Source organism: Kitasatospora sp. NPDC048545 (genome assembly GCF_040651155.1).
Lineage (GTDB): Bacteria > Actinomycetota > Actinomycetes > Streptomycetales > Streptomycetaceae > Kitasatospora.
Genome location: NZ_JBEZIQ010000008.1, coordinates 1 through 57,671 on the forward strand (window position 1 = coordinate 1; position 57,671 = coordinate 57,671).

The 57,671-nt window shown below is 73.2% G+C and carries 43 protein-coding genes and 1 tRNA gene (1 of these 44 running past the window's edge); 28 read left to right on the forward strand and 16 right to left on the reverse strand.

Features of this window, described 5'->3' with window-relative positions:
* Positions 1 to 182 precede the first annotated feature (182 nt).
* Positions 183 to 1,145 carry a zinc-binding dehydrogenase gene (locus AB0D10_RS10200; protein ID WP_360253903.1) on the forward strand — a complete coding sequence of 321 codons (963 nt, stop codon included), beginning with the start codon at positions 183 to 185 and terminating at the stop codon, positions 1,143 to 1,145.
* Positions 1,146 to 1,254: 109 nt separating this feature from the next.
* Here AB0D10_RS10200 and AB0D10_RS10205 read toward each other — a convergent pair whose 3' ends face one another.
* From AB0D10_RS10205 to AB0D10_RS10235, 7 genes are all read right to left on the reverse strand, one after another.
* Complete coding sequence (locus AB0D10_RS10205) at positions 1,255 to 2,289, reverse strand: PadR family transcriptional regulator (protein ID WP_360253905.1); 1,035 nt, start codon at positions 2,287 to 2,289, stop codon at positions 1,255 to 1,257.
* Between the two features lies 1 nt (position 2,290).
* The gene (locus AB0D10_RS10210) at positions 2,291 to 3,193 is read right to left on the reverse strand and encodes a DUF4097 family beta strand repeat-containing protein (protein WP_360253907.1); all 903 of its coding nucleotides are present in this window, start codon (positions 3,191 to 3,193) and stop codon (positions 2,291 to 2,293) included.
* 215 nt (positions 3,194 to 3,408) lie between these two features.
* A complete protein-coding gene (locus tag AB0D10_RS10215; protein ID WP_360253909.1) occupies positions 3,409 to 3,588 on the reverse strand; it encodes a DUF6104 family protein in 180 nt (59 codons plus the stop codon).
* Positions 3,589 to 3,639: 51 nt separating this feature from the next.
* The gene (locus AB0D10_RS10220) at positions 3,640 to 5,610 is read right to left on the reverse strand and encodes a protein kinase (RefSeq protein ID WP_360253911.1); all 1,971 of its coding nucleotides are present in this window, start codon (positions 5,608 to 5,610) and stop codon (positions 3,640 to 3,642) included.
* A gap of 258 nt (positions 5,611 to 5,868) precedes the next feature.
* The gene (locus AB0D10_RS10225; RefSeq protein WP_360253913.1) at positions 5,869 to 9,612 is read right to left on the reverse strand and encodes a multifunctional oxoglutarate decarboxylase/oxoglutarate dehydrogenase thiamine pyrophosphate-binding subunit/dihydrolipoyllysine-residue succinyltransferase subunit; all 3,744 of its coding nucleotides are present in this window, start codon (positions 9,610 to 9,612) and stop codon (positions 5,869 to 5,871) included.
* 233 nt (positions 9,613 to 9,845) lie between these two features.
* On the reverse strand, positions 9,846 to 11,033 hold the full coding sequence (locus tag AB0D10_RS10230) for an ATP-binding protein (protein WP_360253915.1): 1,188 nt from the start codon (positions 11,031 to 11,033) through the stop codon (positions 9,846 to 9,848).
* Positions 11,034 to 11,128: 95 nt separating this feature from the next.
* Positions 11,129 to 11,866, reverse strand: coding sequence for a response regulator transcription factor (locus tag AB0D10_RS10235; RefSeq protein WP_360253917.1), 738 nt, complete (start codon positions 11,864 to 11,866; stop codon positions 11,129 to 11,131).
* A 561-nt stretch (positions 11,867 to 12,427) separates the two neighbouring features.
* Between AB0D10_RS10235 and AB0D10_RS10240 the strand changes: the two genes are divergently transcribed.
* The 4 genes from AB0D10_RS10240 (at position 12,428) to AB0D10_RS10255 (ending at position 17,623) form a co-directional block, all read left to right on the forward strand.
* Positions 12,428 to 13,207, forward strand: coding sequence for a rhomboid-like protein (locus tag AB0D10_RS10240; protein ID WP_360253919.1), 780 nt, complete (start codon positions 12,428 to 12,430; stop codon positions 13,205 to 13,207).
* 178 nt (positions 13,208 to 13,385) lie between these two features.
* A complete protein-coding gene (gene lon, locus AB0D10_RS10245; protein WP_360253921.1) occupies positions 13,386 to 15,776 on the forward strand; it encodes an endopeptidase La in 2,391 nt (796 codons plus the stop codon).
* Positions 15,777 to 15,824: 48 nt separating this feature from the next.
* Entirely contained in the window at positions 15,825 to 16,391 is a 567-nt protein-coding gene (locus AB0D10_RS10250; RefSeq protein WP_360253923.1) for a GtrA family protein, read from the forward strand.
* Positions 16,392 to 16,408: 17 nt separating this feature from the next.
* Positions 16,409 to 17,623 carry an ROK family transcriptional regulator gene (locus tag AB0D10_RS10255; RefSeq protein ID WP_360253925.1) on the forward strand — a complete coding sequence of 405 codons (1,215 nt, stop codon included), beginning with the start codon at positions 16,409 to 16,411 and terminating at the stop codon, positions 17,621 to 17,623.
* Positions 17,624 to 17,702: 79 nt separating this feature from the next.
* Here the strand turns inward: AB0D10_RS10255 and AB0D10_RS10260 are convergent, their stop codons facing one another.
* Positions 17,703 to 18,749 carry an ABC transporter permease gene (locus AB0D10_RS10260; RefSeq protein ID WP_360253927.1) on the reverse strand — a complete coding sequence of 349 codons (1,047 nt, stop codon included), beginning with the start codon at positions 18,747 to 18,749 and terminating at the stop codon, positions 17,703 to 17,705.
* 125 nt (positions 18,750 to 18,874) lie between these two features.
* On the opposite strand from AB0D10_RS10260, the gene AB0D10_RS10265 reads away from it, so the two are divergent.
* Together AB0D10_RS10265 and AB0D10_RS10270 are read left to right on the forward strand one after the other, a co-directional pair.
* Positions 18,875 to 19,324, forward strand: coding sequence for a MarR family transcriptional regulator (locus AB0D10_RS10265; protein WP_360253929.1), 450 nt, complete (start codon positions 18,875 to 18,877; stop codon positions 19,322 to 19,324).
* A 224-nt stretch (positions 19,325 to 19,548) separates the two neighbouring features.
* Positions 19,549 to 21,102, forward strand: coding sequence for an MDR family MFS transporter (locus tag AB0D10_RS10270; protein WP_360253931.1), 1,554 nt, complete (start codon positions 19,549 to 19,551; stop codon positions 21,100 to 21,102).
* 144 nt (positions 21,103 to 21,246) lie between these two features.
* Here the strand turns inward: AB0D10_RS10270 and AB0D10_RS10275 are convergent, their stop codons facing one another.
* Both AB0D10_RS10275 and AB0D10_RS10280 read right to left on the reverse strand, forming a co-directional pair.
* On the reverse strand, positions 21,247 to 21,498 hold the full coding sequence (locus AB0D10_RS10275) for a hypothetical protein (protein WP_360253933.1): 252 nt from the start codon (positions 21,496 to 21,498) through the stop codon (positions 21,247 to 21,249).
* Between the two features lie 26 nt (positions 21,499 to 21,524).
* Positions 21,525 to 22,703: an inorganic phosphate transporter gene (locus AB0D10_RS10280; protein WP_360253935.1), complete on the reverse strand. Its 1,179-nt coding sequence runs from the start codon at positions 22,701 to 22,703 to the stop codon at positions 21,525 to 21,527.
* 369 nt (positions 22,704 to 23,072) lie between these two features.
* Here AB0D10_RS10280 and AB0D10_RS10285 point away from each other — a divergent pair, with 369 nt between their 5' ends.
* Entirely contained in the window at positions 23,073 to 24,596 is a 1,524-nt protein-coding gene (locus AB0D10_RS10285; RefSeq protein WP_360253937.1) for an NlpC/P60 family protein, read from the forward strand.
* A 68-nt stretch (positions 24,597 to 24,664) separates the two neighbouring features.
* Here the strand turns inward: AB0D10_RS10285 and AB0D10_RS10290 are convergent, their stop codons facing one another.
* Positions 24,665 to 26,944: an FdhF/YdeP family oxidoreductase gene (locus AB0D10_RS10290; RefSeq protein ID WP_360253939.1), complete on the reverse strand. Its 2,280-nt coding sequence runs from the start codon at positions 26,942 to 26,944 to the stop codon at positions 24,665 to 24,667.
* A 161-nt stretch (positions 26,945 to 27,105) separates the two neighbouring features.
* Between AB0D10_RS10290 and AB0D10_RS10295 the strand changes: the two genes are divergently transcribed.
* Entirely contained in the window at positions 27,106 to 29,091 is a 1,986-nt protein-coding gene (locus AB0D10_RS10295) for a serine/threonine-protein kinase (RefSeq protein WP_360253941.1), read from the forward strand.
* Between the two features lie 134 nt (positions 29,092 to 29,225).
* Here AB0D10_RS10295 and AB0D10_RS10300 read toward each other — a convergent pair whose 3' ends face one another.
* Positions 29,226 to 31,151, reverse strand: a complete 1,926-nt coding sequence (locus AB0D10_RS10300; protein ID WP_360253943.1) for an FAD/NAD(P)-binding protein — start codon at positions 31,149 to 31,151, stop codon at positions 29,226 to 29,228.
* Positions 31,148 to 32,095, reverse strand: coding sequence for an amino acid ABC transporter permease (locus tag AB0D10_RS10305; RefSeq protein ID WP_360253945.1), 948 nt, complete (start codon positions 32,093 to 32,095; stop codon positions 31,148 to 31,150). The genes AB0D10_RS10300 and AB0D10_RS10305 overlap by 4 nt, the downstream gene beginning before the upstream one ends.
* Before the next feature lie 713 nt (positions 32,096 to 32,808).
* Here AB0D10_RS10305 and AB0D10_RS10310 point away from each other — a divergent pair.
* From AB0D10_RS10310 to AB0D10_RS10340, 7 genes are all read left to right on the forward strand, one after another.
* Positions 32,809 to 33,990, forward strand: a complete 1,182-nt coding sequence (locus AB0D10_RS10310; RefSeq protein WP_360253947.1) for an LLM class flavin-dependent oxidoreductase — start codon at positions 32,809 to 32,811, stop codon at positions 33,988 to 33,990.
* Positions 33,987 to 34,523 carry a GNAT family N-acetyltransferase gene (locus tag AB0D10_RS10315; protein ID WP_360253949.1) on the forward strand — a complete coding sequence of 179 codons (537 nt, stop codon included), beginning with the start codon at positions 33,987 to 33,989 and terminating at the stop codon, positions 34,521 to 34,523. The genes AB0D10_RS10310 and AB0D10_RS10315 overlap by 4 nt, the downstream gene beginning before the upstream one ends.
* 10 nt (positions 34,524 to 34,533) lie before the next feature.
* The gene (locus tag AB0D10_RS10320) at positions 34,534 to 35,481 is read left to right on the forward strand and encodes an ABC transporter substrate-binding protein (RefSeq protein ID WP_360253951.1); all 948 of its coding nucleotides are present in this window, start codon (positions 34,534 to 34,536) and stop codon (positions 35,479 to 35,481) included.
* A 190-nt stretch (positions 35,482 to 35,671) separates the two neighbouring features.
* Positions 35,672 to 36,685, forward strand: a complete 1,014-nt coding sequence (locus tag AB0D10_RS10325; RefSeq protein ID WP_360253953.1) for an amino acid ABC transporter permease — start codon at positions 35,672 to 35,674, stop codon at positions 36,683 to 36,685.
* A 38-nt stretch (positions 36,686 to 36,723) separates the two neighbouring features.
* A complete protein-coding gene (locus AB0D10_RS10330) occupies positions 36,724 to 37,476 on the forward strand; it encodes an amino acid ABC transporter ATP-binding protein (RefSeq protein ID WP_360254199.1) in 753 nt (250 codons plus the stop codon).
* A gap of 115 nt (positions 37,477 to 37,591) precedes the next feature.
* Positions 37,592 to 38,581 carry an ABC transporter substrate-binding protein gene (locus AB0D10_RS10335; protein WP_360253955.1) on the forward strand — a complete coding sequence of 330 codons (990 nt, stop codon included), beginning with the start codon at positions 37,592 to 37,594 and terminating at the stop codon, positions 38,579 to 38,581.
* Between the two features lie 112 nt (positions 38,582 to 38,693).
* Positions 38,694 to 39,914: a serine/threonine-protein kinase gene (locus AB0D10_RS10340; RefSeq protein ID WP_360253957.1), complete on the forward strand. Its 1,221-nt coding sequence runs from the start codon at positions 38,694 to 38,696 to the stop codon at positions 39,912 to 39,914.
* Here the strand turns inward: AB0D10_RS10340 and AB0D10_RS10345 are convergent.
* Positions 39,870 to 40,568: an MBL fold metallo-hydrolase gene (locus AB0D10_RS10345; RefSeq protein WP_360253959.1), complete on the reverse strand. Its 699-nt coding sequence runs from the start codon at positions 40,566 to 40,568 to the stop codon at positions 39,870 to 39,872. The two genes, AB0D10_RS10340 and AB0D10_RS10345, sit on opposite strands and share 45 nt — an antisense overlap.
* 292 nt (positions 40,569 to 40,860) lie before the next feature.
* Between AB0D10_RS10345 and AB0D10_RS10350 the strand changes: the two genes are divergently transcribed.
* Positions 40,861 to 41,712: a fumarylacetoacetate hydrolase family protein gene (locus AB0D10_RS10350; RefSeq protein ID WP_360253961.1), complete on the forward strand. Its 852-nt coding sequence runs from the start codon at positions 40,861 to 40,863 to the stop codon at positions 41,710 to 41,712.
* 115 nt (positions 41,713 to 41,827) lie between these two features.
* Here AB0D10_RS10350 and AB0D10_RS10355 read toward each other — a convergent pair whose 3' ends face one another.
* Positions 41,828 to 42,583, reverse strand: a complete 756-nt coding sequence (locus AB0D10_RS10355) for a TetR/AcrR family transcriptional regulator (RefSeq protein WP_360253963.1) — start codon at positions 42,581 to 42,583, stop codon at positions 41,828 to 41,830.
* A gap of 139 nt (positions 42,584 to 42,722) precedes the next feature.
* Here AB0D10_RS10355 and AB0D10_RS10360 point away from each other — a divergent pair, with 139 nt between their 5' ends.
* From AB0D10_RS10360 to AB0D10_RS10375, 4 genes are all read left to right on the forward strand, one after another.
* Positions 42,723 to 44,429 carry a DUF885 domain-containing protein gene (locus AB0D10_RS10360; protein ID WP_360253965.1) on the forward strand — a complete coding sequence of 569 codons (1,707 nt, stop codon included), beginning with the start codon at positions 42,723 to 42,725 and terminating at the stop codon, positions 44,427 to 44,429.
* A 179-nt stretch (positions 44,430 to 44,608) separates the two neighbouring features.
* The gene (locus AB0D10_RS10365; RefSeq protein WP_360253967.1) at positions 44,609 to 46,231 is read left to right on the forward strand and encodes an MFS transporter; all 1,623 of its coding nucleotides are present in this window, start codon (positions 44,609 to 44,611) and stop codon (positions 46,229 to 46,231) included.
* Between the two features lie 159 nt (positions 46,232 to 46,390).
* Positions 46,391 to 47,311 (forward strand): carbohydrate kinase family protein, encoded by a 921-nt coding sequence (locus tag AB0D10_RS10370; protein ID WP_360254201.1) that lies wholly within the window; start codon positions 46,391 to 46,393, stop codon positions 47,309 to 47,311.
* Positions 47,312 to 47,447: 136 nt separating this feature from the next.
* Positions 47,448 to 48,449: a trypsin-like peptidase domain-containing protein gene (locus tag AB0D10_RS10375; RefSeq protein WP_360253969.1), complete on the forward strand. Its 1,002-nt coding sequence runs from the start codon at positions 47,448 to 47,450 to the stop codon at positions 48,447 to 48,449.
* Positions 48,450 to 48,605: 156 nt separating this feature from the next.
* On the opposite strand, the gene AB0D10_RS10380 is transcribed toward AB0D10_RS10375, so the two are convergent.
* Positions 48,606 to 48,677, reverse strand: a tRNA-Arg gene (locus AB0D10_RS10380).
* Between the two features lie 170 nt (positions 48,678 to 48,847).
* Here AB0D10_RS10380 and AB0D10_RS10385 point away from each other — a divergent pair.
* The 7 genes from AB0D10_RS10385 to rho all read left to right on the forward strand — a co-directional run.
* Complete coding sequence (locus AB0D10_RS10385; RefSeq protein ID WP_360253971.1) at positions 48,848 to 49,324, forward strand: response regulator; 477 nt, start codon at positions 48,848 to 48,850, stop codon at positions 49,322 to 49,324.
* Positions 49,325 to 49,418: 94 nt separating this feature from the next.
* The gene (gene argS / locus AB0D10_RS10390) at positions 49,419 to 51,080 is read left to right on the forward strand and encodes an arginine--tRNA ligase (protein ID WP_360253973.1); all 1,662 of its coding nucleotides are present in this window, start codon (positions 49,419 to 49,421) and stop codon (positions 51,078 to 51,080) included.
* A gap of 92 nt (positions 51,081 to 51,172) precedes the next feature.
* Complete coding sequence (gene lysA / locus AB0D10_RS10395) at positions 51,173 to 52,567, forward strand: diaminopimelate decarboxylase (RefSeq protein WP_360253975.1); 1,395 nt, start codon at positions 51,173 to 51,175, stop codon at positions 52,565 to 52,567.
* Positions 52,568 to 52,703: 136 nt separating this feature from the next.
* Complete coding sequence (locus AB0D10_RS10400) at positions 52,704 to 53,996, forward strand: homoserine dehydrogenase (protein WP_360253977.1); 1,293 nt, start codon at positions 52,704 to 52,706, stop codon at positions 53,994 to 53,996.
* A 9-nt stretch (positions 53,997 to 54,005) separates the two neighbouring features.
* Positions 54,006 to 55,106: a threonine synthase gene (gene thrC / locus AB0D10_RS10405; protein WP_360253979.1), complete on the forward strand. Its 1,101-nt coding sequence runs from the start codon at positions 54,006 to 54,008 to the stop codon at positions 55,104 to 55,106.
* Positions 55,107 to 55,472: 366 nt separating this feature from the next.
* The gene (gene thrB, locus AB0D10_RS10410) at positions 55,473 to 56,411 is read left to right on the forward strand and encodes a homoserine kinase (protein ID WP_360253981.1); all 939 of its coding nucleotides are present in this window, start codon (positions 55,473 to 55,475) and stop codon (positions 56,409 to 56,411) included.
* Between the two features lie 566 nt (positions 56,412 to 56,977).
* Positions 56,978 to 57,671, forward strand: the 5' portion of a protein-coding gene (rho, locus tag AB0D10_RS10415; protein ID WP_360253983.1) for a transcription termination factor Rho. 1,433 nt of this gene lie beyond the right edge of the window; only the first 694 of its 2,127 coding nucleotides appear in the window; it begins with the start codon at positions 56,978 to 56,980; the stop codon falls past the right edge of the window.

Genomic DNA, 57,671 nt, shown 5'->3' on the forward strand with positions numbered 1-57,671 from the left:
CTGGACTTCGTGCCGGTGGTGCACCTGACCAACTCGGTGCCGGACGCCGGCGAGCACTGGGGGCAGCCCGTCATCGCCCGGGGGACCCGGCCGGACCGCCGGCCGGACGGCCCGGGGCCGGGACGCGCGTCACACCCACGCGTGGTTCCCGGCCCCGGGCCGTCGCCGCTATCGTCCGGATCATGTTTGCTGCCTACGCCGCACGTATCGATGCCGACGACCCGCTCAGCGGACTGGAGTTGGGCGAGCTCCCCGAGCCGCAGGCCCGCCCCGGGTGGAGCGTGGTCACGGTCAAGGCCGCCAGCCTCAACCACCACGACCTGTGGTCGCTGCGCGGGGTCGGCCTGCCGGCCGAGAAGCTGCCGATGATCCTCGGGTGCGACGCGGCGGGCGTCGACGAGAACGGCGACGAGGTGGTCATCCACTCGGTGATCGGCCAGAGCGGCCACGGGGTGGGCCCGAACGAGCCGCGCTCGATCCTGACCGAGCGCTACCAGGGCACCTTCGCCCAGCAGGTCGCGGTGCCCACCTGGAACCTGCTGCCCAAGCCCACCGAGCTGAGCTTCGAGGAGGCCGCCTGCCTGCCCACCGCCTGGCTGACGGCCTACCGGATGCTGTTCACCAACGCCGGCGTCAAGCCCGGCGACACCGTCCTGGTGCAGGGGGCGGGCGGCGGTGTGGCGACCGCGCTGATCGTCCTCGGCAAGGCGGCCGGCCTGCGGGTCTGGGTCACCGGCCGGGACGAGGCCAAGCGCCACCGGGCGGTGGAGCTCGGCGCCGACGCGGCCTTCGAGAGCGGCGCCCGGCTGCCCGCCCGGGTGGACGCGGTGATGGAGACGGTTGGTGCCGCGACCTGGTCGCACTCGGTGAAATCGCTGCGCCCGGGCGGCACCATCGTCATCTCGGGTGCCACCTCCGGCCCCAACCCGAAGGCCGCCGAACTGAACCGGATCTTCTTCCTGGAGCTCAAGGTGGTCGGCTCGACCATGGGCACCAAGGAGGAGCTGGCCGGGCTGCTCGCACTCTGCGCCAACACCGGCGTCCGTCCGGTGATCGACTCGGTGCTGCCGCTGGGCGAGGCCCGGGACGGCTTCGCCCGGCTCGCCAAGGGCGACGTCTTCGGCAAGATCGTCCTCAACCCCTGACGTGAGAGGGGCCCGGTGCTCCCCGCGGGAGCACCGGGCCCGGATCCTCCGTACCGCGGCCGCGGTCGGCACGCCTTCGCCGGCCGTGCCGTCACGGGCCGCCCGGCCGTCAGCCGAGCAGCCGCTTCAGCCGCTCGCCCGCGGCGCCCAGCACCGCGCCGGCCTCGGCCAGCCTGTCCGCGCTCACCCCGCCGTCCCGGGCCGCGTCGCGGACCTGGTCGCGGAAGCGGTCGAGCAGGCGCTCCAGCTCCCGGGCCGGGTCCCCGGCCGGGTCGGTGCGCGCCCAGGAGGGCAGGTCCGCCGGGGCGGCCGACTCGTCCGCGTCCAGGTCGATCCGGGTCACGGTGATCCGCTCGTCCGCCGGCGCCGACTCGTCCGACGGCTGGCCCCAGCGGGCCGCGTCGGCCAGGCCGGACAGGCCCTTGGTCAGCTCGGCCAGCCCCTCGGCGAGCCCGGTCGGCCAGTCGCCCTTCGCGGCGTGCTCGCGGACCTGCTGCTCGACCCGGCGCTTGATCCGCAACGCCTCCTGCTGCGCGGCGTTGCGCGAGGCCTTGGCCTGCTCGCGCAGCCGACGGGACTCCTCCTCGGCGGCCTTCGCCTTGGCCTTGGCCGCCTTCTCCTGCTCCCGGGCGCGCTTGGCCTGCTCCTTGGCCTGCCGCTTGAACTGGGTGAACTCCTCCTTGGCGCGCTGCCAGGAGTCGTTGTCGCCCCAGGGGCCCGCCCACGGGTCGCCCTCGCCACCGGCGCGGTCCGGCCTGGGGGCCTGCTTGGCGGCCTTCCACAGCTCCTCGCGCAGGTCCTTGGCGCTGTCCCGGACGTCCTCGCGGATCGCCCCGGCGAGCTGCGCCACGGAGTCCCGGATCTCCAGCTCCAGTTCGTCCAACTCGCCCCGCCGGGAGTCGAGTTCGGTGCGACCGGCGTCGGTCAGCCGGTAGACCTTGCGGCCGCCCTCGGTGCTGTGGGTGACCAGGCCCTCCTGCTCCAGCTTGGCCAGCCGCGGGTAGACCGTCCCGGCCGAGGGGGCGTAGAGGCCCTGGAACCGCTCCTCCAGCAGGCGGATCACCTCGTAGCCGTGCCGCGGGGCTTCGTCGAGCAGCTTCAGCAGGTAGAGCCGGAGCCGGCCGTGGCCGAACACGGGGGTCATCTCAGGCCTCCTTGGTGAGGTCGGGCTTGCCGGGCGCGGCCGGGAGCTCCTTGGCTGGGCCCTCGTCCTCGGGCTCGGGGCGGCTCAGCACGGTGACCGCGCCGGAGACGGTGGTGACGTTGAGGCTGCCGCGGCCCTCGCCGAGCTGCCCGGACAGCTTCTTGGCGCCCCAGGTGCTGCTCAGCTTGAGCTGCTCGAAGCTGCTGGAGATGTCGCCGCTGGTGGAGCCGGCCTCGACCTTGGCGTCGGTGCGGGAGGGGATGCGGACGACGACCGGCCCGCTGACGGTGGTGACCTTGACGTCGGCCTCACCGTCGACGTCGAGGTCCAGGGTGACGGCGCCGGTGACGGCGTTGGCCTGGACCCGGTCGGCCGTGCCGGCGACCACGGTGAGCTGCCCGGAGACGCTGTTGACCCGCAGCTGCCCGCCGACCGACTGGGCGTCCACGTCGCCGGTGACGGTGTTGGCGTCGGTGCGGCCGGTCAGGCCGACCAGGGTGGTGTCGCCGTTGGCGCTCTGTACCGAGACGTGCCCGGCGATGCCGGAGACGGTGGCGTCGGCGGAGACGGTGCCGACCTTGACCTCGGCGTCGGCCGGGACGGTCAGCGTGATGCCGGCGACCCGCTTGCGCTTGAGGGAGCCGAAGAAGCTCTTGACCGAGCCGACCGACTTGAGCCAGTCGCCGAACTCGCCCCAGCTGTTGATGTCCTTGTAGGTGACCGTCAGGACGCCGTCCACCACGGTCACGTGCAGCGGTTCGCCCCGGAGCTCGGTGACCTCCAGACGGGCGGGGCCCTCGGCGGCCACCACGTTCACCGTGCCCTCGATGATCCGCACGTGCAGCGCGCGGACCGCCTCGTCGATGGTGATCCTCTCGGGCCCGTCGACCGTCCACTGGCTCATCTCTGCCGCCTCCCGTCGTCGATCGCGATGTATCGCGTTCTCTTCTAAAGACGATATATCGCGTGCCGGGAGAGTCAAGCGTGCCGGACCCCGATACCGACCCCGATCCGCCCCCGAGACCTCCCCTACGGGACACCCCGTGGGAAGCGGCCCGCGGGCATGCGAGAGGCCCGGGAGGCGGTTGCCTCCCGGGCCTCTCGGCGGCCGTCAGCGGGTCACTCGTCGTCCTCGTCGTCGAGCCGGGCCAGCCAGGTGGCCAGCCGCTCGACCGGGATCTCGAAGTCCGGGTTGAGGTCGACGAACTCGCGCAGGCGCTCGGCCAGCCACTCGAAGGTGACCTCCTCCTCGCCGCGCCGGTTCGCCAGCTCCTCGATGCCTCGGTCGGTGAAGTACACGGTTCGCTCCGGTCCGGTGGGGGTCGACCCGGTCAGGATAGACCGGGCCGGTCAGCCGTCGTTGCGCCAGTAGCTCAGCGACAGCTTGACCGCGCCGCTGCTCTTGTTGCCCTGCTCGATCACCTTGGCGATCACGACGCCGCCGTTGTTGCGGTTGCGCAGGCAGAACAGCCGGCCCGGGGGGAGGTCGTCGAACTTCAGGCTCTTGGTGGGTTCCCGGTCGATCGCCGCCGAGCAGCTCTGCGGGGTGAGCACGTTGTCCCGGCTGATGTAGGCGTCGGAGTTGCTGTCCAGGTCGAAGCTGCCGGAGCTGGTCGGGTCCAGGGCCCAGGACGGGTAGGTGTTGTCCGGGACGACCTTGCCGCCGGACAGGTCGAAGCTGTAGCTGTAGCTGGTCGCGAAGAGTTCGGTGTCCTGGTAGACGACGGTGTAGACGCTGTTGCGGGGCACGGTGGCACCGGCCGACGGGCTCTTGGAGGAGCCGGTGGCGCCGCTGTTCTTCGTGGTGCCCGGCGTGGGCGACGGCGAGTCGTCGTCCGCCTCGGTCGGGGTGGACCTGGGCGTCGTCGGCGCCGGGTTCACGGCGGTCGGCGAGCCGGCGGAGGTGGAGGCCGCGGCGGTGTCCTTCTTCTTGCCGTCGTCCAGCTTCTTCATCAGCACCACGCCGCCCGCGGTGCCGCCGACGGCCATCACCAGGGCGACGGTGAGCAGCACCTTCCAGGACACCCCGCCCTTGCGCGCGGGCTCCGGCTCCGGCACCGCCGCGACGGGGTGGGCGGTCACCACCGGTCCGGGCGGCGGGGTGTCGAAGGACGGCGGCTCCGGCTGCAGCCGGGCGGTGGGCGGGGCGGGCAGCACCGGGGCGGTCGGCGACTCGGTGGGCGCCTGCGGGGCGCCGTACGCGCCGAGCGGCGGCGGCGCGAAGCCCGGCGGGGGCGTTGCGGGCTGCTGCGGCGGGTGCACCACGGTGGCGGGGTGGGTCGGTGCGGCGGGCGGCGGAGGCGGTGTGGCCGGAGCGGTGGCCGGCATCGCGGGCAGCGGCGTCGGCGGGGTGGCGGGCGCGGCCGGCAACGGCGTGGGCGGCGTCTTGGGGAGGTCGGAGCGGCGGGTGATCTCGGTGTTGACCTGGCGCGGCAGCCAGTCGTCGCCGAACCGCAGCTGGCCGCCGACCTCGGGGTGGTTGCGGGCGACCCGGATGATCTCGGCGGGGCTCGGGCGGTCCTCCGGGCTCTTGGCCAGGCAGCGCTGGACCAGCTCGCGCAGGTCCGCCGGGACGGCTGACAGGTCCGCCTCCTCGTGCACCACCCGGTAGAGCACCGCGGTGTCCGGGCCGTCGCCGAACGGCGCGGTGCCGCCGGCCACGTACGCGGCCAGGGCGCCCAGCGCGAAGACGTCGGTGGCCGGGGTGACCGGGCGTCCCTGGGCCTGCTCGGGGGACATGAAGGCGGGGGAGCCGATCCGGTAGCCGGTGCCGGTGAGGGCGGTGGCGTCGGCGGCCCGGGCGATGCCGAAGTCGATCACCCGCGGGCCGTCCCCGGCGACCAGCACGTTGGCGGGCTTGAGGTCGCGGTGGACCACCTCGACGCTGTGGATCGCCTGCAGGGCCTCGGCGATGCCGCCCATCAGCAACAGCACGGTGCGCACCGGCAGCGCGCCGTTCTCGCGCACCACCTGCTGCAGGGACGGGCCCGGGACGTAGGCGGTGACCAGCCACGGGGAGTCGGTGTCCAGGCCGCCGGAGTCGATCACCTGCGCGGTGTAGAGCCCGTGGATGCGCTGGGCGTTGCTGACCTCCTGGGCGAAGCGACGGCGGAACTCGCCGTCCTCGGCGAACTCCGGGCGCACCACCTTGAGCGCGACCGGGCGCCCGCCCGGGGTGTACGACAGGTAGACCCGGCCCATGCCGCCGGCGCCGAGCCGGGCGAACAGCCGGTAGCCGCCGACCTCCCTGGGGTCGTCCGGGAGGAGCGGCTGGAAGACCGGCGGGAGCCTGTCGGCGTCCCGGGGCGTGTCGGCGGTCATGCGGTGATCCCCCTGGGTGAGCGGTGAGGTCGTACGGCCGGGGCGGCGGGGCGCGGTGACGGGCGTCCGGCGCCGACCGGCGAGGCATAACCTATCGATCCGTCAGGAGTCCGTGCATCGGGGTTCCGGTTTGGTTGCAGAGCTGGGACCTTGACATGGCGTGGCGATGAAACGGTTCTCCCGGAAACGACACGGCCCCCGTCCTCCCGGGTGGGAGGACGGGGGCCATGGGTCGTCAGGTGTCCGAGCCTTGGGGCGTCAGAGCGAGAAGACCTCTTCGATCAGCGCCTGCTGCTCGGCGGCGTGCCGCTTGGCCGAGCCGACCGCCGGGGACGAGGCCGTCGTCCGGGCGACGCGGCGCAGGCGGGAGCCGCCGGCACTGCGGCCGATGACGACCTGCAGGTGGTCGACCAGGTTCATCGCGATGAACGGCCAGGCACCCTGGTTGTCCGGCTCCTCCTGCGCCCAGACGAACTGGACGTTGTCGCCGTAGCGGGCCAGCTCCTCCTGGAGCTCGGCCACCGGCAGCGGGTAGAGCCGCTCGACCCGGACGATCGCGGTGTCGGTGACGCCGCGCTCGGTGCGGGCCGCCGCCAGGTCGTAGTAGAACTTGCCGGCGGTGATGACCACCTTGCGGACCTGCGCCGGGTCGACGGTGGTGTCGCCGATGACCGGGCGGAACGAGCCGGACAGGAACTCCTCGGTCGCACTCGCCGCAGCCTTCAGACGCAGCATCGACTTCGGGGTGAAGACGACCAGCGGCTTGTGGTGCGGGTTGTGCGCCTGCCAGCGCAGCAGGTGGAAGTAGTTCGACGGCAGGGTCGGCATGGCGACCGTCATGTTGTTCTGCGCGCACAGCTGGAGGAAGCGCTCCGGGCGGGCGGACGAGTGGTCCGGGCCCTGGCCCTCGTAGCCGTGCGGCAGCAGCAGGGTGACGCCGGAGTGCTGGCCCCACTTCTGCTCGGCGGAGGCGATGTACTCGTCCACCACGGTCTGCGCGCCGTTGACGAAGTCGCCGAACTGCGCCTCCCACATGACCAGCGCGTTCGGGCGGGTCAGCGAGTAGCCGTACTCGAAGCCCATGGCCGCGTACTCCGACAGCAGGCTGTCGTAGACGGTGTAGCGGGCCTGGTCCTCGGTGAGGTACTGCAGCGGGGTGTAGTCCTCGCCGGTCTTGCGGTCGATCAGGACGGCGTGCCGCTGGCCGAAGGTGCCGCGGCGGCTGTCCTGGCCGGCCAGGCGGACCGGGTGGCCCTCCATGAGCAGCGAGCCGATGGCGAGGGTCTCGCCCATCGCCCAGTCGATGGTGTTGTCCTCGACCGAGCCGGCGCGGCGCTGCAGCTGCGGCAGCAGGCGCGGGTGGACGGTCAGCCAGTCCGGGTGGTTCACCTGGGAGGCGGCGATCCGCTTGACCATCTCCTGGGAGATGCCGGTCTGGATGGAGACCGGGAAGTCGGCGACCGGCTTGCCGGCGGTGGCGTCGGCCGGCGCCTGGGCCGCGTCGCGGACCTCGGCGAAGACCTTCTCCAGCTGGCCCTGGAAGTCCTGGAGCGCCTGCTCCGCCTCTTCCATGGTGATGTCGCCGCGACCGATCAGGCCCTCGGTGTACAGCTTGCGCACCGAGCGCTTCTTGTCGATCAGGTCGTACATCAGCGGCTGGGTGAACGACGGGTTGTCGGCCTCGTTGTGACCGCGGCGGCGGTAGCAGATGAGGTCGATCACCACGTCCTTGTGGAACTCCTGGCGGAACTCGAAGGCGAGCCGCGCGACGCGGACCACGGCCTCCGGGTCGTCGCCGTTCACGTGGAAGATCGGGGCCTCGATCATGCGGGCCACGTCGGTGCAGTACATCGAGGAGCGCGAGGACGCCGGGGCGGCGGTGAAGCCGACCTGGTTGTTCACCACGACGTGCACGGTGCCGCCGGTGCGGTAGCCGCGCAGCTGCGACATGTTCAGCGTCTCCGCGACGACGCCCTGGCCGGCGAAGGCCGCGTCGCCGTGGATCTGGATCGGCAGCACCGGGAAGGTGGTGCCGCCCTGGTCCAGGATGTCCTGCTTGGCGCGGGCGATGCCCTCGACGACCGGGTCCACCGTCTCCAGGTGGGAGGGGTTCGCGGCGAGCGAGACCTTGATGGTCTCGCCGTCCAGACCGGTGAAGGTGCCGTCGGAGCCCAGGTGGTACTTGACGTCGCCGGAGCCGTGCATCGACTTCGGGTCGAGGTTGCCCTCGAACTCGCCGAAGATCTTGCCGTACGGCTTGCCGACGATGTTGGCCAGCACGTTCAGGCGGCCGCGGTGGGCCATGCCGATGACGGCCTCGTCCAGGCGGTGCTCGGCGGCGGCGTCGATGGTCGCGTCCAGCAGCGCGATCAGCGACTCACCGCCCTCCAGCGAGAAGCGCTTCTGCCCGACGTACTTGGTCTGCAGGAAGGTCTCGAAGGCCTCGGCGGAGTTCAGCCGGCGCAGGATCCGCAGCTGCTCCTCGCGCTCCGGCTTCGCGTACGGCTTCTCCAGGCGCTCCTGCAGCCACTTGCGCTGCTTCGGGTCCTGGATGTGCATGTACTCGATGCCGACGGTGCGGCAGTAGGTGTTGCGCAGCAGGCCGAGGATGTCGCGGAGCTTCATCATCTTCTGGCTGCCGAAGCCGCCGACCGCGAACTCGCGCTCCAGGTCCCACAGGGTGAGGCCGTGGGTGGTGACGTCCAGGTCGGGGTGCTTGCGCTGCTTGTACTCCAGCGGGTCGGTGTCGGCCATCAGGTGACCGCGGACCCGGTAGGAGTGGATCAGCTCCATGACGCGCGCGGTCTTGTTGACCTCGTCGTCGTGGGTGGTGGCGACGTCGGTGGCCCAGCGGACCGGCTCGTACGGGATCCGCAGCGACTCGAAGATCTCGTCGTAGAAGCCGTTCTCGCCGAGCAGCAGACGGTGGATCTCGCGCAGGAACTCGCCGGACGCCGCGCCCTGGATGACGCGGTGGTCGTAGGTCGAGGTCAGCGTCATGATCTTGGAGACGCCCAGGCGGGACAGGGTCTCCGGGGCGGAGCCCTGGAACTCGGCCGGGTACTCCATGGCGCCGACGCCGACGATGGTGCCCTGGTTCTGCATCAGGCGCGGCACGGAGTGCACGGTGCCGATGCCGCCGGGGTTGGTCAGCGAGACCGTGACGCCGGTGAAGTCGTCCATGGTCAGCTTGTTGGCGCGGGCCCGGCGGACGATGTCCTCGTAGGCCTGCCAGAAGCCGAAGAAGTCGAGGGTCTCGGCCTTCTTGATGGCCGCGACGACCAGCTGGCGGTCACCGTTGGGCTTGACCAGGTCGATGGCCAGGCCGAGGTTGACGTGCTCGGGCTTGACCAGGAAGGCCTTGCCGTCCTCCACCTTGTAGCTGTGGTTCATGCCCGGGGCGGCCTTGATGGCCTGGACCAGGGCGTAACCGATCAGGTGGGTGAAGGAGACCTTGCCGCCGCGGGCGCGCTGCAGGTGGTTGTTGATGACGATGCGGTTGTCGATCAACAGCTTCGCCGGCACGGCGCGGACCGAGGTCGCGGTCGGCACCTCCAGCGAGGCGTCCATGTTGGTGGCGACGGCCTTCGCCGGGCCGCGCAGCTGGACCAGCTCGGGGCCGGCAGCGGCGGCGGGTGCGGCCGGGGCCGGCGCGGCGGCCTTCGGGGCCGGGGGCGCGGCGGGCGCGGCGGCGAGCGGGGCGGCAGCCGGCGCCGGAGCGGCCTGGGCGGCCGGTGCGGCGGGGGCGGGCGCGGCCGGAGCAGCGGCGGGCGCGGGGGCAGCGGCAGGGGTCGGCGTGGGGCCGGCCTGGGTCGCGGCCTGGGTCACTGGGGTCACCTCGGTACCGGGCTTGTAGTCGGCGAAAAAGTCCCACCAGGCTCGGTCGACCGAGTTCGGGTCCTGGAGGTACTGCTGGTAGATCTCGTCGACGAGCCACTCATTGGGGCCGAAGCCAGTGGAACTTGCCGAGCTGTTGGGGGTTTCAGGGGACTGTGGCGACACGGCGGCAACCGCCCTCTTCCGCTTCCTTTTGGGATGTTTGGACAGCGGGGATTAAGGCTACGCCCCTGACCAGTGATCGCGCAGTCCCCGGGGGCCAGGCGTCGCCCAGATCACAGTCCTGACCTGCAGTTTGGCTGAAAAAGTGCGTTAGAAAGCCGTATCTGAGGGGAACCGATCGGCCCCAAACAGGGCTATTACCCGGATAAAACCGGACAAACCCCTACTGAAATCCTCTAACGATCTTCGTGTGCGTCTGTGTCGGATCTGTGACAAATGTCCCGGCCGTCGTCCTGGCGCGGCCCCGGCAGGCGGACCTCGATCCGGCAGCCGCTCGGCGACTCGGCGACCGCGATCCGTCCGCCGTGCAGGTCCACCGCCCAGCGGGCGATGGCCAGGCCCAGGCCGGTGCCGCCGTCCGCGCCCGGTCCGGCCGCGGTCGCGGTGCCGCTGCGGCTGAACCGCTCGAAGACCCGGGTGCGGTCGGCCGGAGGGATGCCCGGGCCCTCGTCCTGGACCTCCAGTAGCAGGCCGAGGCCCCCGCCGTCGGGCCGCGCGCGCACCGTCACGGTGCCGCCGGGCGGGGAGTGCTTGCAGGCGTTGTCGACCAGGTTCGCGACCACCTGGTGGAGGCGCTCGGGGTCCGCCACGCCGGTCAGGCCGGCCGGACTGACCTCCAGGGCCAGCCGGACGTCCCCGCGCCGGGAGAAGGCCCCGCCGGCCGTCGCGCCGTCCACGGTGACCCCGCGCAGCACTCCGTCCAGGAACTCGCGCACCTCGAAGGGGCGGGCGTCCAGGTCGACCACGCCGTCGTCGATCTTGGAGAGGTCGAGCAGGTGGGTGACCAGGCGGCCGAGCCGCTCGGTCTGCTCCAGGGCCGCACCCAGGGTCGCCGGATTGGGCTGGACGACGCCGTCGACCACGTTCTCCAGGACGGCGCGCAGCGCGGCGATCGGCGTGCGCAGCTCGTGCGAGACGTTGGCGACCAGCTCGCGGCGGTGCTGGTCGGCGGCCTCCAGGTCGGCGGCCATGCCGTTGAAGGCGGCCGCCAGCTCGCCGATCTCGTCGCGCGAGTTCACCTCGACCCGGCGGCTGTAGTCGCCGGAGGCCATCGCGCGGGCGGCAGCCGTCATCTCGCGCAGGGGGGCGGTCAGCCCGTGCGCGAGGAACTGCATGAAGAGCAGTGAGGCGATCATGGAGAAGACCATGATGATCCGGATCTGGGTCTCGGACCGGATCGCCACGACCACCATCCCGGTGGCCAGGAACACGGAGACGATCACCAGCAGGGCGAGTTTGCCCTTGATCGAGCGGACCGGGTCGAGCGGCCGGATGTCGGCCCAGACCCGGCGGGCGGCACGGACGGCCAGCGTCTGCGGCCGCGCGCCGTCGGATTCCCCGTTGCGTTGCTGTGGAAAGGTCATTGGTCCCTGTGGTCCCCGCGTGTGTCCCCCCGCGTGGTGGCACGGCGTCGTTCGGGTCACGGGCCCCCCGGTGGCCCGTCGCCCGAGGCCCGCCGTCAGGAGAGCGGGGCCTCCAGTGCGTACCCGACACCGTGCACGGTGCGGATCCAGCTGGCGCCGATCTTCCGGCGCAGCGCCTTGACGTGGCTGTCCACGGTGCGGGTGCCGGACGCGTCGGTCCAGTCCCAGACCTCGGCCAGCAACTGCTCGCGGGTGAGCACCGCGCGCGGCTGGGCGGCCAGGCAGGCGAGCAGGTCGAACTCGGTCGGCGTCAGGTGGACGTCGCCCGAGGACAGCCGGACCCGGCGCTGCACGTGGTCGATCTCCAGTTCGCCGAAGCGCAGGCTGCCGAGTGCGGGCGTCCGGGCGGCCTGCTGGGCGCGCTCGACGCGGCGCAGCAGCACGTTGACCCGGGCGGCCAGTTCGCGCATCGAGAACGGCTTGGTCATGTAGTCGTCGGCACCCACGCCGAGGCCGACCAGCAGGTCCGTCTCGTCGTCGCGCGCGGTCAGCATCAGTACCGGCACCGGGCGTTGGGCCTGGATCCGGCGGCACACCTCCAGGCCGTCGAAGCCGGGCAGCATGATGTCGAGGACGACCAGGTCGGGCTGCCAGGTGTGGAAGCCGTCGACCGCGCCGGGACCGTCGTGGGCCACGGCGACCTTGAAGCCCTCCGCGCCCAGTCGGGCCGCGATCGACTCGGCGATCGTCGGCTCGTCCTCCACCACCAGCACTCTGCGTTGGCTGCTCACCGCGCCGCCGGTGTTGTGGTTCTCCTGCTGAATTTCTGTCACGGTCACGCCACCGCCCCCAGGGCTGCGGGCCGGCCACCTGTGGGGATGGCGGGGCTCCGCTCGTAGTCTTGTTCCGTCGTGGACTGTGCCGGGTCCGCCGTCCCGTCGCGCGATCGGGAGGCGAGGACGGATTCGTCGGCCGCCCACTTCTCCCGCGCACACCGCAGCGTACGGACAGCGGATGGTTTCCGGCAGGTGGACCGGACGTTTCCGGCCCGTGGGGCGGCTGTTCGGGCCGCCCGCGGACCCACTGCACGAGTGGGCACGGGCCGATACCTTACCCGGCGAATTTTCACTGCGTAACGGTACGTATGCAGTCGAGTTGACGCCAAGTCGCCGGTCAGAGGGCCTACTGACGCGTCAATCGAAAGAAGGTCTGGACCAATGTCGGGAATCCGGCCGTCCGCTACGTCGACGGTCTTCACCGGCTTTTCCCAGGTGCCTCTCAGAACCTCGACGTACCGTGGCCACGACAACACCCGACCGGGCGGAACCCGCGGTGCGCGTCGGTGCGTTCGCACCGGGTGGGCGCCGTCGGCTGCGGCGTGGAGCGGAGGCGGCATGGCGGGACCGCGGCAGGTCGTCGACGGGCGGACGCCCGCGGGAGCGCCGTACGGCATGCTCCGCCACGGGCTGCGCACCGGTGTCGCGCGGTGGCTGCTGGACCGGGTGCCGACGCCCCGGCGCAACCCCTTCACGCTCGGCTACCTCGCCGTCGTGGGTGCCACCACGACCTTCGCGGGGCTCGCCGACCCGGAGCTCGTGCAGCGACTGCGGGAGGCCTCCAGCTCGGACGGGCACAACCTGCTGCAGCACCCCCTGCGGGCCCTGGTCCTGAGTGGTTTCTGGGTGGCCGGCGACGTCTGGGTGCCCTACCTGTGGGGATTCGCCTTCACCCTCGCACCGCTGGAGCGCAGGGTCGGGCCCGCCAGGGCGGCGGCCGTCTTCGCGACCGGCCACGTCGCGGCCACGCTGCTCTCCCAGGGCGTGGTGATCACCGCGGTGGAGACCGGGCGGATGGCGCCCGAGGCGATGGACCACCTGGACATCGGGGTCAGCTACGGCGTGCTCGCCTGCCTGGGCGCGCTGTGCGGACTCCTGCCCCGGCACGGCCGGCTGCTCGCGCTGAGCGGGGCCGGGCTGATGATCGCCCAGCAGATCGCCTCCGACCGGGACGTGGTCACCGCGGTCGGGCACCCGGCGGCGGTGCTCGCCGGGATGGCGCTCTGGCGTTGGCTGCGCCACACCGAGCGGCGCCCGCCCCGGCTGCATCCGGCCGTGGCGGCGGTCGGTGGTGCGGCACCCGCGCGCGGCGGGGCGCGCGTGCGAACCGTGCGCTGAGGGTCTCCCGCGCGCGCCCGGTGATCCTCCGGCGCCCTTTTGACGGCCGGGCCGCGGCCCGCCCGCGGGGTCTCCACGGTCCGATCGTGTTCGCTCACGGCGAACCAAGTCCCGGGAACATCCGGTGCCCGTGAAGCCTTAGTCAGGTCGGCTCAACTTCACTGACTGGGGAGAGATCATGGCATCGACGTCCACACCGCTCACCCTGCCCGTGCTGCCGCTCGACGACGAGGTCGTCCTGCCGGGCATGGTCGTCCCGCTGGACCTCAAGGACACCGAGGTGCGCGCCGCGGTCGAGGCCGCCCGCGCCGCGGCCACCGGCGGCAAGCCGCAGGTCCTGCTGGTCCCGCGGGTGGACGGCTCGTACGCGGCGGCCGGCACGCTGGCCACCGTCGAGCAGGTCGGCCGGCTGGCCGACGGGGAGCCGGCCGCACTGGTGCGCGCCGTGCGCCGGCTCCGGATCGGCGTCGGCACCACCGGACCCGGCGCCGCCCTCTGGGTGGAGACCACGCCGTTCCGGGAGTCCTCGGTGGGCACCCCGGTGGCCGGCCGGGCCGCCGAGCTGGTCAAGGAGTACAAGGCGCTCTCCACCCAGTGGCTGCGCCGCCGCGGCGCCTGGCAGATCGTGGACCGGGTCGCCCAGATCGAGGGCGTCGGCGAGCTCGCCGACAACATCGGCTACGCGCCGTTCGTCACCGCCGAGCAGAAGCTCAAGGTTCTGCTGGAGGCCGACCAGGTCGCCCGCCTGGAGTACGCGCTGACCCTGCTGCGCGACCACCTCGCCGAGGAGGAGGTCAACGACACCATCCGCAAGGACGTCGAGGAGGGCGTGGCCAAGCAGCAGAAGGAGTTCCTGCTCCGCCGCCAGCTGGAGGCCGTCCGCAAGGAGCTGGCCGAGCTGAACGGGGACCCGGCCGACGAGGAGGGCGACTACCGGGCCCGGGTCGAGGCCGCGGACCTGCCGGAGGGCGTCCGCGCGGCCGCCCTCAAGGAGGTCGACAAGCTGGAGCGCAGCTCCGACCAGTCGCCCGAGGGCTCGTGGATCCGCACCTGGCTGGACACCGTCCTGGAGCTCCCCTGGAACGAGCGCACCGAGGACGCCTACGACATCGCCGGCGCCCGCGCGGTGCTGGACGGCGACCACGCCGGCCTGGCCGACGTGAAGGATCGCATCGTCGAGTACCTCGCCGTCCGCAAGCGCCGGGCCGACCAGGGCCTCGGACTGGTCGGCGGCCGCCGGGGCGGCGCGGTGCTGGCCCTCGTCGGCCCGCCCGGCGTCGGCAAGACCTCGCTCGGCGAATCGGTGGCCCGCGCGATGGGCCGCAGGTTCGTCCGGGTCGCGCTCGGCGGCGTCCGCGACGAGGCCGAGATCCGCGGCCACCGGCGCACCTACGTCGGCGCGCTGCCCGGCCGGCTGGTGCGGGCGATCAAGGAGGCCGGGTCGATGAACCCGGTCGTCCTGCTCGACGAGATCGACAAGGTCGGCTCCGACTACCGGGGCGACCCGGCCGCCGCCCTGCTGGAGGTGCTGGACCCGGCGCAGAACCACACCTTCCGGGACCACTACCTGGAGGTCGACCTCGACCTCTCCGACGTCGTCTTCCTCGCCACCGCCAACGTGCTGGAGGCCATTCCCGAGCCGCTGCTCGACCGGATGGAGCTGGTCCGGCTGGACGGCTACACCGAGGACGAGAAGGTCGTCATCGCCCGTGACCACCTGCTCCCGCGCCAGCTGGAGAAGGCCGGCCTCGGCGGCGGCCAGGTCGACGTGGACGAGGCCGCGCTGCGTCGGCTGGCCGGGGAGTACACCCGTGAGGCGGGCGTCCGCAACCTGGAGCGCTCGATCGCCCGGGTGCTGCGCAAGGTCGCCGCACAGGCCGAACTGGGCGAGCGCGAGCTGCCCGCCGCGGTCGGGCCGCAGGACCTGCGCGCCCTGATCGGCCGTCCGCACCACGTGCCGGAGTCCGCCCAGGAGCCGGCCGAGCGCCGCACCGCCGTCCCCGGCGTGGCCACCGGCCTCGCCGTGACCGGTGCCGGCGGCGACGTCCTCTACATCGAGGCCTCGCTCGCGGACGCCGAGACCGGCGGCACCGGGCTGACCCTCACCGGGCAGCTGGGCGACGTGATGAAGGAGTCGGCGCACATCGCGCTCTCCTTCCTGCGCTCGCGCGGCGCCGAGCTGGAACTGCCGGTCACCTCGCTGCGCGACCGCGGCGTGCACCTGCACGTCCCGGCCGGAGCCGTCCCCAAGGACGGGCCGAGCGCCGGCATCACCATGACCACGGCGCTGGCCTCGCTGCTCTCCGGCCGCAAGGTGCGCACCGACGTCGCGATGACCGGTGAGGTGTCGCTGACCGGGCGGGTGCTGCCGATCGGCGGGGTGAAGCAGAAGCTGCTCGCCGCCGACCGGGCCGGGGTCACCACGGTGATCATCCCCAAGCGCAACGAGGCCGACCTGGACGACGTCCCGGCCGAGGTGCTGGAGCGGCTCACCGTCCACCCGGTGGCGGACGTCCGCGAGGTGCTGAAGCTGGCGCTGGAGCCGGCCGAGGTGCTGGTCGCCGCCTGAGCAGCGGTCCGAGGGGCCGACGGCATCCCCGCGTGCGAGACTGCGGAGATGCCGTCCCTCACGCAGCGTGCTCTGGCCCGGGTGCCGGACCGGCTGCGCCCCTTCCTGGTTCACCACCGCCGACTGGTGAAGTTCCTGATGGTCGGGGGCACCTGCTTCGTGCTCACCGTGGTGGTCAACCTCGAACTCAAGTTCACCGTGCTGCAGCACAAGCCGGTGGTCGCGTTGACCGTCGCGACCGTGATCGGCACCGTCGTCTCGTACGTGCTGAACCGCTGCTGGGCCTTCCGGGCCGGCGGCCGGCAGCGTGAGGTCCTGCTGTTCTCCCTGGTCAGCGTGGTGGCGATCGCCGTCAACGATGTACCGCTGGCGGTCTCCCGGTACGTCCTGGACCTGCGCGAGCCGTTCGTCAGCCCCTTCGCCCAGGAGGTCGCGGACTTCGTCAGCGGGATGGTGGTCGGCACCTTCGTCGCGATGCTGTTCCGCTTCTGGGCGATGCAGCGCTGGGTCTTCACCCGGCTCGCCGACCGGCCCGGGGCCGGGCCCGCCCTGGTGCGGACGGTCACCCCGGAACCCGGTTACGCTGCACCCGAGATGCCACGGGATGTGCCGTAAGGGGCGAGGTGAGCCTGATGCACGAACCGGACGGCGTCCGGACCGGGCCGGCCAGCCAGCAGGGCATGCGCCGGGCCAACCTGGCCCTGGTGCTCACGGTGATCGCCGGCGGGCCGCGCTCGCGCGCCGAGGTGGCCGCCGAGACCGGGCTGACCAGGGCCGCGGTCTCCTCGCTCGCCGAACAGCTGATCGCCGGCGGCCTGGTCGTCGAGGAGGGCCCCGCCGCGCCCAGCGGCAAGGTCGGCCGCCCCGGCACCGCGCTCGGACTCAACCCGCTCGGGCCCGGCGGCCTCGGCGCCGAGATCGGCGTCCGTCACCTGGGCGCCTGCGTGGTCGACCTGCGCGGGGAGGTCCGCGCCTGGCGGCGCCAGGAGATCTCCAACCACGGCCGGACGCCCGCCGCCGTCATGGCCGACCTGGCCCGGCTGCTGCGCGCGGCCGTCGCCGAGTCCGGCCTGAGCCCGGCCGGACTCACCCTGGCCGTGCCCGGGCTGGTCGGCGACTCCGGCGCGGTGCTGCAGCGGGCCGCCAACCTGGGCTGGGAGGACGTCCCGCTGGCCGCCGGGCTGCGCGCGGCGCTGCGGCCGGGCGCGGACGGCCTGGACGAGCTGCCGGTCGAGGCCGACAACGAGGCCAACCTCGGCGGACTGGCCGAGCGCTGGCTGGGCGACGGCGCGGAGGACTTCCTGTACGTCTCCGCCGAGGCCGGGGTCGGTGCGGCGATCGTGGTCGGCGGGCGCCTGCTGCGGGGAGCGCGCGGCCACGCGGGCGAGTTCGGCCACGTGCCGGTCCACCCCGACGGGCCCCGCTGCGCCTGCGGGGCGCGCGGCTGCCTGGAGCAGTACGCGGGCGAGGCGGCGGTGCTGCGGGCGGCCGGCCTGACCGGCGCCCGGGGCGACTGGGTGACGCTGCTCGCCGACCGGGCCGGGGCCGGTGAGGAGCCGGCCCGCGCGGCCCTGGCCGGAGCCGGGTCGGCGCTCGGCATCGCGGCCGCCGGCGCGGTCAACCTGCTGGACCCGGCCGAGGTGGTGCTGGGCGGCGGCTACGCCCGGCTGGCGCCCTGGCTGATCCCCGCGATGCGCGCCGAGCTGACCGCCCGGGTCACCGTCCGGCCGTGGGCCGAGGACCGGCTCACCGTCTCCCGGCTGGGCCGCCGCGGCCCGCTGCTGGGCGCCGCGGTGCGCGTGGTCCGGGGCATCGTCGCCGACCCGGGGCTGCTCGCGGGCGGCTGACCCTCCGCTGCGCGGCCCCGGCCGGGAACGGGCCGAGCCCCCGGCCGTGGGGCCGGGGGCTCGGTGTGGCGGGGAGGGATCAGACCCCGACTGCGGTGGGCTCGGGCTCGCGCTCCTCGGCGCGGGGGCCGCGCAGGACGGCCAGAAAGGCGATGCCGATGCCGACCAGCGCCCAGATCACCAGGACCAGGATCGGCATCCCCAGGTTGGTCGAGCCGAAGTAGGCGATCGACTTGGTGGCGCCGGTGCCGGCGCCGTTCGGGATCACCGAGCCGATGGCCCGCCAGAACGGCGGCATCATCGGCGCCGGGTAGACCCCGCCCGCGCTCGGGTTGCCGAGGACGACGAAGACCAGTACCGCGATGCCGATGCCGATGATCCCGAACAGGCACTGCAGCGCCATGGTGAACGCGCCGACCGAGAAGACCACCAGGGCGCCGATCGCGGACAGGGCGAGGATCGAGCCGGGCAGCGCGTCCAGGACCGGCCCGGCGATGATCGCGCCGCCGACGCCGGCTGCGACCGAGTAGAGCGCCAGGACACCCAGGCGGATCAGCAGACGGTGGGCGTTGGCCGGCTTGGAGCCGGCGCTGATGCCGAGGATCGAGGCGACCAGGTAGCCGCCGACGCACCAGCCGATCACCAGGTAGAAGGAGGAGAGGCCGTTGGTGTCGCCCTTGGCGAGCGGCACGACGTCCTGGACCTTGACCGTCCGGCCCTGGGACTGGTCGATCGCGGTGGTGACGGTCTCGGCGGCCTTGGCGGCGGACGGGCCGCGGGCGCCGCCGACCAGCAGGGTGTCCTCGGTGCCGGTCGGGTTCACGACCCAGGCCGCGTAGATCTTCTGGTCCTTGATCTGCGCGGTGGCGGTCTCGGCGTCCGGCGCGGTGACGGCCTTGACGGCGCCGTTCGGGACCGCCTCCAGCGCGCCGATCAGCTTGGGGGCGACCTGCGGCGGGGCGACCACCGCGATGGAGAGGTTGTGCGGGGCGGGCTTGTGCAGCGCGCCGATGTAGGAGGTGATGAAGCCGAGCTGGAGGAGCAGCACTCCGATCACGAGCAGTGCCGCGCGCGGGGTGACCGCGCTCTTCAGTTCGGCGACGAAACCCTGCCCAGGGGCTGCCATCCACATCTCCTTGCGTATCGGGGAAAAACGGATCTCCGGAACCGATACTTCATACCATGAAGTAGTTGGTCCGCGGCAGCTCCCGCACCGGGTCCGGGCCGGGGCCGCTGCGCGATACTGACGCGGTGAGCGACGAGGAAGCCCTGGTGGTGGTGGAGCGCGAGGTCGCGCTGATGTTCCGGCGGGGCCGGGCCAGAGTGGCGGAACTCTCACGCCGGGTGCACCCCGGACTGGAGGGCACGGCCTACAGCATGCTCGGCTACATCGAGCAGGCCGGGCGGGTCCGGGTGACCGACGTCGGCCTGCACTTCTCGGTGGGCAAGGCGACGGTGAGCCGGCAGATCCGGGCGCTGGAGGACCTCGGCCTGGTGGCCCGGGAGGCGGACCCGCTGGACCGCCGGGCCGCGCTGGTCTCGCTGACCGAGGACGGGCGCCGGCGCTACCTGGACGCCCGGGACGTGCGGATGCGGCGGGTGCGCGAGGTGATGGGCGGCTGGTCGCCGGACGACGTGACCCGCTTCGGGGAGCTGCTGCGCCGCTTCAACGACGTCCTCGGGGAGCCGGCCGCCGAGTGACGGGGGAGCCCCGGGCGGCGTCACCGGCGCCGTCGGTGCGGGTCACGGGCGCTCGTGGTGCGGGCGACCGGTGGCCGTGGTGCGGGTGGCCGGCGCGGGTACCCGTGCGGGCTTTACCCACCCTTGAAGAAAGTTGCCTAATTCAACCATCTCGTCTTATGGTTGCTTAAGGCAACGAATTTTCATGATGCGCGCATCCCGCCCGCCTGCGCCGAAGGACCCAGATGACCGTGACCACCGAGGCCGCGAGCGGCAGCGCCGCCGCCGTCGACACCCAGCAGATGACCCACCGGCAGGTGATGGAGGCGCTCTCCGGCCTGCTGCTCGGCCTCTTCGTGGCCGTGCTCTCCTCGACCGTCGTCTCCAATGCCCTGCCGCACATCCTGGCCGACCTGCACGGCGGCCAGTCCGCCTACACCTGGGTGATCACCGCGGCCCTGCTCACCCTCACCGCCTCCACCCCGATCTGGGGCAAGCTCTCCGACCTCGCCAGCAAGAAGCTGTTGCTGCAGATCGCGCTGCTGATCTACATCGCGACCTCCGCGCTGGCCGGCCTCGCGCAGAACACCGGTGAGCTGATCGCCTGCCGCGCACTGCAGGGCATCGGCGCCGGCGGTGTCGTCGCGCTCGGCCAGATCTGCCTGGCCGCGATGGTCCCGCCGCGCGAGCGCGGCCGGTACAGCGGCTACTTCGGCGCGGTCTTCGCGCTCGCGACCATCGGCGGCCCGCTGATCGGCGGCGTCATCGTGGACACCTCCTGGCTGGGCTGGCGCTGGTGCTTCTACGTCGGCATCCCGTTCGCCGTGCTCGCGATCGCGGTGGTCCAGCGGACCCTCAAGCTGCCGGTGGTCAAGCGCAAGGCGAGGATCGACTACCTGGGCGCGCTGGTCATCACCGCCTCGGTCAGCCTGCTGATGATCTGGATCACGCTGGCCGGCAAGAACTACGCCTGGCTGTCCTGGCAGACCGCGGCCATGGTCGGCGGCGGCCTGCTGCTGGGCGCGCTGGCCGTCGTGGTCGAGCGCCGCGCCGCCGAGCCGATCATCCCGCCGGACCTCTTCAAGTACCGGACCGTCACCCTGGCCGCCCTCGCCAGCGTGCTGGTCGGCGTCGGCATGTACGGCGCGACCACCTTCCTCAGCCAGTACTTCCAGCTGGCCCGCGCCAAGTCCCCGACCACGGCCGGCCTGATGACCCTGCCGATGATCCTCGGCCTGGCGGTCTCCTCCGCCGTGGCCGGCCGGCTGATCACCAAGTACGGCAAGTGGAAGGCCTACCTGGTCGCCGGCACCGCGCTGCTCACGGTCGGCTTCGGCCTGCTCGGCACCACCCGGGCCGACACGGACTACGGGCTGCTCTCCCTCTACATGGCGATCACCGGCGTCGGCCTCGGTCTGACCAGCCAGAACCTGGTGCTCGCGGTGCAGAACACGGTGCCCCGGCACGAGCTCGGCGCGGCCAGCTCGGTGGTCACCTTCTTCCGGACCATGGGCGGCGCGATGGGCGTCTCCGCGCTCGGCGCGCTGATGACCGACCGGGTCGGCCGCTACCTGGCGGAGAACCTGGCGGCCGCGCACGTCCCGGCCGGGCACGCGGCGGCCGGCGGCGGCATCCCGGACCTGCACAAGCTGCCGGCCCCGATCGTCCCGCTGGTGACCGACGCCTTCGGGCACGGCGTCGGCACCGTCTTCCTGTGGGCCGCGCCCTTCGCCGGGCTGGCCTTCGTCACCGTGCTCTTCATCCGGGAGACGGTCCTGAGGACCACCCAGGAGAGCTGACCGGCCGGCAGGACCGAGGACGCGCGCGACGGGTCGAGACCCGCGGGTCCCGACCGGGCGTACGAGAACGGGCCGGGGAGTGCACCTTCGCACTCCCCGGCCCGTTGCGTCGGGCTCCGCGGCCGGGCCAGGCCCTGTCCGGACCTAGTGGCCGGCGATCAGCGTCAGCCCGTAGCCGACGGCCGCAGCGCAGACCGCGAAGCAGGCGTACGCGCCGGCCAGGGCCAGCTTGCCGCCGCCCTGGGCCGGGGCGCTCCCGGCCTCACGGGCGGCGCTCAGCGAGGCCTCGCGGCGGGACAGGGCCAGGATGCCGAGCGCGAAGACGGCGACCACGGCGACGGTGATGCCGAAGCTGAAACCGGCGGTCTGGGCCAGGGCGGTCCACTTGATGTGCATGGTGAGTGCTCCTCAGCCTGCGGCGCTCAGGCCGCGACCGTGGTCGAGGCGGGGGTGGGGGCGTTCGCGGCGACGGCCGGTGCGACCTCGACCTCGACCGTGGTGACGTCGTTGACGTTGTCCGCGCCGACCGGCTGGCGGCGGGAGATCAGCCACATCGCGCCCGAGCCGGCCACCAGCACGGCGCCGACCAGGGCGACGCCCCAGCTGCCCTGCTCGGCCAGCAGGGCCGCGCCGCCGGAGACCAGCGCGGCGGCCGGCAGGGTCAGGCCCCAGGTGTAGACCATGCGGCGGACCATGCTCCAGCGCAGCTCGCCCTTGGGGCCGCCGAGGCCCGCGCCCATGATGCCGCCGGAGCAGACCTGGGTGGTGGAGAGGCCGAAGCCCATGTGCGAGGAGGTCAGGATGACCGTCGCGGCGGCCGACTCGGAGGCGAAGCCCTGCGGCGGCCGGATGTCGGCCAGGCCCTTGCCCATCGAGCGGATGATCCGCCAGCCGCCCATGTAGGTGCCCAGCGCGATCGCGGCACCGGCGGAGACGATCACCCAGGTGGGGGGCAGCGCGCCGTGCGGCAGGGCGCCGACCGAGACCAGGGTCAGGGTGATGATGCCCATCGTCTTCTGGGCGTCGTTGGTGCCGTGCGCGAGCGAGATCAGCGAGGACGAGAAGATCTGGCCGGTCTTGAAGCCCTTCTCGGTGGCCGCGCCGTCGCCCTTGCGGGTGATCGCGTAGGCCAGCTTGGTGGCGCCCCAGGAGGCCAGGCCGGCGACGAACGGCGAGGCGACCGCCGGGATGATGATCTTGGTGATCACGGTGTCGAAGTTGACGCCGTTCATGCCGACGCCGACGATCGTGGCGCCGATCAGGCCGCCGTACAGCGCGTGCGAGGAGCTGGACGGCAGGCCGCGCAGCCAGGTCAGCAGGTTCCAGAGGATCGCTCCGGCCAGTGCGGCGAAGATGATCTCGGGATGGACCCCGGCCTTCTCGTTGACGATGCCGCCGGAGATGGTGGTGGCGACCTTCACGGACAGGAACGCGCCCGCGAAGTTCAGGACGGCCGCGATGGTGACCGCGACCTTCGGACGAAGGGCCCCGGTCGCGATCGCGGTGGCGGCCGCGTTGGCGGTGTCGTGGAACCCGTTGGTGAAGTCGAAGGCCAGCGCCGTGATGATCACAACGGCTACCAGGAACGAGATGTGTTCCATACCCAAACAATCGTCGTAGTTGTCGCACGGACGTTGGTGACGTCGCGACCGTAGGTCGGCTTGGTAAACGGAAGGTGAACTGAGCCGGGAATCGTGGTTCCGATGGTTGACTAGTGGTAACCGTAAGCTTTCGCCGGGGTGACCTCGACCGCACTGAACTGGGCATTGGCGTGGAACGCCCTGGTTCGACCGGGTTTGCTGAGAGCTGTCTCACAGTTCAATCGAGAATTAACCTCCCAGTACGCGTGCGCCCTGTTTCCGGCGAGTAACCCATGGGAGGATCTGCGGGATCCGGGAGACCGGGACAGGGCACTGGGCGGGGAGGACCAACCCATGGGCGGGGCTGGACAGCGTACGGAGACGACAGGCGTGCGCCCCTGGGTGCGGGCGGCCCTGCGGTGCGGAGCCGTCCTCGCGGCCGCCGCACTCGCCCTGCCGGCCGCCGCCGGCGCCGCCTGGGCCGCACCCGACCCGGGCGCAGGCACCGTCGTCGCGGGCGCCGACCCGCTCGCCGCCGCCAAGGCCACCCTCGGCCCGCTCCTCGACCAGCTGCACGCGCTCTACCAGAGCGCCGAGGCCGCCACCGAGGAGTACAACGGCACGGTGGCCAAGGTCGCCGAGCAGCAGGCCGCGCTCACCGACCTCCAGGGCAGGCTGGAACGCCAGCAGAAGGAGGTCGACGCCGGCACCGACATCGCCTCGCAGCTGGCCGCCGCGCAGTACCGCAACGGCGCCGCCTCCGCGTACGCCGAACTGCTGCTGTCCAAGGACCCGTACGAGGCCGTCACCATCGCCGAGCTGCTCGCCACGGCCAGCCGCTCCCAGTCGGAGTTCCTGGAGCGGCTGAAGAACGACCGGAACGCGCTCGACGGGCTGAAGAAGCAGACCGAGGACGCGCTGAAGGCCTCCCAGGGGCTGGTCGCCCAGCAGGACGCCGCCAAGGCCAAGGTCGCCGCCGACCTCGCCTCGGTCGAACAGGTCGTCTCCTCGCTGACGGGCGCCCAGCGGACCGAGCTGGAGCAGCTGGAGAAGGCGAAGGCCGACGAGGCCCAGCTCGCGTTCCTCGCCTCCGGAGCGCTCGGCAAGGGCGAGCGCACGCCCTCGCAGCAGGGGCGCGGGGCGGTGGCCTTCGCGCTGGCGCAGGTCGGCAAGCCCTACCTGTGGGGCGGCATCGGACCGGACTCCTACGACTGCTCCGGCCTCACCTCGCAGGCCTGGCTGCACGCCGGCAAGCCCATCCCGCGCACCAGCCAGGAGCAGTGGGCGCAGCTGCCGCACGTGGCGCTCAACCAGCTGCGGCCCGGTGACCTGGTGATCTACTTCCAGGACGCCTCGCACGTCGGGATGTACATCGGTGGTGGGCTGATCGTGCAGGCGCCGCGCCCGGGGGCGTTCATCAAGGTGTCGCCGATCGGCTCGATGCCGATCCTCGGTGCCGTCCGGCCGGACCCGTCCGGCGCGGCCGACGACGCGGGCGGCGCCTGGAAGGTGCCCGACCTGCCGGCCGGCTGGGACTCCACCACCCCGATCGCGCCGAACCCCACCAAGCCGACTCCGCCGACCACCCCGACCACCCCGCCGACGTCCCCGGGCCAGCCCACCGGCACGCCGACCACCCCCGGCGGGACCGGCACCCCGACCGACCCGGGCACCCCGTCGGGCACCGGCACGCCGACGCCCACCCAGGCCCCGACCGGCACGCCGACGACCCCGACCACGCCGACGACCCCGACCACGCCGCCCGGCACGCCCGGCACGCCCACCCCGACCGGAACGGGGAGCCCGGCGGGCACCCCGAGCGGCACCGGCTCCGCCACCGCCTCCGTCTCGGCCTCCGCCTCCGTCCCGGGCAGCCCCACGGCGACCCGGCCGCTGGGGACGCCCACGCACTGACCGCCCGCTCCGACGGCGAGGCCGCCCCGCGTCCGAGGACGTGGGGCGGCCTCCGCCTTCGTCGGGGGTTATGCGCCGGTGTCGGCGGCGAAGCGGATCACCACGGCCTTGGAGGTCGGGGTGTTGCTGATGTCGGCGGTGGAGTCCAGTGGGACCAGGACGTTGGTCTCGGGGTAGTAGGCCGCCGCTCCGCCGCGGGCGACGGGGTAGTGGACGACCCGGAAGTGGGGCGCGCGGCGCTCGACGCCGTCCTTCCACTCGCCGACCAGGTCGACGTACTCGCCGTCGGTGAGCCCCAGTTCGGCGGCGTCGGCGGGGTTGACCAGGACCACCCGGCGGCCGCCCTTGATGCCGCGGTAGCGGTCGTCGAGGCCGTAGATCGTGGTGTTGTACTGGTCGTGCGAGCGCAGCGTCTGGAGCATCAGGCGGCCCGGCGGGACCTCGGGGGCGGTGAGCGGGTTGACGGTGAAGTTGGCCCTGCCGGTCGCGGTGGGGAAGGTGCGGGAGTCCCGGGGACCGTGCGGGAGGGTGAAGCCGCCCGGCCGGCGGACCTTCTCGTTGTAGTCCGCGAAGCCCGGGACGACGCGGGCGATCCGGTCGCGCAGGGTGTCGTAGTCGGTGGCGAAGTCCTCCCACGGCAGGGTGTCCCGCGGGCCGAGGACGGCGCGGGCGAGGCGGCAGACGATCGCGGTCTCGGAGAGCAGGCCGGGCGCGGGCGGCCGCAGGCCGCCGCGGGAGGCGTGGACCTGCCCCATCGAGTCCTCGACGCTGACGAACTGGGCGCCGGCGCCGGTGACGTCCCGGTCGGTGCGGCCGAGGGTGGGCAGGATCAGGGCGCGGGCGCCGGTGATCACGTGCGAGCGGTTGAGCTTGGTGGAGACGTGGACGGTCAGCCTGCAGCGGCGCATCGCCGCCTCGGTGACCTCGGTGTCCGGGCTGGCCGCGACGAAGTTGCCGCCCATCGCGAAGAAGACCTTGACCTTGCCGTCGCGCATCGCGCGGATGGTGTCCACCGAGTCGAGGCCGTGCGCGCGCGGCGGCTCGAAACCGAACTCGTTCTCCAACGCGTCGAGGAAGGCCTTGGCGGGCCGCTCGAAGATGCCCATCGTCCGGTCGCCCTGGACGTTGCTGTGCCCGCGCACCGGGCAGACACCGGCGCCGGGGCGGCCGACGTTGCCGCGCAGCAGCAGGAAGTTGACCACCTCGCGGATGGTGGGGACGGCGTGCTTGTGCTGGGTGAGGCCCATCGCCCAGCAGACGATGATCTTCTTCGAGCCCAGCACCAGGCGGCCGAGCTCCTCGATCTGCTCCCAGGGCAGGCCGGTCGCGGCCAGCACCTCGTCCCGCTCGGTCTTCCGGGCCTGGGCCTCGAACTCCTCGAAGCCGTGGCAGTGCTCGGCGACGAAGTCGCGGTCGACGCCGTCCTGCTCCAGGACGATCCGGTTGAGCGCGCGGAACAGTGCGAGGTCGCCGCCGAGGCGGATCTGCAGGAAGAGATCGGTCAGCTTGGTGCCGTGGCCGACCAGGCCGCGGGCGTGCTGCGGGTTCTTGAACCGCTCCAGGCCGGCCTCCGGCAGCGGGTTGACGCTGACGATCGTGGCGCCGGCCCGCTTGGCGCGCTCCAGCGCGGAGAGCATCCGGGGATGGTTGGTGCCCGGGTTCTGGCCTGCCACGATGATCAGGTCGGCCTGGTAGAGGTCCTTGAGGCTGACGCTGCCCTTGCCGACGCCGAGCGTCTCGGTGAGCGCCGAGCCGGAGGACTCGTGGCACATGTTGGAGCAGTCCGGCAGGTTGTTGGTGCCGAGCCGGCGGGCGAACAGCTGGTAGGCGAAGGCGGCCTCGTTGCTGGTGCGGCCGGAGGTGTAGAAGGCGGCGCCGTCCGGGGTGTCCAGGCTGCGCAGCTCCTCGGCGATCAGCGCGAACGCGTCGTCCCAGGAGACCGGCCGGTAGTGGGTGGCACCCTCGTCGAGCAGCATCGGCTCGGTGAGCCGGCCCTGCTGGCCCAGCCAGTAGCCGGAGCGCCCGGCCAGGTCGGCGACCGGGTGGGCGGCGAAGAAGTCGGCGCGGATCCGGCGCTCGGTGGCCTCCTCGGCGACGGCCTTGGCGCCGTTCTCGCAGAACTCGGCGGTGTGCGTCCTGTCCGGCTCGGGCCAGGCGCAACCGGGGCAGTCGAAGCCGTCCGGCTGGTTGACCTTGCGCAGGGTGGCCAGGGTGCGGCGGGCGCCCATCTGCTCGGCGGCCATCCGCAGGCTGTGGCCGACGGCGGGCAGTCCGGCGGCCGCGTGCTGGGGCGCGGAAACCTCGGGGGCGTCCTGCGCCGGGTCGCTCTGCGGGGCCTGCTTGGCCATGACCGCTCTCCTCGGCTCTGCTCGATCCGGCCGTACCGCCGGGGCCGCCGCTCCGTCGCGGGGGCTCGGTGCCCATCCTTCCACCTGGCCGTGGGCGGGGGGAGGGGCGGTCGGCGGCGTCGGTAGAGTCTCGTCCGTCATGGCGGATGGGGGAGGGGCGCGTGCGAGTCGGTGACGTCCTGGACGGCCGGTACGAGCTGGAGGAGAAGCTCGGACAGGGCGGGTTCGGGGTGGTGTGGCGGGCCCGGGACACCCGGATGCGGCGTCCGGTGGCGGTCAAGGTCATCGGGCACCACGGCGGCGACCAGGCGAAGGCGGCCCTGCGGTTCGTGCGGGAGGCGTGCGCGGCCGGCAACCTGTCGCACCCGCACATCGTCACCGTGCACGACCTCGGCCAGTGCGAGGTCGGCGACCGCGAGGTCACCTTCCTGGTGATGGAACTGCTCACCGGCCGCACCCTGACCGAGGTGCTGCGCGAGGGACTGCCCGAGCCCGCGCTCGGCCTGCGCTGGGGACGGCAGATCAGCGAGGCGCTGGCGGCCGCGCACGACGCCGGCATGGTGCACCGGGACATCAAGCCCGACAACGTGATGCTCACCGGCGGCGGGCACCTGAAGGTGCTGGACTTCGGCATCGCCCAGCTGGACACCGGCGCGGGCGGGCTCACCACCACCGGGACGATCGTCGGCAGCCCCGCCTACATGGCGCCCGAGCGGTGGACCGGCAGCCGGGTGGACGGCCGGGCGGACCTGTACGCCCTCGGCTGCGTACTGGTCGAACTCTTCACCGGGGCAAGGCCGTTCGGCGGTGATTCGACGCCGGTGCTGATGTACCAGCACCTCAACGAGGCGCCCCCGGCGCTGGACCCGGCGCAGTTCGGGCTGCCGCCGCAGGTGGCCGGACTGGTCGCGGAACTGCTGGCGAAGGACCCGGCGGACCGGCCGGCCGACGCCAGGACGGTCGCGCGGCGGCTGGCGGAGCTGGCCGCGGTGCCGGTACCGCCGGCCGACACGCCGGTGGCGGTGCCGACGGTGGTCGACCGGGCCGCGGCCGGGCCGGCCGCGCCCGTGGCGCAGGCTGCGCCGGTCGCGGTGGGGCCGGTGGCGGTGGGGCCGGTGGTGCCGCCGGCACCGACCGCTCCGCCCGTGGCGCCGCCCGCGGCCGCTCCGGCCGCCGCACCTCCGGCCGCTGCGCCGACGGCGCCTCCGCCCGCGGCCGCTCCGGCCGTCGCACCTCCGACCGCTGCGCCGACGGCGCCCCCGGCCGCTCCGCCCGTCGTGCCGAGCGCCGCGCCGTCGGTGCTGTCACCGCTGACCACCCCGCCGGTGCTCGCCGTACCGCCGGCCGACGGCGTACGGACCGCGCTGCGCGAGCGGCGGTCGGCCGCGTACGGGGCGGCGACGGCCGGGGAGTCGGCGATCCAGCTGCAGGCGGTCGCCCAGGAGTGCGTGACCGCGCTCGGCGCGGGCGACCGCGACACCCTGTGCACCTGGCGGGACTTCACCTGGTACCTCAGCCGGACCGGGGACCTGGACGGCGCGATCCGGCTGCTGACGAGCGTCGTCGACGACATGCGCTCGGCGCTCGGCCCGCTCGACCCGGACACCCTCGGCGCCCGCTACCACCTGGTGTGGTGCGTCGGCGAGAGCGGTGCGACGGTCACCGCGATCCGGCTGCTGCACGAGCTGCTGCCCGATCTGCACGCCGTCTGGGGCCCGCACGACACCCGCGTCCTGAAGGCCCGGCACGACCTCGCGGTGCACCGGGCCAACCGGGACGACCTGCAGGGCGCCGTGCTCGAACTGCACGGGCTGCTGCCCGACCTCGCCCGGGTCCTCGGTGAGCACCACCCGAGCACCGCGCAGGCCTGGCAGGACCTGGCCGGCTACCAGCAGCGGCTCGCCGGTGCGGGCCGCCGCGGCGCGGGCGGACCGCACCGGCGCCGGACGCCGAGGATGAGCCCGGTGGAGGCGCTTGTGCTGGTGCGCCGGCTGCGGGTCTGGGACTTCGCCACCGACGGGGAGGCCCGGGCCTGCATGGACGCGCTGGACCGCGGGATCGGCCTGAAGGGCGTCGCGGACGTGGTGTTCGGCGCCCCGGACCACGTCTCCGACGAGGACCTGGTGGAGGAGATCTTCGGCCCCTGACGTCTCTGGCGTCGCTGGCGTCTCTGACGTTTCTGCGGGCAGCCGTCGACAGCGGATGCTGCCGCGGTTCCCGGTTCCCGGTTCCCGGTTCCCGGGTCCCCGCTTGCGACGGCCGGTCACGGCCACGGTCACGTTCACGCGGCCAGGGCCGCCGTCGGGAGCGCGGCCAGGGCCCGCAGCAGGACCCGGGCGGCCGCGTCGTTCTGCCGGAAGCCCGGGGCGTCGGTGTGCGGCCGGGCGAAGGCGGCGGCCGAGCGCAGGCTGGTGTGCGGGCCGAGCGCGGTGCGGCGCGGGTGCGGGGCGCCGCCCAGGGTGGGGTCGAGCAACCGGCTGTCGGCCGGGGCGATGGTGACCAGGCCGGACCGGTGGGTGTAGTCGGGGTCGCGCACCACCTCCTCCACGATCCGCCCGGTGCGGTGCAGTTCGCGCAGGACGGGGTCGAGGGTGCGGGCCAGCGCGTGCTTGGGCAGGTACGCCTCGACGAGTGCCGTCGCGTGGACGGTGTGGCCGGGCACGGTGGTGCCGGAGGCGCGCCAGGTGCCGGTGGCCTCGTCCCGTTCGACCCGTACGCCCGCGCCGAGGAAGCGCACCACCCCGGCCTCCGACAGTGCGAGCAGCTGGCGCAGCCGGAAGCCGGGCGGACCGGAGGCGAGGAAGCTGAAGTAGCCGAAGAACCACTCGTCCACGTCCTCGGCGACCGAGCGGGCGGTGAGCCGGCCGCTCGTGAGGACCCGCTGGAGCTGGCCGAACAGGGAGAGCAGGGCGAGGAAGGCGCCGAGGTCGGCGCTGTGCGCGGGGTCGGCGCGACGGTCGGCGTCGGCGGCGACGTATCCGCGCAGGTGTGCCTGGAGCTCCTCGGCGGAGGCGAGTTCGAGGCCGGCCAGCGGGTGGTCGAGCCGCTCGAAGTCGATCCGGTCGGCCGGGTCGGGGACGGCCTCGGCGACCAGGGCGGCGAGTTCGGGGGTGTACCAGCCGTGCCGGTCGTACCGGGCCAAGAACGCGGGCCAGGGCAGGGCGGTGCGTTCGGGGTGGGCGTGGAACAGCTCGTGGAAGTGTCCGAAGGCGACCTCCTTGGCCATCGCCGGCCAGAAGTCGTGCCGTAGCCCCAGCGGCCCTTCGCCGGCGAGCACGGCGTCGACGGCGGCCGCGTCGAAGTACCGGGGGAGCGGGGCGGGCGGTCCCTGCAGCCGGTAGCCGGTCTTGGAGTGGTACGGGACGCCGCGCCGGGAGCCGAGGTGGAGCACCGGTTCGCGGCCGGACGGGTGGTAGCGCAGCGCGTCGCCGCGGCCGGTGGGTTCGAAGCGGCCGCCGCGGCCCTCGGTGAGCAGCGAGACCAGGTCGACGGCGGCCAGGCCGAGGCCGCGCAGCACCACCTGTTCGCCGGGGGCGATGCGCGCCAACTCGGTGGCGGTGTCGGCGGAGTAGGCGGGCGGGAGGTGGAAGCGGCCGTGTCGGGCGGCGAAGTCGGCGTCGGCGGTGTGGCGCGGGTGCGGGGCCGAGTCGAGGTGGCCGAGGGTGAGGGCGACGTGGTCGGCGGTGAGCGTCCGGTCGCCGAGGTGGACGGTCTGCGGGCCGTCGGCGGGGCCGTCGATCCGCCGCACGGTGTCCCGGTGGACGGTGACGCCGACGTGGGGCGGCAGGTCGGCGACGGCACGGCGGAACACCCAGTCCAGGTAGGCGCTCTGGGCCCGGCGGGTGGGGAAGTCGGTGGGTGCGAGGCTGTCCAGCTCGGCCCGGACGGTCGGGTCGGCGACCTCCCGGTACGGCGCGAACTCCGCCTGCCGTACCGCCCATTCGGCGAGCGAGGGGCCGGGGCGGACCGGTCCTTCGAGGGTGGAGCGCTCGTCGGTGAACATGGTGACGTCCTCGGCCATCGAGTTCATCCGCAGCAGCGGGGACTGGTCGTGGCGCCAGATCCGGCCCGCGCCGGGCGGGTACGGGTCGACCAGGTGGATCTCCAACGGACGTTCGGCGGGCAGGAGTTCGGCGGCGTTGGCGGCGATCCGCTCCAGCAGACCGGTGCCGCGCGGGCCGGCGCCGACGATGACGAGCGTCGTCACGCCCCCACCACCCGTCGGTAGGCCGCGCGGGCCCGCTGCAGCGGCGTGGGCGGCAGGCCGTCGCGGGTGGCGCCCCTGGCGAAGTGGCGTTCCAGGTAGTACTGGCCGATGGACAGCAGGGTGGTGATCACCAGGTACCAGATGGTGGCGACCATCAGCATCGGGATGACCCGGTACGACTGCAGGTAGACCAGTTGCACCGAGTAGAGCAGGTCGGAGACGGCCAGCACGCTGACGATGCTGGTGCCCTTGAGCGCGCCGATCAGCATGTTCCCGGCGGTCGGCACGATCGCGCGCATCGCCTGCGGCACGACGATGCGGCGCAGGACCCGCCGGCGGGCGATCCCGAGCGCGGCGGCCGCCTCCAGCTGGCCGCGGTCCACGGAGAGGATGCCGCCGCGGATCACCTCGGCGGCGTAGGCGGTCTCCAGCAGGGTGAGGCCGATGACGGCGGTCAGGGTGGGGCCGATCAGGTCGACCGTCCTGACGGTGACGAACTCGGGGCCGAACGGGATGCCGAGGCCGAGCGTGGGGTAGAGCGCGCCGATGTTGAAGAAGAACAGCAGCTGCACCAGCGGCGGGGTGGAGCGGAAGATCCAGATGTACACCCAACTGAGCGTGCGCAGAACCGGGTTGGCGGACAGCCGCATGACGGCGAGGACGGTGCCGAACGCGAAGCCGAGCGCGAGGGTGACGGCGGTCAGCCACAGGGTCAGGGTGAGGCCGTCGAGCACGGACCGGGCGGTGAACCAGTCCGCGACCACGCTCCACTGGAAGGCCTCGTTGCGGATCGCCGAGGTCACCGCCATCGTCGCCAGCAGCAGTGCGACGCCGGCGGCGGCCCACTGGCCGGGCTTGCGGCGGGCGACGATCCGGGCCACGGGCGGCGGGGCGGAGCGGTCGAGTGCGGAGGGGGCGGGCAGGACGTCCTGCGGGCTGGCCATGGCGGAGGCTCCTGGCGGGAGTGCGGGCGGGCGGGTACGGCGGCGGTCACGTACGTACGGCCGGGGGTGCCGGCCCGCGTCCCTCAACGCGTCCGGCACGGTTGCACTGCACTCCGCCGTGATCGTACGCATGCGCGAACGAGGGCTGTCAAGGGTGGCCCGAGGGGCGGGGGCGGTCCTGCGGCAGCGGTCGGGGAAGTGACAGGAGATCGCAACAGTGCGGCAATGATGGGTGGTTGACGCGGGACCGGGCGGCTGCTCAACTTGAGGCCATGTACGCCGAGCAGCCCCTGGTCACCCGCGACCACATCGACTTCGGTCGGGTGTGGTCCGCGGCGTGTCGCGGCTGACCCGACAGCGGCCGCCCGTCCGGCCCTGACCGTCCCTCGGCCCTGACCGTCCTCGGCCCTGATTCCCTCGGCCCTGATTCCCTCGGGGAGTCCTCCCTCGGTTTGCCCCGCCGCGGGCCGGGAGCCGCCGTCCCTACGTGACGGCACGTCAGGTATTAGCTGTCATCGCCGACTTCGCACTGCGCTCCGGCAGTTCCCCGTTCCCTGTTCCCCTGTTCCCCTGTTCCCCCGTTCGGTCCGGCCTTCGCCGTGCTCCAGCCTGCCCGCGTCACCGTCACGTGCCCGACGGCCGCCCCGCCACGGCCGCCTCCGGTCCGCCCACCCGCGGCCCACCGGATCCCCGCTCACCCGAAAGGTTCCGCCATGCCCGTCGAATTCCTCGGCATCGCCGCCACCGGCGACGGTTCGGAGACCACCCCGCGCACCACCGCCGCCTTCGACCGCGACTACACCCTGCGGCTGGCCCGGGCGCACGAGGACCACGGCTGGGACCGGGTGCTCTTCGCGTACGGGGCCGGCGCCCCGGAGCCGGCGGCCTCGGCGGCCTACCTCGCCTCGCACCTCGACCGGCTGCAGATCCTGCTGGCCCACCGGCCCAACGTCTCCTACCCGACGTTCGCCGCCAAGACCTTCGCGACGCTGGATCGGATCAGCGACGGTCGGCTCACCGTGCACTTCATCACCGGCGGAAACGACCACGAGCAGCGCCGCGAGGGCGACTTCCTCACCAAGGACGAGCGTTACGAGCGCACCCGCGAGTACATCGGCATCGTGAAGAAGGCGTGGACCAGCCGGGAGCCCTTCGACCACGAGGGCCCGCACTACCGTTTCGAGGACTTCGTCTCGGACGTCTTCCCGGTGCAGCAACCGCGTCCGGCGGTCTCCTTCGGCGGCTCCTCGGACGCGGCCTACGCGGCCGGCGGCGCCGAGGCCGACATCTACTGCCTCTGGGGCGAGCCGCTGGCCCGGACCGCCGAGCAGATCGAGCGGGTGCGGGAGGCGGCGCGGGCCGCCGGGCGGACCGACCTGCCGCGGATCCAGGTGGCGTTCCGGCCGATCATCGCGCCGACCGAGGAACTGGCCTGGGAGAAGGCGCACCGGACGGTCGCCGCGATCCGGGCCCGCCGGGCCGCCGACCGGCCGGCGGCGGGGCGGACGGCGGGGCCCGCGACGCCGGAGGCCGTGACACCCGAGAACGTCGGCTCGCAGCGGCTGATCGAGATCGCCGAGGCCGGCGAGCGCTACGACCGCGCGCTGTGGACCCCGACCGCCGCGGCCACCGGCGGGGCGGGCAACTCCAACGCGCTGGTCGGCACCCCGGAGACGGTCGCCCAGGCCCTGCTGGACTACCACGACCTCGGCGTGGACATCCTGTCCGCCCGCGGCTACCACCTGCTGGACGACGCCATCGACTTCGGCCGGTACGTCATCCCGATCGTCCGCGAGGAGGTCGCCAAGCGGGACGCCGCGAAGGCCGCCGAGCAGGCGGCCCGGGACGAGCGGGCCGAGCGCGACCGCCGGCAACTGATCGCCGTGCAGGCGTGAGCACGGCGCCGCCGGCCGAGTTCCGCCGGGTCACCGTCGACGACCGGCTGGTCGAGCCGCTGCTGCGCGAACTCACCCACGAGTACGTCACCCGGTACGGCCCCGAGGCGCACCGGGAGATGAGCCGTTACCCGGGCGAGGCCTTCGCCGAGCCGCACGGCGTGCTGCTGCTCCTCCTGGAGGGCGGCGAACCGGTGGCCGGCGGCGCGTACAAGCGGTACGACGAGCACACCGCCGAGGTGAAGCGGATGTGGACGCACTCCGCGCACCGCCGCCGCGGCCTGGCCCGCCGGGTGCTGGCCGAACTGGAGCGGACCGCCGCCGAGGCCGGCTACACCCGCATCCACCTCACCACCGGGCCGCGCCAGCCGGAGGCCAGGGGCCTCTACCTGGCGGCCGGGTACACCCCGCTGTTCGACGTCAGCGCAGATCCGCTGACGATCGGCCCGCTGCCGTTCGAGAAGGACCTTCCCGACCTGTCCGGGCAGCTTCTCCCCGCCGCGCCCGCGCGGCAGCCCGTCCACACCCCCTGAAAGGCCCCCCGTGAGAACCACCACCGTCCGCCGCCGCCTGCTCGCGGCCACCGCCCTGCTGCCGGTCCTGGCCCTGGCCGCCTGCGGCTCGGACCCGAAGATCGCGGGTGCGGCGGGGACGGGCGGCCCGGCCGCCTCCGCCACCGAGGACGTCGTCTCCGGCCTGGCCAGGTCGGAGGCCGCGGCCGCGCTGCTTCCCGAGGAGGTCCGCAGGGCCGGCGCGCTGAAGTTCGGCTCGTCCTTCGGTGCGGCGCCCACCGCGTTCTACGTCGACCAGGTCGGCAAGAAGCCCGCCGGGATCGACGTGGACTTCACCGACGCGGTGGCCAAGGTGCTCGGCCTGACCGTGGAACGGCAGGAGGCCGCGTTCGAGACCATCCTGCCCGCCCTGGACAGCGGGAAGTTCGACGTCGGCACCGGCAACTTCGGGGTCACCACGGCCCGGCTGAAGACCATCGACTTCGTCACCTACATCGACGACGGCCAGGGCTTTGCGGTGAAGAAGGACAACACCGCGATCCAGCCGATCACCGACCTGGTCCAGCTGTGCGGGCTGACCGTCGGCACCGGCGCCGGCACCACCTTCGAAACCACCCTCAACAGCCGCAGGAACGTCTGCACCGACGCCGGGAAGAAGCCGTACGAGGTCAAGGCGTTCAGCGAGAGCGGTGCGCTGCTGACCAGCCTCCGGCAGGGCCGGGTCGACGTCGAGATGTCCACCATCAACGGCCTGCGCCACCAGGCCTCGCAGGAGGCTTCCGGCCTCCGCTTCCTCGGCGAGTTCCACCGCCTCGACGTCGGCTTCGCCTTCAAGAAGGGCTCGAAGCTCACCCCGGCCTTCCAGGCGGCGGTCAACCAGCTGATCAAGGACGGGACGTACGAGCGGATCCTGCGCAAGTGGGGGGTCACCGACTCGGCCATCAAGGAATCGCAGATCAGCCCGCCCGAGCACGCGTGAGCACCGGCCCGCTCCGCCGCCGGCCCGCTCCGGCGGTGGGCCCTCCGCCGCGGGGCCTTCCGTCGGCGGGCTTTCCGACGCCGGGCCTTCCACCGGTGGGCCTTCCACCGGTGGGTCCTCCGCCGCCGGGCCCCTCGACGCCAGGCCTCTCGACGCCGGGTCCTCCGCTCACAGGCCCAAGGAGCCTCCGATGACCGTCACCACCGAGACCCCCGCGCCCCCGGCCCGCCGCAGAACCGCGGCCGCCGTCGACCTCGACGCCTTGGAGGGCCTGCCGACCGTCCCCGCCCGGCACCCCTGGCGCTGGGCGGCCGGGGCCGTCGCCCTGGTCGTCCTCGCCCAGTTCACCCACGGCCTGGCCACCAACCCCGGCTGGGACTGGGCCACCTTCCGGGTCTACTTCACCGCCGACACCATCCTCCAGGCGATCGGCCGGACCCTCGAACTCACCGCCTACGGAACGGTGCTGGGCTTCCTGCTGGGCGCCGGGGTGGCCGCGATGCGGCTGTCCCGCAGCGCGATCCTGCGGGCCATCGCCTGGGCTTACGTCTGGGTGTTCCGCTCGATCCCGCTGATCGTCCAGCTGGTGTTCTGGTTCAACCTCTCCTACCTCTACAAGCGGTTCGGGTTCGGCATCCCCTTCGGCCCGACCTTCGCCGACTTCGAGACCGTCGGTGTGCTCGGCGCGCTCGGGGCCGCGGTGCTCGGCCTCGGACTGCACCAGGCCGCGTTCGCCGCCGAGATCATCCGCGGCGGCGTCATCGCGGTGGACGCCGGCCAGCGGGAGGCCGCCGCCGCCCTCGGCATCCCGCGCCGGCGGCAGGTCTGGCGGATCGTGCTGCCGCAGGCCATGCGGGGCATCCTGCCGGCCGCCGCCAACGAGGTCATCTCGCTGCTCAAGGGCACGTCGGTGGTCTACGTGATGGCCATCGGCGAGCTCTTCTACCAGACCCAGGTCATCTACGGCCGGACCGGCCGGGTGGTGCCGCTGCTGATGGTCGCCACCGTCTGGTACGTGGTGCTCACCACCGTGCTGTCGATCGGCCAGTACTACGTCGAACGCCACTTCGCCCGCGGCGCGCGGCGCACCCCGCCGCCCACCCCGCTGCAGCGCGTCCGGGCCCTCGTCCGGAGCCTGCCGGCCCGCACCTCGCCCGTCGCCCGCACCTCGCCCGTCGCTCGCACCTCCGGAGGACAGCCGTGACCACCCTGACGAAGACCGGACCGACCGACGCCGCCCCGATGGTGCAGGTCCGCGGCCTGCACAAGAGCTTCGGCCGGCTGGAGGTGCTGCGCGGGGTCGACCTGGACGTCCCGGCCGGCTCGGTGACCGTGGTGCTCGGTCCGTCCGGCTCCGGCAAGTCCACCCTGCTGCGGGCGATCAACCACCTGGAGAAGCTGGACCGCGGCCACGTCGCGATCGACGGCGAGCTGATCGGCTACCGGCGCTCCGGGGACAAGCTGTACGAGCTCAAGGAACGCGAGGTGCTGCGCCAGCGCACCGGCATCGGCTTCGTGTTCCAGAACTTCAACCTGTTCCCGCACCTCACCGTGCTGGAGAACCTGGTCGAGGCGCCGGTCTCCGCGCTGCGCCGGCCCCGGGCCGAGGCCAGGGCGACGGCGTCGGCGCTGCTGGAGCGGGTCGGGCTGGCCGACAAGGCCGCCGCCTACCCCCGGCAGCTGTCCGGCGGGCAGCAGCAGCGGGTGGCGATCGCCCGGGCGCTGGCACTGGAGCCGAAGGTGCTGCTGTTCGACGAGCCGACCTCGGCGCTCGACCCGGAGCTGGTCGGCGAGGTGCTGGACGTCATCAAGGACCTGGCCCGCAGCGGCACCACGATGATCGTGGTCACCCACGAGATCGGGTTCGCCCGCGAGGTCGCCGACACCGTGGTCTTCATGGACGGCGGCGTGGTCGTCGAGCAGGGCCCGCCCGCCGAGGTGCTGGACCGGCCCCGGCACGACCGGACCCGGGCCTTCCTCGCCAAGGTGCTCTGAACGCGCCGCCCTGCCGCACGTCCCTCCCTCTCCGCATCCCCCTTTCCCGCGCCCCCGTGCCGCGCCCCTTTCCCGCGCCCCCTTCAAGTCCCCTTCACCGAGCAGGAGTTCCGCCATGTCCCTACCCCGCCGCGCCCTGGTGACCTCGGCCGCCGTACTCGCCGCCGCCCTCGTCCTGGCCGGCTGCGGCAGCGGCGCCACGGGTGCCGCGGCGGAACTCGCCCCGGCCAGGGGCAGCACCGCGCCCGACGGCACGGTGGTGAACCTGTCGCCGAACCAGAACCGGGTGACGACGCCGAAGGTCGACGCGATCGCCGCGCTCGTCCCGGAGGAGATCAGGAAGAAGGGGACGCTGACCGTCGTCGACTCGATCGGCACCACCCCGCCGCTGGACTTCTACGCCAACGACGACAGGACCGTCATCGGCGTCGAGCCGGACATCGCCACCCTGATCGGCGGAGTGCTCGGCCTCAGGGTCGAGTTCAACCCGGTGTCCTGGGAGAACATCTTCGTCGGCCTGGACAGCGGCAAGTACGACGTGGGCCTGTCCAACATCACGGTCACCGAGGCGCGCAAGGAGAAGTACGACTTCGCCACGTACCGGCTGGACGTCCTGGGCTTCGAGGCGAGGAAGGGCAGCGGCCTCAAGGTCGCCGGCGCCGCGGACCTCGCGGGCAGGTCGGTCGGCGTCGCCACCGGCACCAACCAGGAGAAGCTGCTGGTCGCCTGGAGCGAGGAGAACGTCCGGGCCGGCCGCAAGCCGATCGACATCAAGTACTTCCAGGGCACCGACTACTACCTGGCGCTGTCCTCCGGCCGGATCGAGGTCTACACCGGCCCCAACCCCAGCCTGGCCTTCCACGCGGTGCAGACCGGCGAGACCGAGGTCGTCGGCACCTACTCCGGCGGCGGCGCCGATGTCATCGGCAAGATCGCGGCGACCACGAAGAAGGACAACGGCCTGGTCAAGGCACTCGGCGCGGCGATCGACGAGGCGATCAGGAACGGCACCTACGGGCAGGTGCTCAAGCGCTGGGGCCTGGACGGCGAGGCCGTGCGGTCCTCCGAGACCAACCCGCCCGGCCTGCCCAAGCCGAAGCCGTAGCGGCCTCCCGGCACACCCACCCGGTTCCGTTCACCCGTTCGTCCCCGCCCGCCGCTATGGTGACCCCTCCGACGGCGAACGCCGGGCGGGCGCGGTCGAGTTGGGGGAGGGCATGGAGAAGGGCGAGGTGCTCGGCGGCCGGTACCGGCTGGAGGAGCGGCTGGGCAGGGGCGGCTTCGGCGTGGTCTGGCGGGCGACCGACACGACCATCCCCCGGGAGGTCGCGGTGAAGGTGCTGCTCGCCGAGCACGCCACCGACCGGGAGGCGGTCAGCAGGTTCGCCGGCGAGGCCAGGACGGCCGGCAGCCTCAGCAACCCGCACATCGTGACCGTGTACGACTACGGGTGGACCGCGGCCGGCTCCGGGAAGATCATCCCCTACCTGGTGATGGAGCTGGTCCGCGGCCGGGCGCTGTCCGAGGTGCTCAAGGAGGGCTTGCCGGACCACGCGAAGGCGCTGCGCTGGATCCGGCACGTCTGCAAGGCGCTGGACGCCGCGCACCGCTCGGACGTCGTCCACCGGGACATCAAGCCCGAGAACGTGATGGTCACCGACGAGGGGGAGGGGGAGCGGGCCAAGGTCCTGGACTTCGGCATCGCGCGACTGGTCACCCAGACCGTCCGGCTCACCTCCACCGGCAACGTGATCGGCACCGTCCCGTACCTCGCGCCCGAGTGCTGGTCCGGCGGCGCGGTGGACGGCCGCGCCGACCTCTACGCGCTCGGCGTCATGCTGTACGAGGTCTGCACCGGTGGACGGCCGTTCCGCGCCGCCTCGGCCGCCGAGTACATGTACAAGCACCTGGAGGAGGTCCCGCCGCGGGTGCGCAGCAAGGACCCGGCGCTGGCCGAGCTGGTCGCCCGGCTGCTCGCCAAACGGCCCGAGGACCGGCCGTCCGGGGCCGCCGAGGTGCTGGAGCGGCTGCGCGCCGTCCGGCCGGGGATGCTGCGGCCGGACGACCCCAGCCCGGAGCAGCTGCGCCGGCGGGCCGACCGGGCCTGGCAGCACGGCGCGGCGGACGAGCCGGCCGAGGCGGTGGAGATCCTCACCGCCCTCGTCCCCGACTTCGCCCGGATCTGCGGCCCGGACGACCCGCGCACCCTGCGCACCTGCCACGACCTGGCCCTCTGGCTGGCCCGGGACGGCAGCCCGGGCGCCGCGGTCGCCCTGCTGGACGAGCTGGCGCAGGTGTCGGGCGCCGCCCCGGAGACCAGGGCCGACGCGCGGCGCGACCTCGCGCACTGGCAGCGGGAGGTCGCCCGGCTCGGCCCCGGCCGGCCGCGCGCGCTAAGCCTGCGGGTGCTGCTCGGCGGCGGTGCGCAGGGCGGCTGAGGCGCCCTCGGCGATGGGGTCGCCGTGTCCGAACACGGCCGTTCCCACCGGCAGTGCGGCCAGCCGGTGGAAGGAGGCCAGGGCCCGGGCCGGGTCGGTGTGGAACACCCCCGGCCGGGTCTGCCCCCCGACGTTGGACACCACGTCCCCGGTGAACAGCACGCCCGGCCCGGGCAGGTGCAGCGCGATGCTGCCGTCGGTGTGGCCGGGCACGTGCAGGACCACCGCGCCGCCGCCGGTGTCCAGCACGTCCCCGTCCTCGACCTCGCGGTGCACCGGGCAGGGCTCGGCGGGCGGGATCGGCGGCAGGCCGTCCCACAGCTGCTGCTCGAAGGGGCTGAGCACCGGTGGTACCGGCGGCTGCTCGCGCCGCACCACCGGCGCCTCCAGCCGGTGTGCCACCACCTCGGCGCCCCGGCGGCGGGCGAGCTCGGCGGCGGAGCCGGTGTGGTCCTCGTGGTGGTGGGTGAGCACGATCCGGCGCAGCGCGGCCGGATCCAAGCCGACGGCGCGGATGCCCTTCTCGATGTCGTCGGCGGAGCCGGCGATGCCGGTGTCGACCAGGGTCAGTCCGTGGTCGTCCCGCCAGAGGTAGGCGGCACCGAAGTCCAGTGTGATCATGTGCAACTCGTCGCGTACCCGGGTGATCTCCATGTCCCGGATCCTGCGCCCCGCACCGGCGCGGCACGCCCGCGTTCGCCCTGGGCGTGCAGGCGTTCGCCGACGGCGGAGCGGCTCGCGCCCGCCCGGCGCGGGCGGGTCCCGGCCGGTGTCAACCGTGCGTGCCGCCGATCCGGGGCCCGGGCCGGGACGGAAACCGGGAGGATTTCGCCCACCGGGACGGTCTGGCCCGCCGCCCCGGGCCGTTGGTATACCTCGTTGCCAGACTCGGGAGCGGTGTCCGTGCCGCCCCGGTGAGCTGCGACGAAAGGCTGGTGACGGATCGATGAAGCTCCTGCGCGTCGGACCCCCGGGCGCCGAGCGCCCGGTCGTCCTGGGTGAGGACGGCACCGCGTACGACCTGTCCGGACGGGCCCGCGACCTCGACGGGGCCTTCCTGGCCGGGCTCGACCCGGCCGCACTGGCCCGGGAGGTCGCCGCCGGCGTCCTGCCGACGGTGGACCTGGACGGGCAGCGGGTGGGTGCGCCGGTGGCCCGGCCGGGCAAGGTGGTCGGCATCGGGCTCAACTACCGCGACCACGCGGCCGAGGCCGGGGCCGCGATCCCGGATGAGCCGGTGATCTTCCTGAAGCCGAGCTCCACGGTGGTCGGCCCGTACGACGAGGTGCTGGTGCCGCGCGGCGGCGAGAAGACCGACTACGAGGCCGAGCTGGCCGTGGTGATCGGGCGCACCGCCCGCTACCTGGACTCGCACGCCGAGGCCGCCGGGGTGATCGCCGGCTACACGATCGCCAACGACGTCACCGAGCGGGCCTTCCAGTTCGAGCGCGGCGGCCAGTGGGACAAGGGCAAGTCGGCGGAGACCTTCACCCCGCTCGGGCCCTGGCTGGTCACCGCCGACGAGGTGGCGGACCCGCAGGACCTGACGCTGCGGCTCTGGGTCAACGGCGAGCAACGGCAGCACGGCAGCACCGCCGAGATGATCTTCCCGGTGCTCGAACTGGTCCGCTACGCCAGTCGGTTCATGGTGCTGGAGCCGGGCGACGTGATCGTCACCGGCACTCCGGCCGGGGTCACCCTGGGTCGCCCCGGGACGCCGTTCCTCGCCCCGGGCGACGTCGTCGAGATCGAGGTCGACGGCCTCGGCCGCCAGCGCCAGGTGCTCGGCAAGGCGTGACCCGCGACGTCCCGACCCTTGGCACGGGGGTCGGGTCCGCGGGACCGCCCGCACCGCCCCCGCCGGCCGCCTCACGGTCGTCGCAGCACCGCCCGCACCGCCCCCGCCGGCCGCCTCACGGCCGGTGCAGGACCTCGCGCAGCCGCTCCGCCCGTTCCGCCCGCGGCCCCTCCAGGGCGAGCACCCCGGCCAGCACCTCCGCCGTCTGCGGATCGTGCAGGGCCGTCGCCGCCGCCATCGCGGTGAACTGGTCCACCAGCCAGTCCCGCAGCTCGGAGACCGGCAGCGTGCGTCCCTCGTCCAGCCAGCTCAGCGACGCGCCCTCGACCACCGCGATCCACGAGCGCACCAGCAGCGTCAGCCGCGGCCCGGCCTCGCGCACGCCCAGGTGGCGCAGCGTCCGCCGCAGTGCCGCCCGCCGGACGTCGTCGACGATCGCCGAGGTGCGGGCCGTCTCCACCACCGAACCGCCGCGCAGCAGCGCCGAGTAGCCCGCGTCGTGCTCGGCCACGAAGGCGAAGTAGCCGTCCAGCACGGCCGAGAGCTGTTCGGACGGCGTCCCGGCGAGCGGGACGGCGAAGCGGCTGGTCAGCTCGTCGGCCGCGGTGCGCAGCGCGGCCTCGTACAACTGCTGCTTGCCGCCCGCGAAGTAGCGGTAGACCAGCGGGCGGGAGGCCTCGGCGGCCTCGGCGACGTCGTCCAGGCTCACCTCCTCGGGCGGCCGGGAGGCGAACAGCTCCAGGGCGACCGCGATCAGTTGCTCGCGCCGCTGTTGGACCGGCAGTCGCCGGTAGCCGGTTCGGCGCGGGCGCAGGTCGGGTACAGCCGGGGCGGGCACCTGGTCGGATGCCGGGGTGGGGCGGGCTTCCATGGCGGTCAGCGTAATGGGCGTCGGACGGATCGGATCCTGTCGCGCCGAACGGATTTTCGCGCGTCGACCCCGGGAAAGGGCCGACGGGCGCCGGTGGTCAGGGGGTTGCAAACGGGCTGCGCCACGAAATGATGTCCGAATGGTTGAAGAACTGATCACCGCCGACGGCACCACCCCCCGCCGCATCGCGGACGGGTACGTCCGTGCCCTGGCCGAGCTCGACCCGCTGACCGCGGTCTACCTCGGTCTCAACCCCGAGGACGAGCGGCTGCCCGACCTCTCCCCGGCCGGCCGCGAGGCGATCGCCGACCTCGGCCGCCGCACCCTGGCGCAGCTCGACGAGGCCGAACGGGCCGGCGCCGCCGAGGACGAGGCGGAGCGCCGCTGCGCCCGGCTGCTGCGCGAGCGGCTGACCGCCGAGCTCGCCGTCCACGACGCGGGGGAGGACCTCCGCGCGGTGCGCAACCTGGCCTCCCCGGTGCACGAGCTGCGGGAGTCCTTCACGCTGATGGCCACCGGCACCGAGGCCGAGTGGCAGGTGCTCGGCCGCCGGCTGGCGAAGGTCCCGGTCGCGCTGGAGCAGTACCGGCAGACGCTGGCCGCCGGCATCGAGCGGGGCCTGCTGTCCGGCCCGCGCCAGGTGAGCACGGTGGTCGGGCAGATCGGCGAGTGGCTGGAGGGGGAGGTCCCCGGCGGCTGGTTCGGGCAGTTCGTCCAGGACGCGCCGGAGGGTCTGCGCGCCGAGCTGTCCGGGTACGCGGTGGCCGCCTCCGAGGCGCTGGCGGCGCTGCGCGAGTGGCTGCGCGACGTCTACGGCCCGGCGGCCGCGGACACCCCGGACGCGGTGGGCCGCGAGCGCTACCGCCGGTGGGTCCGCTACTGGGCCGGCGCCGACCTGGACCTGGACGAGGCGTACGCCTGGGCCTGGACCGAGTTCCACGACCTGCTCGCCCAGATGCGGGCCGAGGCCGAGAAGGTCCTGCCCGGCTCCGACCCGATGGCGGCGATGGCCTGGCTGGGTACCGACGGCCCGGCCGTCGAGGGCGTCGAGGCCATCCGGGAGCACCTGCAGGGCCTGATGGACCAGGCGATCCGGGACCTCCAGGGCATCCACTTCGACCTGGCCGAGCCGGTCACCCGGGTCGAGTCCATGATCGCCCCGTCCGGCAGCGCCGCCGCGCCGTACTACACCCCGCCGTCGCTGGACTTCAACCGCCCGGGGCGGACCTGGCTGCCGTTGCTCGGCCGGGAGCGCTTCCCGCTCTGGGACCTGGTGTCGATCTGGTACCACGAGGGCGTCCCGGGTCACCACCTGCAGCTCGCGCAGTGGAACTACGTCGCCGACCGGCTCTCCACCTACCAGGTGAGCCTCGGCGGGGTCAGCGCCAACCTGGAGGGCTGGGCGCTGTACGCCGAGCGTCTGATGGACGAGCTCGGCTACCTCACCGACCCGGGCCAGCGCCTCGGTTACCTCAACGCGCAGATGATGCGCGCGCTGCGGGTCATCGTCGACATCGGCATGCACGCGGGCCTGGACTTCCCGGCCGACTCGCCGTACAAGCCGGGCGAGCCGGTCAGCCCGGAGCACGCCCGCGAGTTCTTCGGGCAGTACTGCGGCCTGTCCGACGACTTCCTGGACAGCGAGCTGGTCCGCTACCTGGGCATGCCCGGCCAGGCGATCGGCTACAAGCTCGGCGAGCGGGCCTGGCTGCGCGGCCGGGCGGCGGCGCGAGCGGCGCACGAGGCGCGCGGCGAGGAGTTCGACCTCAAGGCGTGGCACATGGCGGCGCTCTCGCAGGGCTCGCTGGGCCTGGACGACCTGGTCGACGAGCTCTCGGCGCTGTAGGCCCTGGCCGAGGGGACGGAACCAGGGTCCCGGGGACTCGTCCCGTAGTCCCAGGACCCTGGTTCTTTTGTCCCAAAAGTCCGATTTGGCAAGGTTTTTCCTTGCCCTTTCGTCGGGCCCGGGTATTGGCTGGAAGGCGACTGCGTGACCTCTCCGACCCACTCCGGAAGGCTCGACCAGTGAGTGTGCAAACCGCCACCGGTCATGAGGACGCGGACAGCCGGCGCTGGTGGGCGCTGGCCGTCATCGCCGTCGCCCAGCTCATGATCGTCCTCGACATCACCATCGTGAACATCGCACTGCCGTCCGCCCAGCGGGACCTGGGCATATCCGACGCCGACCGGCAGTGGGTGATCACCGCCTACACGCTGGCCTTCGGCGGCCTGCTGCTGCTCGGCGGACGGCTGGGCGACCTCTTCGGCCGCAAGCGCGTCTTCATCATCGGACTGCTCGGCTTCGCGCTGGCCTCCGCCCTCGGCGGCGCGGCGGTCGACCCGACGATGCTGTTCGGTGCCCGTGCCCTCCAGGGCGCGTTCGGCGCCCTGCTCGCCCCGTCCGCGCTGGGGCTGCTCTCCACCACGTTCTCCGACCCGAAGGAGCGCAGCACGGCCTTCGGCATCTTCGGCGCGATCGCCGGCGGCGGCGCCGCGATCGGATTCATCGCCGGCGGGCTGCTGACCGAGTACCTGAACTGGCGCTGGTGCCTGTTCGTCAACACCCCGATCGCCATCGCCACCGCCTTCGCTGCGGTCTCCGTGCTCCAGCGCGACCACGTCGGCAAGGGGCGCCGGGTCCGGCTGGACCTGCCCGGGGCCCTGCTGGGCTGCGGCGGCCTGCTCGCGATCGTCTTCGGCACCTCCGAGGCCGTGACCCGGGGCTGGGCCGACGCCCTGGTGCTCGGCTCGCTGTTCCTGGGCGTGGCGCTGCTCGCGATGTTCGTCCTGGTCGAGCGCCGCACCGCGCACCCGCTGCTGCCGGTGCACATCGTCGCGGACCGCAACCGCGGCGGCGGCGCGCTCTCGGTCGGCCTGGCCATGGTCGGCATGTTCGGCCTGTTCCTGTTCCTGACGTACTACCTGCAGGCCATCAAGCACTTCTCGCCGATCGTCTCCGGCCTCTCCTTCCTGCCCATGACGGCCGCCATCGTGATCAGCTCGACGGGCATCGCGGCCCGCCTGATGACCAGGGTGCCGTCGCGGAACCTGATCGCACCGGGACTGCTGCTCGCCGGGGCCGGCATGGCCTGGCTGACCCAGATGAAGGTGGACAGCCCGTGGGCCGGCATGGTGCTGCCCGCCGAACTGCTGCTCGGCTTCGGCATGGGCCTGGTGTTCATGCCGTCGATGAGCCTGGCCACCCTCGGGGTCGCCCGGAACGAGGCCGGAGCGGCTTCGGCCACCATCAACTCGGCCCAGCAGGTCGGCGGTTCCTTCGGTACGGCGCTGCTGAACACCATCGCGGCCAGTGCCACCGCGAGCTTCCTGGCCACCCGGATCGCCTCCGACCCGGCGGTCCAGGCCCAGGGCGCGGTGCACGGCTACGTGGTCGCGACCTGGGTGGCGATGGGCATCCTGCTGCTGGCCGCGCTGGTCGCCTTCCTGATGATCGACCACCGGCCGGCGCCCGGTGAGGCCACCTCCGTCGAGGGCGGCGCCGAAGCGGCCGCGGCGGCCCCCGCCGTACGGACCGCGGACGGGCGACCGAGCCCCCGGGAAGCGGCCATGGCCGACGTCAAGGCCAACGTCCGGGCGGGCGGCGAGGTCCGCTCGGAGGCCAGGGCGGAGCGCCCACCGACCGATTGAAAATTGCAGCAAGGTCTTGCAGTCAACCTTCGGCGCCTGCTTGACTCCTGGCCACCGTCCAGGGATCAAGGAGGCGCCGTCGTGCTGCCCGAGTCCGTGCCGTCCGAGACCGAGGCCGTGACCGGCGGCCCCGCGCCCGGGTCCGCGCCCGCCGGGTCCGTGCCGTCCGCCACCACCGCGCCGGCGATCGACCTGCTCGTGGTCGGCGGAGCCGGTGTGGACACCGTCGTCCGGGTCGAGCGGCTGGAGATCCCGCCCGGCGACTCGCAGTCCGTCAGACCGGTGCACGACTACGTCGGCCACACCGGAAACGGCGTCGCCCTCGGCGCCCACCACCTCGGCCTGCGCACCGTCCTGCTCGACTTCCTCGGTGACGACCCGCAGGGCGACCTGGTCCGCGCCGCCTACCGGCGCCACGGCCTGCGCCTCGCCCACCTGGTGAGCCCGCACGGGACCCCGCGCGGGGTCAACCTGGTCGACGCCGCCGGCCGCCGGTTCTCCTTCTACGACGGCCGGCACCCCGCCGACCTGCGGCTGCCGCGGGACTTCTACCTCCCGTACGCCGAGCGCAGCCGGCACGTCCACCTCTCCATCACCGGCGTCAACCGGGACATGTACGGCGACCTGCACCGGCTCGGCCGCACCACCTCCACCGACCTGCACGACTGGGACGGCGCCGACCCGCACCACCGCGACTACGCGTTCGGCTCCGACCTGGTCTTCCTCTCGGTGGCCGGCTGCCGCGGCCGGCACGAGGAGGTGATGCGCGCCGTCCTCGCCGGGGGCCGGGCGCGGGTGGTCGTCGCCACCGCCGGCGCCGAGGGCTGCCACCTGCTCACCCGCGAGGACGGCGTGCTCCGCCGGCTTCCGGCGGTCGACCCCGGCCGCCCGGTGGTGGACACCAACGGCGCCGGGGACGCCTTCGTCTCCGGCTTCCTGTACGCCTGGTTCCGGGGGCGTTCGCCGCTGGACTGCGCCCGGGCCGGCTCGGCCGCCGGGGCGTTCGCCTGCACCGCCGCGGGGACGCACACCGCCTTCATCGGGTCGGCCGGGCTCGACGCGGTGCTGAACGGGGGATGACGGCGGGGCGGTGCCGGGTGAGCACCGGGCGGCGGATTTCTCATCGAGCTCCAAGGCGCGGATAACGACCTTTCCAGCCGGAGGCGTCATAGTCGTTGACCGAACACCGCCACCGAACCCGGCAGGAGAGTCAGGCATGGGTCAGCACAGCCGCCAGAGGTCCCGCCGCCGACGGCTGTTGGCCCCGGCCCTGTTCGCCGCGCTGTCCGCCGTCGTGGTGGCCGTCGTGGTGACCGGGACGCACACGCTGGACCTGTCCGACGCGGCGGCCGCGGGGAAGGCCGCGCGGAGCACCCGCGCCGCGGTCGCGCCCGCCCCGACCGCCGCCGCCACGGCGCCGGCGCCGGTCGCCGATCCCGAGCCGGCCGACAGCCCGACCCCGACCGACCCGCCGGCGCCCGCGTCCGCGCCCGCTGCCCCGTCGCCCGCCGCCACCGACACCCCGACGGCCACCGCGGCCGCCACCCCCGACACCCGCGGCGTCGTCCGCGGCATCACCGCCGCCGCCCCCGCCGACGTCCGTGAAACCGACACCGTCGGCGCGCTGTTCAGCGGCAAGGTGGAGGCCGGCAACCACTTCTGCACCGCCAGCGTGCTGCACAGCGCCACCGGCAACCTGCTGCTGACCGCCGCGCACTGCCTCGACAGCACGGACGGCGTCACCTTCGCCCCCGGCTACCGCGACGGCTCGGCCCCGTACGGCACCTGGCGGGTGACCGCGATCCACACCACCACCGGCTGGTCGCAGAAGGGCGACACGGACGAGGACTTCGCGATCCTGGAGACCGCCCCCAACAACGGCCGCAAGGTCGAGGACGTGGTCGGCGGCAACCGCCTGGGCACCGACGAGCCGTTCGACGCGGCCGTCCGGCTCTACGGCTACCCCGCGGACTCCGAGACGCCCAACCTCTGCACCAACGGCACCGACCGGAAGAGCAGCTACCAGCGGGTCATCGACTGCCCGACCTACCCGTCCGGCACCAGCGGCGGCCCGTGGATCGATGTCGCCACCGGCGACGTGGTCGGTGCCATAGGCGGTTACCAGCAGGGCGGCGACAGCGACGACGTCTCGTACAGCGCCTACTTCGACCACACCATCGCGGCCCTCTACAACCAGGCCGTGGCCGCCGCGTCCTGACCCGGTCCGATCCGCCCGGCCGCCTGCCCGCGGGTCGCCCGGGCGGGCCCGGGCGGGCCCGGCCGGTGCCCACCGCAGCGGGCCCGGGACATGACGAAGGCCCAGATCCGTGGATCAACTCCACTGATCTGGGCCTCTGTTGCACTTGCTGCGAAGTGCCCCCGGTAGGATTCGAACCTACGCACCCGCCTCCGGAGGGCGGTGCTCTATCCCCTGAGCTACGGGGGCCTGTCGGCCTGTCGGTGGCTCGCGCTTCCGACGTGGAGAACACTACCAGGCCCGGGCCGCGGTCCGTGCACGGGTTTTCCCGGACGGCTGCCGGGGCGGTGACGGGGGAGGGGGAGCGGAAGTGCCCAAAGGCCGGACGGGGCGGCGGGGCCGCGGATACCCTCGGTGAGGTGTCGGGAGTGTCCGGGCGGGTCCTCGTGGTGGACGACAGCGAGGTGATCCGCCAGCTGATCAGGGTCAACCTGGAGCTCGAAGGCTTCGAGGTGGTGACCGCCGCCGACGGCGCCGAGTGCCTGGAGGTCATCCGCCGGGTGAAGCCCGACGTGGTGACGCTGGACGTGATGATGCCGCGGCTGGACGGCCTGCGGACGGCGGCCCGGTTGCGCGCGACGCCGGAGACCCGCCGGCTGCCGATCGCGATCGTGAGCGCCTGCACCCCGGCGGACCTGGACCTGGGGGAGACGGTCGGGGTGGACGGCTACCTCGGCAAGCCCTTCGACCCGGCCGATCTGGTGGCCCTGGTCCGGCGCCTGATGCGGCTCGGCGGGGGGTCCGACGGGGAGCCGGACGGGCGGCCCGGCGGGCGGCTCGGCGGCCGGCCCCGAACGTTTCGCCCTGAGCGAACAGATCGGACCGATCGCGGCTGAGACCCCGGAGCCGACGGCGCGTCGGGGCCTCCGGGCGTCTCAACCGGTAAACCGGGTGGCGGGCGGGTACCCCGTCTCGCCTACGCTTGGCGTCGTGACCCCCGCAGACCTTTCCCAGGCAATCCAGGCCGCAGTGAGCACCGCCGTCGAGGCGGGCGAGCTGGCCGTCGCCGTGCCCGAGCACGTGACGGTCGAGCGGCCCAAGAACAGGGACCACGGCGACTACGCGACCAACGTGGCCCTCCAGCTCGCCAAGGCGGCCGGCAAGCCGCCGCGAGCCGTTGCCGAGGTCCTGGCCGGGCGCCTGCGAGGGATCACCGGCGTCGCCAAGGTCGACATCGCCGGTCCGGGCTTCCTCAACATCACCCTGGACACCGCCACCGCGGGCGCGCTGGCGCGCACCGTCGTCGAGGCGGGCGAGGCCTACGGCCGCAACGACGCCCTCAAGGGCCTCAAGATCAACCTGGAGTTCGTCTCCGCCAACCCGACCGGCCCGATCCACATCGGCGGCGTCCGCTGGGCCGCCGTCGGCGACTCGCTGGCGCGCGTGCTGCGGGCCTCCGGCGCCGACGTCACCACCGAGTACTACCTCAACGACGCCGGTGTGCAGATCACCAAGTTCGCCGCCTCGCTGCAGGCCGCCGCGAACGGCCGCGAGGTGCCCGAGGGCGGGTACGTCGGCGAGTACATCGTCGACATCGCCAAGGCGCTCACCGACGCGGTCCCCGGCGTGCTCGACCTGCCCGAGGACGAGCAGCTGCAGGTCTTCCGCACCGAGGGCCTCAAGCTCATGGTGTCCGAGATCAAGCGCTCGATGGACGAGTTCGGCACCCACTTCGACGTGTGGTTCTCGGAGAAGACGCTGCACGACTCCGGCGCCGTCGAGAAGGCCATCGACCGGCTGCGCGAGCAGGGCCACGTCTTCGAGCAGGACGGCGCGGTCTTCCTGCGCACCACCGACTTCGGCGACGACAAGGACCGCGTCCTGGTCAAGGCCGACGGCGACAAGACCTACTTCGCCGCCGACGCCGCGTACTACCTGTCCAAGCGGGACCGCGGCGCCGAGGTCGCGCTCTACATGCTGGGCGCCGACCACCACGGCTACGTCAACCGCCTCAAGGCCATCTCGGCCTGCGCCGGCGACGACATGAACCACAACATCGAGGTGAAGATCGGCCAGTTCGTGAAGATGCTTCGCGACGGCGAAGAGGTCCGCATGTCCAAGCGTGCGGGCAACATCATCACGATCGACGACGTGGTCGAGTGGATCGGCGTGGACGCCGCCCGCTACACCCTGGCGCGCTCCTCCACGGACTCGACGATCACGCTGGACATCAACGTCCTGACCAGCCAGACCAACGAGAACCCGGTCTTCTACGTGCAGTACGCGCACACCCGGATGTGCGGGGTGGCGCGCAAGGCCGCCGAGCTGGGCGTGGACAAGGGCACGGCCGAGCAGTTCAAACCCGAGCTGCTTGCCACCGAGTGGGAGTCCGACGTGCTCGGCCACCTCGCCGACTTCCCGCGCGTGCTGGCCGCGGCCGGCGAGCTGCGCGAGCCGCACCGGGTCGCCGTCTACCTGGAGAAGCTCGCGGGCAAGTACCACCGCCTGTACGAGAACTGCATGTTCCTGCCCAAGGGCGACGAGGAGCTCACGGACACGCACCGGGCCCGCCTCTGGCTGGTCGAGGCGACGCGCACCGTGCTCGCCAACGGTCTCACGCTCCTGGGCGTGACGGCGCCCGAGCGGATGTAGGAACCACCCCCAAGCGCACAGCGGGGGCGGCTGACGGTCAACGGGGACCGTCGCCGCCCCTCGCCATAGGTCTCCCCGAAGGACGCACCAGCATGAGTCGTTCCGCACACCCCGCAGGCCCCCGCCACGGCGACGTCCTGCCCGAGGGCCACTACCAGGCCCCGCCCGCCGACCTGAACGCGCTGGACCCCAAGGTCTGGTCGTGCACCGTCGCCCGTGACGCCGCGGGCGTGGCCACCGTCGGCGGGATCGACGTCAAGCGGCTGGCGGCCGAGTTCGGCACCCCGGCGTACGTGCTGGACGAGGAGGACTTCCGGTCCCGGGCGCGCGCCTGGCGGGACGCCTTCGGCACCGGGGCGGACGTCTACTACGCCGGAAAGGCGTTCCTCTCCAAGGCGGTCGTGCGCTGGCTGCACGAGGAGGGCCTCAACCTGGACGTGTGCAGCGCGGGTGAGTTGGCCGTCGCGCTGGCCGCCGGGATGCCGCCGGCGCGGATCGCGCTGCACGGCAACAACAAGTCGGTGGACGAGCTCGAACACGCGGTGAAGACCGGGGTCGGGCACATCGTGGTCGACTCCTACGAGGAGATCGAGCGGCTGGCCGCGATCGCCGCCCGCCATGGCGTGCGCCAGCAGGTGCTGATCCGGATCACGGTCGGCGTCGAGGCGCACACCCACGAGTTCATCGCCACCGCGCACGAGGACCAGAAGTTCGGCCTCTCGCTCACCGGCGGTTCGGCCGCCGAGGCGGTGCGCCGGGTGCTGGCCCACGGCGACAGCCTGGAACTGCGCGGCATCCACTCGCACATCGGCTCGCAGATCTTCGACATGGCCGGCTTCGAGGTGGCGGCCCGCCGGGTGGTCGGCCTGCTGGCGCGGATCCGCGACGAGCACGGGGTCCAGCTGCCGGAGATCGACCTCGGCGGCGGCCTCGGCATCGCGTACACCAGCGACGACGACCCGCGCGAGCCGGCCGAGATCGCGGCCGCGCTGGCCGACATCGTCCGCCGCGAGTGCGCCGCCGAGAACCTGGACGCCCCCCGGCTGAGCGTGGAGCCGGGCCGGGCGATCGTCGGCCCGACGGCGTTCACGCTGTACGAGGTCGGCACCGTCAAGCCGCTGGAGGGCCTGCGCACCTACGTCAGCGTGGACGGCGGCATGTCGGACAACATCCGCACCGCGCTGTACGACGCCGAGTACTCGGTGGCGCTGGTGTCGCGCACGAGCGACGCCGAGCCGATGCTGGTCAGGGTGGTCGGCAAGCACTGCGAGTCCGGTGACATCGTCGTCCGGGACGCCTTCCTGCCCGCCGACCTGGCTCCCGGCGACCTGGTCGCGGTGCCCGCCACCGGCGCCTACTGCCGCTCGATGGCGAGCAACTACAACCACGCCCTCAGGCCTCCCGTGCTCGCCGTCAAGGACGGTGCGGCGCGGGTGATCGTCCGGCGCGAGACGGAGGAGGATCTCCTGCGTCTCGATATCGGATGACGAAATCCTTGTCTCAGATCATGGAACGACCGTAGATCCGTACGGAAAGTCCCGGAGACTGGTACGGACCGAAGTTCCCGGCGGCCCCGGAAAACCGCCGGAAATACCGAAGCAGATGAATGCAGAGCGGAGTCGGATGATGCGTACGCGCCCGCTGAAGGTGGCGTTGCTGGGTTGTGGTGTGGTGGGCTCCGAGGTGGCGCGCATCATGACGACGACGGCCGACGACCTCGCCGCTCGCATCGGCGCCCCGGTGGAGCTGGCCGGGATCGCGGTCCGCCGGGCCGGTCGGGTGCGCCCGGGCGTTCCCGAGCACCTGATCACCACCGACGCCGAGGCCCTGGTCGGCCGGGGCGACATCGACGTGGTGGTCGAGGTCGTGGGCGGCATCGAGCCGTCCAAAGCCCTGATCCTGTCCGCCTTCGAGCAGGGTGCCTCGGTGGTCAGCGCCAACAAGGCGCTGCTCGCCAAGGACGGCACCGAGCTGCACGCGGCGGCCGCCCGGGCCGGCGTGGACCTGTACTACGAGGCTGCGGTGGCCGGCGCGATCCCGCTGCTGCGTCCGCTGCGCGAGTCCCTCGCGGGCGACAAGGTGAACCGGGTGCTGGGCATCGTCAACGGCACCACCAACTTCATCCTCGACAAGATGGACACCACCGGCGCCGGCTACTCGGAGGCGCTGGAGGAGGCCACCGCGCTGGGCTATGCCGAGGCCGACCCGACGGCCGACGTCGAGGGCTTCGACGCCGCCGCCAAGGCCGCGATCCTGGCCGGCATCGCCTTCCACACCGAGGTCACCGCGGCCGACGTCTACCGCGAGGGCATCACCGAGGTGACGGCGGCGGACATCGCCTCCGCGAAGGAGATGGGCTGCGTGGTCAAGCTGCTCGCGATCTGCGAGCGGGCGGCCGACGGCGAGTCCGTCACCGCCCGGGTGCACCCGGCGATGATCCCGCTCTCGCACCCGCTGGCCTCGGTCCGGGAGGCGTACAACGCGGTGTTCGTCGAGGCCGAGGCGGCCGGCCGGCTGATGTTCTACGGCCCGGGCGCGGGCGGCTCCCCGACCGCCTCCGCGGTGCTCGGCGACCTGGTCGCGGTCTGCCGCAACAAGCTGGCCGGGGCCACCGGTCCCGGTGACTCGGTGTACACCCAGCTGCCCGCCAAGCCGATGGACGAGGTGGTCACCCGCTACCACGTCAGCCTGGACGTGGACGACCGCGCGGGTGTGCTCGCCCAGGTGGCCTCCGTCTTCGCCGAGCACGGCGTCTCCATCGACACCGTGCGCCAGCAGGGCCGCGACGGCGACGCCTCGCTCGTCGTGGTCACCCACCGTGCCACCGACGCCGCGCTGTCGGCGACGGTCGACAAGCTCCGCGCGCTGGACAGTGTGCGGGACGTGGCCAGCATCATGCGGGTCGAAGGGGAATAAGGAACAGCCATGAACGCCGTTGCCGAGAACGTCGTCCGAGGCGCGCACACCCACCAGTGGCGCGGCCTGATCGAGGAGTACCGGGACCGCCTGCCGGTCACCGCGGCCACCCCGGTGGTCACCCTGCTGGAGGGCGGCACGCCCCTGGTCCCCGCCCAGGTGCTCTCCGAGCGCACCGGCTGCGAGGTCTACCTCAAGGTCGAGGGCGCCAACCCGACCGGCTCCTTCAAGGACCGCGGGATGACGATGGCCATCTCCAAGGCCAAGGAGGAGGGTGCGCAGGCGGTCATCTGCGCGTCCACCGGCAACACCTCGGCCTCCGCCGCCGCGTACGCGGTGCGGGCCGGGATGGTGTCCGCGGTGCTCGTCCCGCAGGGCAAGATCGCCCTCGGCAAGATGGGCCAGGCGCTGGTGCACGGCGCCCGGATCCTGCAGGTCGACGGGAACTTCGACGACTGCCTCACCCTGGCGCGCGAACTGTCCGAGAAGTATCCGGTGGCCCTGGTCAACTCGGTGAACCCGGCGCGCATCGAGGGTCAGAAGACCGCGGCCTTCGAGATCGTCGACATGCTCGGCGACGCCCCCGACGTCCACGTCCTGCCGGTCGGCAACGCGGGCAACATCACCGCGTACTGGAAGGGCTACCGCGAGTACGCCGCGGACGGTCTCTCCTCGCGCACCCCGCGGATGTGGGGCTTCCAGGCCGCAGGCTCGGCCCCGATCGTGGACGGTGCGCCGGTGCTCAAGCCGCAGACCATCGCCACCGCGATCCGGATCGGCAACCCGGCCTCCTGGGACTTCGCGCTCGCCGCGCGGGACGAGTCCGGCGGCCTCATCGACAAGGTGACGGACCGTCAGATCCTTTCCGCCTACCGGCTGTTGGCCTCGCAGGAGGGCGTCTTCGTGGAGCCCGCCTCGGCCGCCTCGGTGGCCGGCCTGCTGGCCAAGGCGGAGGCCGGTCTGGTCGACCCGGGCCAGCGGATCGTCTGCACCGTGACCGGCAACGGCCTCAAGGACCCGGACTGGGCGGTGGCCGGCGCGCCGCAGCCGCAGGTCGTCCCGGTCGACCCGGAGGCCGCGGCCCGGCAACTCGGCCTGCTCGACCGGTAACGGGGCCCGACACTTCGACGGGCCGACCCTTTCGGGGGTAGGCCCGTCGAAGTTCTCCACTGACACTTCTGTGTCAATTCCGCCGAGCATTCCGATCCGATTTCGGCCCGCTCTTTGACGGGGAGGGGTGCGCATTCCGGCCAGAACCGGCAACACACCAGATCGAAGGCCCACGGGGTGTACCGCTCGGGAACCTCTCTTCGATACTCTGGGTTCGGCCGTGTGGCACATGCCCCGGGCCCGGCGCCGTCCGGGCCGCGCCGACGACTGTGGCCGCCCGCCCCGAAAGGGCCCGCGTCCCTTTCCCCCACCTTCGCAACGACGACGCGCTCCGCGCCGCCCGATTTCCCCAGGAGAGTCCACCGCATGGCCGGTCCTGCGTTCCGTGCCGCCGCCGTCCGGGTCCGGGTTCCCGCGACCAGCGCCAACCTCGGTCCGGGCTTCGACGCCTTCGGACTCGCGCTGGGTCTCTACGACGACGTGGTCGTCCGGGTCGCCGACTCCGGTCTCTCCGTCGACATCGCGGGCGAGGGCGCCGAGACGCTGCCGCGCGACGAGCGCCACCTGCTGGTCCGCTCGATGCGTGCCGCCTTCGACCGGCTCGGCGGCCAGCCGCGCGGCCTCGAACTCGTCTGCGCCAACCGGATACCGCACGGCCGGGGCCTCGGTTCCTCCTCCGCCGCCATCTGCGCCGGCATCGTGGCCGCGCGCGCGGTCACCATCGGCGGTCCGTCCGCGCTGGACGACGACGCGCTGCTGGCCCTCGCCTCCGAGCTGGAGGGCCACCCGGACAACGTCGCGGCCTGCCTGCGCGGCAACTTCACCATCGCCTGGACCGACGAGGAGTCCGCCAAGGCGGTCGCCCTGGAGCCCGCCGAGCAGGTCGTCCCGGTGGTGTTCGTCCCGGCCGGCGAGGTGCTCACCGAGACCGCCCGCGGTCTGCTGCCGAGGACCGTGCCGCTGGCCGACGCCGCGGTCAACGCCGGCCGCTCCGCGCTGCTGGTCGAGGCGCTGACCCGGCGCCCCGAACTGCTCTTCGCCGCCACCGAGGACCGCCTGCACCAGGACTACCGCGCCTCCGCCATGCCGGACAGCGCCGCGCTGGTCGGCGCGCTGCGCGCGGAGGGCGTCCCCGCGGTCATCTCCGGGGCCGGCCCGACCGTCCTGGCGCTCACCGACGAGGCGGGTGCCGACAAGGTGCTCTCCTTCGCCGGGCACCACGGCCACGGCGGCGACCCGGCGTTCGCCGCGCACCGGCTGGACGTCGACCGCGCCGGGGCCGTCGTGCTCCCGCTGGACGTCTGAGCAGCCCTGATGGGCCCGGCGTGCCGGACACGATTGGCAAGCGCAAGGCTGGGGAATGTCTGAGGGGGTCGGTAGTGTTAACCTCATTGCTGCACCAGGTGCCCTCCGGGGCTCGGTGCGCCGCGTCCCGATCCCAGCACTCCACTGCCGTGGAGTCCCGGCGATGCACGGGGCGACGATTCTCCGGGAGCCCACCGCAGCGCGTACGCAGCCTGCCTGCGCGACACGCGGCCGCATCCCGAAGCCGTGACGGCACCTGACTCCCACCCGCGGCCTCCCACCTTGAGGCCAGGACGGGCGGAGCACGGGCCACCGTCACGCGACGGGGGCCCGGGATTCGCAGGGAGCGTGGGGGTTACGCCCTCAGGGGAGGTCGACACACGACCGGCCCACGCGCCACTCAGCACCACCGTGCTTCAAGCACCGCACCTCGCAGCTCTCCCTCGACGGGCTCCCGCCATTCGAGGGACCACCGCCTCGGACCGACGCAGTCGAGCGTCGGTCAGGACAGCACAACCGGTCGCCGAGCCAGACAGGCCGACGTCCGCTCCAGGGAAGGACCCTTAGTGAGCGACTCCACCGATCTGATGGGCGCGCGCCCGGACGCCGACGCGCCGGACGCAGCCCCCGCTGCCCCGGCCCGCCGCCGCCGCAGCGCCGCCGCGGGCCTGGACGGCATGGTCCTGGCCGAGCTGCAGAAGCTCGCCGCGGACCTTGGCATCACCGGTACCGGCCGCATGCGCAAGAGCCAGCTGATCGAGACCATCAAGGAGAAGAGCGGCGGGGACCCGCTGCTCGCCGCCGGTGGCGCCCCGGCCGCCAAGCGTGCCGCCGCCAAGGCGGACGCCGAGGCCCCGGCCGAGAAGCCGGCCCGCCGCACCAAGGCCGCCGCCGCCAAGGCGGAGGCCGAGGCCCAGGCCGCCGCCGAGCCGCAGGCCCAGATCGAGATCCCGGTCCAGGCCGCCTCCGAGACCTCCGCGCCGGCCCGCACCGAGCGCACCCGCCGCCGCGCGACCTCGGCCGCCGGCGCCCCCACGGCCCCGGCCGCCGCTCCGGCCGCCGAGGCCGCCGCCGACGCCACCGTCGCGGTCGCCGAGCCGAAGCAGGCTGAGGCCCGCCCGGCCGAGACCCGTGGCTTCGAGGGCCGCGAGGACGGCCGCGAGAGCCGTCGCGACCGCCGTGAGCGCCGCGAGCGCCGTGACACCGGCGAGCGCACCGAGCGCACCGAGCGCACCGAGCGCACCGACCGCCAGGAGGGCG

Excerpts from the sequence above, each read along its gene's own strand:
- AB0D10_RS10260 (WP_360253927.1), bottom strand. The coding sequence starts at position 18,749 with ATGGCAGCCCCTGGGCAGGGTTTCGTCGCCGAACTGAAGAGCGCGGTC.
- thrB (WP_360253981.1), top strand. The coding sequence starts at position 55,473 with ATGGCCGGTCCTGCGTTCCGTGCCGCCGCCGTCCGGGTCCGGGTTCCC.
- AB0D10_RS10200 (WP_360253903.1), top strand. The coding sequence starts at position 183 with ATGTTTGCTGCCTACGCCGCACGTATCGATGCCGACGACCCGCTCAGC.
- AB0D10_RS10360 (WP_360253965.1), top strand. The coding sequence starts at position 42,723 with ATGGTTGAAGAACTGATCACCGCCGACGGCACCACCCCCCGCCGCATC.
- AB0D10_RS10270 (WP_360253931.1), top strand. The coding sequence starts at position 19,549 with ATGACCGTGACCACCGAGGCCGCGAGCGGCAGCGCCGCCGCCGTCGAC.
- AB0D10_RS10205 (WP_360253905.1), bottom strand. The coding sequence starts at position 2,289 with ATGACCCCCGTGTTCGGCCACGGCCGGCTCCGGCTCTACCTGCTGAAG.
- AB0D10_RS10335 (WP_360253955.1), top strand. The coding sequence starts at position 37,592 with ATGTCCCTACCCCGCCGCGCCCTGGTGACCTCGGCCGCCGTACTCGCC.
- thrC (WP_360253979.1), top strand. The coding sequence starts at position 54,006 with ATGAACGCCGTTGCCGAGAACGTCGTCCGAGGCGCGCACACCCACCAG.
- AB0D10_RS10280 (WP_360253935.1), bottom strand. The coding sequence starts at position 22,703 with ATGGAACACATCTCGTTCCTGGTAGCCGTTGTGATCATCACGGCGCTG.
- AB0D10_RS10275 (WP_360253933.1), bottom strand. The coding sequence starts at position 21,498 with ATGCACATCAAGTGGACCGCCCTGGCCCAGACCGCCGGTTTCAGCTTC.
- AB0D10_RS10255 (WP_360253925.1), top strand. The coding sequence starts at position 16,409 with ATGCACGAACCGGACGGCGTCCGGACCGGGCCGGCCAGCCAGCAGGGC.
- AB0D10_RS10355 (WP_360253963.1), bottom strand. The coding sequence starts at position 42,583 with ATGGAAGCCCGCCCCACCCCGGCATCCGACCAGGTGCCCGCCCCGGCT.
- AB0D10_RS10305 (WP_360253945.1), bottom strand. The coding sequence starts at position 32,095 with ATGGCCAGCCCGCAGGACGTCCTGCCCGCCCCCTCCGCACTCGACCGC.
- AB0D10_RS10210 (WP_360253907.1), bottom strand. The coding sequence starts at position 3,193 with ATGAGCCAGTGGACGGTCGACGGGCCCGAGAGGATCACCATCGACGAG.
- AB0D10_RS10220 (WP_360253911.1), bottom strand. The coding sequence starts at position 5,610 with ATGACCGCCGACACGCCCCGGGACGCCGACAGGCTCCCGCCGGTCTTC.
- AB0D10_RS10325 (WP_360253953.1), top strand. The coding sequence starts at position 35,672 with ATGACCGTCACCACCGAGACCCCCGCGCCCCCGGCCCGCCGCAGAACC.
- AB0D10_RS10230 (WP_360253915.1), bottom strand. The coding sequence starts at position 11,033 with ATGACCTTTCCACAGCAACGCAACGGGGAATCCGACGGCGCGCGGCCG.
- AB0D10_RS10290 (WP_360253939.1), bottom strand. The coding sequence starts at position 26,944 with ATGGCCAAGCAGGCCCCGCAGAGCGACCCGGCGCAGGACGCCCCCGAG.
- AB0D10_RS10330 (WP_360254199.1), top strand. The coding sequence starts at position 36,724 with ATGGTGCAGGTCCGCGGCCTGCACAAGAGCTTCGGCCGGCTGGAGGTG.
- AB0D10_RS10310 (WP_360253947.1), top strand. The coding sequence starts at position 32,809 with ATGCCCGTCGAATTCCTCGGCATCGCCGCCACCGGCGACGGTTCGGAG.
- lysA (WP_360253975.1), top strand. The coding sequence starts at position 51,173 with ATGAGTCGTTCCGCACACCCCGCAGGCCCCCGCCACGGCGACGTCCTG.
- AB0D10_RS10350 (WP_360253961.1), top strand. The coding sequence starts at position 40,861 with ATGAAGCTCCTGCGCGTCGGACCCCCGGGCGCCGAGCGCCCGGTCGTC.
- AB0D10_RS10340 (WP_360253957.1), top strand. The coding sequence starts at position 38,694 with ATGGAGAAGGGCGAGGTGCTCGGCGGCCGGTACCGGCTGGAGGAGCGG.
- AB0D10_RS10250 (WP_360253923.1), top strand. The coding sequence starts at position 15,825 with ATGCCGTCCCTCACGCAGCGTGCTCTGGCCCGGGTGCCGGACCGGCTG.
- lon (WP_360253921.1), top strand. The coding sequence starts at position 13,386 with ATGGCATCGACGTCCACACCGCTCACCCTGCCCGTGCTGCCGCTCGAC.
- AB0D10_RS10345 (WP_360253959.1), bottom strand. The coding sequence starts at position 40,568 with ATGGAGATCACCCGGGTACGCGACGAGTTGCACATGATCACACTGGAC.
- AB0D10_RS10400 (WP_360253977.1), top strand. The coding sequence starts at position 52,704 with ATGATGCGTACGCGCCCGCTGAAGGTGGCGTTGCTGGGTTGTGGTGTG.
- AB0D10_RS10375 (WP_360253969.1), top strand. The coding sequence starts at position 47,448 with ATGGGTCAGCACAGCCGCCAGAGGTCCCGCCGCCGACGGCTGTTGGCC.
- AB0D10_RS10240 (WP_360253919.1), top strand. The coding sequence starts at position 12,428 with ATGGCGGGACCGCGGCAGGTCGTCGACGGGCGGACGCCCGCGGGAGCG.